The organism is Microbacterium sp. Leaf179 (assembly GCF_001423785.1).
Lineage (GTDB): Bacteria > Actinomycetota > Actinomycetes > Actinomycetales > Microbacteriaceae > Microbacterium.
This window is the reverse complement of record NZ_LMPH01000006.1, coordinates 57,672-102,618: the sequence shown is the minus strand read 5'-3', so window position 1 is coordinate 102,618 and position 44,947 is coordinate 57,672. Positions and strand designations below refer to the sequence as shown.

The 44,947-nt window shown below is 72.3% G+C and carries 40 protein-coding genes; 17 read left to right on the top strand and 23 right to left on the bottom strand.

Annotated elements, in window-relative coordinates; genetic code table 11:
* Positions 1 to 269: 269 nt before the first annotated feature.
* Complete coding sequence (locus ASF96_RS15865; RefSeq protein WP_156458907.1) at positions 270 to 1,235, bottom strand: LacI family DNA-binding transcriptional regulator; 966 nt, start codon at positions 1,233 to 1,235, stop codon at positions 270 to 272.
* 56 nt (positions 1,236 to 1,291) lie between these two features.
* On the opposite strand from ASF96_RS15865, the gene galT reads away from it, so the two are divergent.
* The 4 genes from galT to ASF96_RS15845 all read left to right on the top strand — a co-directional run bounded on the left by galT (position 1,292) and on the right by ASF96_RS15845 (position 6,172).
* Entirely contained in the window at positions 1,292 to 2,461 is a 1,170-nt protein-coding gene (gene galT, locus ASF96_RS15860) for a galactose-1-phosphate uridylyltransferase (RefSeq protein ID WP_055940882.1), read from the top strand.
* Positions 2,458 to 3,621, top strand: a complete 1,164-nt coding sequence (gene galK / locus ASF96_RS15855) for a galactokinase (RefSeq protein WP_055940857.1) — start codon at positions 2,458 to 2,460, stop codon at positions 3,619 to 3,621. The genes galT and galK overlap by 4 nt, the downstream gene beginning before the upstream one ends.
* Before the next feature lie 90 nt (positions 3,622 to 3,711).
* Positions 3,712 to 4,704 (top strand): hypothetical protein, encoded by a 993-nt coding sequence (locus ASF96_RS15850; protein WP_055940854.1) that lies wholly within the window; start codon positions 3,712 to 3,714, stop codon positions 4,702 to 4,704.
* A 4-nt stretch (positions 4,705 to 4,708) separates the two neighbouring features.
* Positions 4,709 to 6,172, top strand: a complete 1,464-nt coding sequence (locus ASF96_RS15845; protein WP_055940852.1) for a carboxylesterase/lipase family protein — start codon at positions 4,709 to 4,711, stop codon at positions 6,170 to 6,172.
* Positions 6,173 to 6,261: 89 nt separating this feature from the next.
* On the opposite strand, the gene ASF96_RS15840 is transcribed toward ASF96_RS15845, so the two are convergent.
* The 6 genes from ASF96_RS15840 to ASF96_RS15815 form a co-directional block, all read right to left on the bottom strand.
* Entirely contained in the window at positions 6,262 to 7,245 is a 984-nt protein-coding gene (locus ASF96_RS15840; protein WP_055832894.1) for an LLM class F420-dependent oxidoreductase, read from the bottom strand.
* Between the two features lie 110 nt (positions 7,246 to 7,355).
* The gene (locus ASF96_RS15835) at positions 7,356 to 8,576 is read right to left on the bottom strand and encodes a hypothetical protein (RefSeq protein ID WP_156458905.1); all 1,221 of its coding nucleotides are present in this window, start codon (positions 8,574 to 8,576) and stop codon (positions 7,356 to 7,358) included.
* Positions 8,573 to 9,739 (bottom strand): hypothetical protein, encoded by a 1,167-nt coding sequence (locus ASF96_RS15830; RefSeq protein ID WP_055940845.1) that lies wholly within the window; start codon positions 9,737 to 9,739, stop codon positions 8,573 to 8,575. Before ASF96_RS15830 ends, ASF96_RS15835 begins: the two co-directional genes overlap by 4 nt.
* The gene (locus ASF96_RS15825; protein ID WP_082509767.1) at positions 9,736 to 10,542 is read right to left on the bottom strand and encodes a heme ABC transporter ATP-binding protein; all 807 of its coding nucleotides are present in this window, start codon (positions 10,540 to 10,542) and stop codon (positions 9,736 to 9,738) included. The genes ASF96_RS15830 and ASF96_RS15825 overlap by 4 nt, the downstream gene beginning before the upstream one ends.
* Complete coding sequence (locus ASF96_RS15820; protein WP_442922531.1) at positions 10,539 to 11,666, bottom strand: FecCD family ABC transporter permease; 1,128 nt, start codon at positions 11,664 to 11,666, stop codon at positions 10,539 to 10,541. The genes ASF96_RS15825 and ASF96_RS15820 overlap by 4 nt, the downstream gene beginning before the upstream one ends.
* Positions 11,663 to 12,760, bottom strand: a complete 1,098-nt coding sequence (locus ASF96_RS15815; RefSeq protein WP_055940843.1) for a heme/hemin ABC transporter substrate-binding protein — start codon at positions 12,758 to 12,760, stop codon at positions 11,663 to 11,665. The genes ASF96_RS15820 and ASF96_RS15815 overlap by 4 nt, the downstream gene beginning before the upstream one ends.
* 145 nt (positions 12,761 to 12,905) lie before the next feature.
* Here ASF96_RS15815 and ASF96_RS15810 point away from each other — a divergent pair, with 145 nt between their 5' ends.
* Positions 12,906 to 14,729, top strand: coding sequence for a hypothetical protein (locus ASF96_RS15810; protein ID WP_055940839.1), 1,824 nt, complete (start codon positions 12,906 to 12,908; stop codon positions 14,727 to 14,729).
* 62 nt (positions 14,730 to 14,791) lie between these two features.
* Entirely contained in the window at positions 14,792 to 15,793 is a 1,002-nt protein-coding gene (locus tag ASF96_RS15805) for a WxL protein peptidoglycan domain-containing protein (protein WP_055940837.1), read from the top strand.
* On the opposite strand, the gene ASF96_RS15800 is transcribed toward ASF96_RS15805, so the two are convergent.
* From ASF96_RS15800 to ASF96_RS15780, 5 genes are all read right to left on the bottom strand, one after another.
* Complete coding sequence (locus ASF96_RS15800; protein ID WP_055940834.1) at positions 15,781 to 16,434, bottom strand: biliverdin-producing heme oxygenase; 654 nt, start codon at positions 16,432 to 16,434, stop codon at positions 15,781 to 15,783. The genes ASF96_RS15805 and ASF96_RS15800 overlap by 13 nt on opposite strands.
* A gap of 49 nt (positions 16,435 to 16,483) precedes the next feature.
* Positions 16,484 to 16,792 (bottom strand): DUF2470 domain-containing protein, encoded by a 309-nt coding sequence (locus ASF96_RS15795; RefSeq protein WP_055940832.1) that lies wholly within the window; start codon positions 16,790 to 16,792, stop codon positions 16,484 to 16,486.
* 237 nt (positions 16,793 to 17,029) lie between these two features.
* Complete coding sequence (locus tag ASF96_RS15790; protein WP_055940828.1) at positions 17,030 to 17,989, bottom strand: DNA-methyltransferase; 960 nt, start codon at positions 17,987 to 17,989, stop codon at positions 17,030 to 17,032.
* Positions 17,986 to 19,035 (bottom strand): lipoate--protein ligase family protein, encoded by a 1,050-nt coding sequence (locus ASF96_RS15785; protein ID WP_055940825.1) that lies wholly within the window; start codon positions 19,033 to 19,035, stop codon positions 17,986 to 17,988. Before ASF96_RS15785 ends, ASF96_RS15790 begins: the two co-directional genes overlap by 4 nt.
* 9 nt (positions 19,036 to 19,044) lie before the next feature.
* Positions 19,045 to 19,995, bottom strand: a complete 951-nt coding sequence (locus ASF96_RS15780) for a DMT family transporter (protein WP_055940823.1) — start codon at positions 19,993 to 19,995, stop codon at positions 19,045 to 19,047.
* Positions 19,996 to 20,066: 71 nt separating this feature from the next.
* On the opposite strand from ASF96_RS15780, the gene ASF96_RS15775 reads away from it, so the two are divergent.
* Positions 20,067 to 20,975 carry a LysR family transcriptional regulator gene (locus ASF96_RS15775; protein ID WP_055940819.1) on the top strand — a complete coding sequence of 303 codons (909 nt, stop codon included), beginning with the start codon at positions 20,067 to 20,069 and terminating at the stop codon, positions 20,973 to 20,975.
* A 68-nt stretch (positions 20,976 to 21,043) separates the two neighbouring features.
* Here ASF96_RS15775 and ASF96_RS15770 read toward each other — a convergent pair whose 3' ends face one another.
* The 3 genes from ASF96_RS15770 to ASF96_RS15760 all read right to left on the bottom strand — a co-directional run bounded on the left by ASF96_RS15770 (position 21,044) and on the right by ASF96_RS15760 (position 24,848).
* Complete coding sequence (locus tag ASF96_RS15770; protein ID WP_055832881.1) at positions 21,044 to 22,225, bottom strand: ROK family transcriptional regulator; 1,182 nt, start codon at positions 22,223 to 22,225, stop codon at positions 21,044 to 21,046.
* 101 nt (positions 22,226 to 22,326) lie between these two features.
* Complete coding sequence (locus tag ASF96_RS15765) at positions 22,327 to 23,376, bottom strand: ABC transporter permease (RefSeq protein WP_055832880.1); 1,050 nt, start codon at positions 23,374 to 23,376, stop codon at positions 22,327 to 22,329.
* Positions 23,373 to 24,848, bottom strand: a complete 1,476-nt coding sequence (locus ASF96_RS15760; protein WP_055832879.1) for a sugar ABC transporter ATP-binding protein — start codon at positions 24,846 to 24,848, stop codon at positions 23,373 to 23,375. The genes ASF96_RS15765 and ASF96_RS15760 overlap by 4 nt, the downstream gene beginning before the upstream one ends.
* Before the next feature lie 302 nt (positions 24,849 to 25,150).
* On the opposite strand from ASF96_RS15760, the gene ASF96_RS15755 reads away from it, so the two are divergent.
* The 3 genes from ASF96_RS15755 to ASF96_RS15745 all read left to right on the top strand — a co-directional run bounded on the left by ASF96_RS15755 (position 25,151) and on the right by ASF96_RS15745 (position 28,514).
* Positions 25,151 to 26,200 (top strand): substrate-binding domain-containing protein, encoded by a 1,050-nt coding sequence (locus ASF96_RS15755; protein WP_055940815.1) that lies wholly within the window; start codon positions 25,151 to 25,153, stop codon positions 26,198 to 26,200.
* A 76-nt stretch (positions 26,201 to 26,276) separates the two neighbouring features.
* Complete coding sequence (locus tag ASF96_RS15750; protein ID WP_235560633.1) at positions 26,277 to 27,488, top strand: Gfo/Idh/MocA family protein; 1,212 nt, start codon at positions 26,277 to 26,279, stop codon at positions 27,486 to 27,488.
* 21 nt (positions 27,489 to 27,509) lie between these two features.
* Positions 27,510 to 28,514 carry a sugar phosphate isomerase/epimerase family protein gene (locus ASF96_RS15745; protein WP_055940812.1) on the top strand — a complete coding sequence of 335 codons (1,005 nt, stop codon included), beginning with the start codon at positions 27,510 to 27,512 and terminating at the stop codon, positions 28,512 to 28,514.
* Positions 28,515 to 28,696: 182 nt separating this feature from the next.
* Here ASF96_RS15745 and ASF96_RS15740 read toward each other — a convergent pair whose 3' ends face one another.
* Complete coding sequence (locus tag ASF96_RS15740; RefSeq protein ID WP_055940807.1) at positions 28,697 to 29,545, bottom strand: alpha/beta fold hydrolase; 849 nt, start codon at positions 29,543 to 29,545, stop codon at positions 28,697 to 28,699.
* 144 nt (positions 29,546 to 29,689) lie between these two features.
* Here ASF96_RS15740 and ASF96_RS15735 point away from each other — a divergent pair, with 144 nt between their 5' ends.
* The 3 genes from ASF96_RS15735 to ASF96_RS15725 all read left to right on the top strand — a co-directional run bounded on the left by ASF96_RS15735 (position 29,690) and on the right by ASF96_RS15725 (position 33,292).
* Complete coding sequence (locus tag ASF96_RS15735) at positions 29,690 to 30,175, top strand: MarR family winged helix-turn-helix transcriptional regulator (protein WP_055832875.1); 486 nt, start codon at positions 29,690 to 29,692, stop codon at positions 30,173 to 30,175.
* Positions 30,172 to 31,545 (top strand): MFS transporter, encoded by a 1,374-nt coding sequence (locus tag ASF96_RS15730; protein WP_055940804.1) that lies wholly within the window; start codon positions 30,172 to 30,174, stop codon positions 31,543 to 31,545. The genes ASF96_RS15735 and ASF96_RS15730 overlap by 4 nt, the downstream gene beginning before the upstream one ends.
* 115 nt (positions 31,546 to 31,660) lie before the next feature.
* The gene (locus tag ASF96_RS15725; protein WP_055940801.1) at positions 31,661 to 33,292 is read left to right on the top strand and encodes a DHA2 family efflux MFS transporter permease subunit; all 1,632 of its coding nucleotides are present in this window, start codon (positions 31,661 to 31,663) and stop codon (positions 33,290 to 33,292) included.
* A gap of 142 nt (positions 33,293 to 33,434) precedes the next feature.
* Here ASF96_RS15725 and ASF96_RS15720 read toward each other — a convergent pair whose 3' ends face one another.
* Both ASF96_RS15720 and ASF96_RS15715 read right to left on the bottom strand, forming a co-directional pair.
* Positions 33,435 to 34,565 carry a Gfo/Idh/MocA family protein gene (locus ASF96_RS15720; RefSeq protein WP_055832872.1) on the bottom strand — a complete coding sequence of 377 codons (1,131 nt, stop codon included), beginning with the start codon at positions 34,563 to 34,565 and terminating at the stop codon, positions 33,435 to 33,437.
* Positions 34,562 to 35,386: a sugar phosphate isomerase/epimerase family protein gene (locus tag ASF96_RS15715; protein WP_055940798.1), complete on the bottom strand. Its 825-nt coding sequence runs from the start codon at positions 35,384 to 35,386 to the stop codon at positions 34,562 to 34,564. The genes ASF96_RS15720 and ASF96_RS15715 overlap by 4 nt, the downstream gene beginning before the upstream one ends.
* Positions 35,387 to 35,491: 105 nt before the next feature.
* Here ASF96_RS15715 and ASF96_RS15710 point away from each other — a divergent pair, with 105 nt between their 5' ends.
* A complete protein-coding gene (locus ASF96_RS15710; protein WP_055940795.1) occupies positions 35,492 to 36,148 on the top strand; it encodes a TetR/AcrR family transcriptional regulator in 657 nt (218 codons plus the stop codon).
* Between the two features lie 27 nt (positions 36,149 to 36,175).
* On the opposite strand, the gene ASF96_RS15705 is transcribed toward ASF96_RS15710, so the two are convergent.
* The 5 genes from ASF96_RS15705 to ASF96_RS15685 form a co-directional block, all read right to left on the bottom strand.
* Complete coding sequence (locus tag ASF96_RS15705; protein ID WP_055940792.1) at positions 36,176 to 37,432, bottom strand: alpha-hydroxy acid oxidase; 1,257 nt, start codon at positions 37,430 to 37,432, stop codon at positions 36,176 to 36,178.
* A 66-nt stretch (positions 37,433 to 37,498) separates the two neighbouring features.
* Positions 37,499 to 38,899, bottom strand: coding sequence for a rhamnulokinase (locus tag ASF96_RS15700; protein ID WP_055940789.1), 1,401 nt, complete (start codon positions 38,897 to 38,899; stop codon positions 37,499 to 37,501).
* Positions 38,896 to 40,932 (bottom strand): bifunctional rhamnulose-1-phosphate aldolase/short-chain dehydrogenase, encoded by a 2,037-nt coding sequence (locus tag ASF96_RS15695; protein ID WP_055940786.1) that lies wholly within the window; start codon positions 40,930 to 40,932, stop codon positions 38,896 to 38,898. Before ASF96_RS15695 ends, ASF96_RS15700 begins: the two co-directional genes overlap by 4 nt.
* A 97-nt stretch (positions 40,933 to 41,029) precedes the next feature.
* Complete coding sequence (gene rhaI / locus ASF96_RS15690; protein ID WP_055940783.1) at positions 41,030 to 42,196, bottom strand: L-rhamnose isomerase; 1,167 nt, start codon at positions 42,194 to 42,196, stop codon at positions 41,030 to 41,032.
* Positions 42,193 to 42,555, bottom strand: coding sequence for an L-rhamnose mutarotase (locus ASF96_RS15685; RefSeq protein WP_055832865.1), 363 nt, complete (start codon positions 42,553 to 42,555; stop codon positions 42,193 to 42,195). Before ASF96_RS15685 ends, rhaI begins: the two co-directional genes overlap by 4 nt.
* A gap of 84 nt (positions 42,556 to 42,639) precedes the next feature.
* Between ASF96_RS15685 and ASF96_RS15680 the strand changes: the two genes are divergently transcribed.
* The 3 genes from ASF96_RS15680 (at position 42,640) to ASF96_RS15675 (ending at position 44,939) form a co-directional block, all read left to right on the top strand.
* Entirely contained in the window at positions 42,640 to 43,638 is a 999-nt protein-coding gene (locus ASF96_RS15680; RefSeq protein ID WP_055940780.1) for a LacI family DNA-binding transcriptional regulator, read from the top strand.
* Positions 43,639 to 43,789: 151 nt separating this feature from the next.
* Positions 43,790 to 43,948: a hypothetical protein gene (locus ASF96_RS17095; RefSeq protein ID WP_156458904.1), complete on the top strand. Its 159-nt coding sequence runs from the start codon at positions 43,790 to 43,792 to the stop codon at positions 43,946 to 43,948.
* 4 nt (positions 43,949 to 43,952) lie between these two features.
* Positions 43,953 to 44,939: an aldo/keto reductase gene (locus ASF96_RS15675; protein WP_055832863.1), complete on the top strand. Its 987-nt coding sequence runs from the start codon at positions 43,953 to 43,955 to the stop codon at positions 44,937 to 44,939.
* Positions 44,940 to 44,947 lie beyond the last annotated feature (8 nt).

The following is a 44,947-nucleotide window of genomic DNA, read 5'->3' as shown; positions in this document are numbered from 1 at the left end:
GGCCGGCGGGGCGGGCGGGGCGGGGCGGGGCGGGGCGGGCGGGGCCGGCGGGGCGGGCGCGGCAGGCGCGGCGGTCGGTCACGCGGGCGGGGCGGGCGCGGCAGGCCCGGCGGGCGGGGCACGCGGGCGCGGCAGGCGGGTTCCGCGAGTTTGGGGCGCATTCCGTGCACCGGGGCGCACGGTGACCGCCCCGCTGCACCGATCGCGCCCCACACGCGACCCGGCCCCGGCCGCTGCCCGGCAGCCGGGGCGCGACGGGCGCGACGGTCTCAGCCCGCGACGCTGCTCTCGCGCACCACCAGCGAGGTCGGCACCGACTCCGCCACCGGCTCGCCGCCCTCGATCGCCGCGATCAGCGCGACGACGACACGCACGCCGAGGGCGTCGAAGTCCTGGCGCACGGTGCTCAACGGGGGCCTGTATTCGCCGGCATCCACGATGTCGTCGAATCCGATCACGGCGACGTCGTCGGGCACGCGCCGTCCCGCCTCGGCGAAGGCCCGCAGCGCCCCGAGGGCCATCTGGTCGTTCGCGACGAAGACGGCGGAGGCCTCGACGAGCGCACGCGCGGCGCGGTGGCCCGAGGCCGAGGTCCAATCGCCGCGGACCGGTTCGGGCACGGTGGCGCCGGCCTCGACGAGGGCCGCGCGCCACCCGCGCTCGCGCTCGGCGGCGGCGAAGGAGCGCACCGGACCGGCCAGGTGATGCACGGTGTCGTGGCCGAGCGACAGCAGATGCGCGGTGGCGGCGCGGGCCCCGGCGGCGTGGTCGGTCTGCACGATCGAGAAACGCGGGTCGGGCGGGGAGTCGACGACGACGAGGTGCAGGTCGGCCGGGGGCTCGACGTCGCGCGCCAACTCGGTCGCCTCGTTCAGCACGACGGCGCCGTCGACGCCCTGCGAGCGCAGCCGGGCGAAGGCGTCGCGGATGCCGCGTTCTTTGACCGTCACGACGGCGAGGGCGTAGTCGCGGGCCGCGGCCGCCTCGGAGATCGCCTGCAGCATGCGGGAGTTGCCGACCGAGGCGAGGGTCGACACGACGAGGCCGATGGTCGAGGTCTGGCCGGTGCGCAGGGCGCGCGCGGCGCGGTGCATGCGGTAGCCCAGGTCGGCCATGGCCTTCTCGACGCGGGCGCGGGTGGCCGGATCGACCCGGGGGCTGCCGTTCGCCACGCGCGACACCGTCTGCGCCGAGACCCCGGCCCGGACGGCCACGTCGGCCATGGATACGCGCATCATTCTCCCTCGATGTTGACGATAGCATGACCGCGTTGTAGCGTGTTATCGTGAACATGCACACCCCCTCCGCGGTGCGTCTCGGCGCCGGAGTCGTCAAGCGCCCGACGCTGCTCGCCGACGGCCGCGAGCTCATCTACTTCGACGATCCCGGCACCACGCTCGGCGCCGAGCGCTCGGTCGACGCCCGCACGCTCGACCCGCGGCCGACCACCGCCACCATGCGCCAGGACGTGCTGACCGGCGACTGGATCACCGTGGCATCCAACCGCCAGAACCGCGCGTTCCTGCCCCCCGCGCACCTCGACCCGCTGTCGCCGCAGACGCCGACGAACCCGTCGGAGATCCCGTCGCTCTACGACGTCGCGGTGTTCGAGAACAAGTCCCCGTCGTTCGGTCCCGCGCTCGACGTCGCGCTCGGCGACGTCCCCGCAGCCGTCGACCCGCCGCGCGGCGACGACGACCTCGAGCACCTCGGACTCGGTCGCACCCGCACCTCGGTCGGTCGCTGCGAGGTCGTCTGCTTCAGCCCCGCGCACGAGGGCTCGTTCGGTTCGCTCTCGCGCACCCGCGCCCGCACCGTGATCGAAGCGTGGGCCGACCGCACAGCGGCGTTGTCGGCTCTGCCCGGCATCCGCCAGGTGTTCCCGTTCGAGAACCGCGGGCAGGAGATCGGGGTCACCCTCGCCCACCCGCACGGGCAGATCTACGCCTACCCGTACGTCACCCCGCGCACGCACCGCCTGCTCGACACGATCTCGCGGAGCTCGAACGATCTGTTCCAGCGCATCCTCGAGTTCGAGTCGGCCGGCGACCGCGTCGTGCTGCGGGGCGAGCACTGGACGGCGTTCGTGCCGTTCGCCGCGCGCTGGCCCGTCGAGGTGCACGTGCTGCCGCACCGCCACGTCGCCGACCTGGCCGAGACCACCGACGCCGAGCGCGACGAGCTCGCCCCGTTCTACCTGCGGCTGCTGCGCGGCATCGATGCGCTGTACGACACCCCCACGCCCTACATCGCCGCGTGGCACCAGGCCCCGGTCGGGCGCGGACGCGGAGCCGCGCGCCTCAACCTGCAGATCACCTCGCCCCGCCGCGCCGCCGACAAGCTGAAGTACCTCGCCGGATCCGAGGCCGCCATGGGCGCCTGGATCGGCGACGTGACCCCCGAGTCGCAGGCCGAGCGTCTGCGCGCCGCCCTCGACACCGTTCCGGAGGTGACGGCATGACCGCCGTCGACGACGCCCGCATCCTTCTCGCCACGCTGACCGACCGCCCCCTCGCGGGAGTGTGGTCGGCCCCCGGTCGCGCCAACCTCATCGGCGAGCACACCGACTACAACGAGGGCTTCGTCTTCCCCTTCGCGATCGCCCAGCGCACCGCCGCCGCCGTGGCCCCGCGCGACGACGACCTGATCCGCGTGCGTTCGACCTTCTCCGACGACACCGTGGAGGTGTCGCTCGCCGACCTCGACGCGCGCATCGCCGCCGGCGGCCTCGACTGGGCGGGCTACCCGCTGGGCGTCGCGTGGGCGCTGCGGCGGGCGGCCCCGGATGCCGTGACCCGCGGCGTCGACCTCGCCCTGGCGTCGGAGGTCCCCGTCGGAGCCGGACTGTCGTCGTCGGCCGCGATCGAGGGAGCCGTGGCCTCCGCCCTCGACGACGTGTGGGGCGCCGGGCTCGACAAGGTCGCCCTCGCCCGGGTCGGCCGCGTGGCCGAGAACGACGCGGTCGGCGCACCGACGGGGATCATGGACCAGATGGCGTCGATGCTGGGCGTCGCGGATGCCGCGACCTTCCTCGACTGCCGCACGCTCGAGACCCGCCCCGTGGCGCTCGGGTTCGCCGAGGCGGGACTGTCGATCCTCGTCGTCGACACGCTGGTCGAGCACGCGCACTCCTCGGGCGGCTATCGCGAACGCCGCGCCTCGTGCGAGAAGGGCGCCGCCGCCTTCGGCGTGCCGGCACTGCGAGACCTCACGGTCGACGATCTGCCCCGCGCCGCAGAGATCCTGGATGACGTGACCTTCCGCCGCGTGCGGCACATCGTCACCGAGAACCAGCGCGTGCTCGACACCGTCGCCGCCCTCGACGCCGACGGGCCCTCCGCCATCGGCGACCTGCTCACCGCCTCGCACGTCTCGATGCGCGACGACTTCGAGATCTCGGTCCCCGAGCTCGACCTGGCCGTCGAGACGGCGCTGGCTTCGGGCGCCCTGGGCGCCCGCATGACCGGCGGAGGCTTCGGCGGAGCGGCGATCGCGCTGATCTCCACCGACCTCCTCCCGGCGGCGACCGAGGCCGTGCGCGCCGCGTTCGCGGCATCCGGGTTCCGCGCTCCGAACATCTTCACGGTGACCCCGTCGGAGGGCGCGCGCCGCGACGCGTGACGACCCTGCCGCGTCGGGGCTGCGGGTCGCCGCCGGGGCCTGTACGCACCCCGGGCCGCGGGCGTACCCTGCCGACAACCGGGAGGGACAATGACCGACGACGACGACGTGCTCGCCTGGCTGGCCGACAGCGACCCGAGCCTGCGATGGAAGGTCGAGCGCGATCTGCTGGACGCACCCGAGGAGCGATGGCGGGCCACCCGCGCCCGCGTCGCCCACGAGGGGTTCGGCGCACGCCTGCTCGCCGCCCAGGGCGAGGACGGGCTCTGGGCCGGTGGCGCGCACTTCCCGGCGGACTTCACCGGACAGGAGCCGCAGCCGTGGACGGCCACGTCGTGGTCGCTCATGAGCCTGCGCGAATGGGGGGTGGATGCCACGGCCCTGCGCACCGACACCGCCGGCCTCCTGGAGCGCAACGCCCGCTGGGAGTACGAGGACCGTCCTTTCTGGCACGGCGAGGTCGATGCGTGCATCAACGCGTTCACCCTCGCGAGCGGAGCGTGGCTGGGAGCCGACGTCGACGGCATCCGGGCCTGGTTCGTCGCCCACCGGCTGCCCGACGGCGGGTGGAACTGCGAGTGGGTCGAGGGGTCGACCCGGTCGTCGTTCCACTCGACGATCAACTCCGTCATCGGCATCCTCGACGACGAGTGGCGCACCGGCGGAACGCCCGAGCTGCACGCCGCGCGCAAGGCGGCCGAGGAGTACCTGCTCGAACGGCGTCTGCTCCACCGCCTGTCCACCGGCGAGCGGCACGTCTGGGCGCATCACCTGGGCTATCCCTTCCGTTTCCGCTACAGCGCGCTGCGCGCGCTCGACCACTTCCGCGCCGCGGCGCTGCACGACGGCGACGAGCCCGACCCCCGTCTCGCCGATGCGATCGACCGGGTGCGGGCCTCGCGCGACCCCGACGGCACCTGGCATCAGGCGTATCCGCCCGAGGGCCGGGAGTGGTTCCCCGTCGACGTGCCCGCCGGCGAGCCGTCACGGTGGCTGACGTTCTTCGCGCTGCGCGTGCTGCGGTGGTGGGACGGGACTTCGGGCACCTCGCGTGCGGGGGACGGGCGCGACGCGGCAGGATGAGGGGATGGATGCCGCTCCCCTCGCCGTGACCTCGAGAGGGGCGGTGCGCGGGTTCCGACGCGGGACCACCGCCGTGTTCCTCGGCATCCCGTTCGCCCAGGCGCCCGTCGGGGCCCTGCGATTCGCCGCGCCGACCCCGGTCGAGCCCTGGGAGGGTGAACGCGACGCGACGGCGTACGGCCCCACCGCCCAGCGCGGCGACGCGGGCATCACCCTCATCCCCGAGCCGAGCGTGCCCGGAGACGCGACGCTGAACGTCAACGTCTTCGCTCCGGTCGACGCGACCCCGGATGCCGCCCTCCCCGTGCTCGTGTGGATCCACGGCGGGGGCTACACCTCGGGGTCTCCCGCCAGCCGCTGGTACGACGGCGACGCGTTCGCGCGCGACGGGGTCGTCACGGTCGTGATCTCGTACCGCATCGGATTCGACGGATACGGACTCATCGACGGCGCTCCCGCGAACCGGGGCCTGCGCGATCAGATCGCCGCCCTCGAATGGGTGCGCGACGAGATCCGCACGTTCGGGGGCGACCCCTCCCGCGTGACGGTGGCGGGGCAGTCTGCGGGCGGCGGGTCGGTTCTCGCGCTGATGACGAGCCCCGCGGCATCCGGACTCTTCCACGCCGCCCTGGCCCTCTCGCCCGCCATCGGCGCGGTGCACGCCGACCAGGCGCGGCGCTTCGCCGACCGCGTCGCCGCGCTCGGCGGCGTCACGGCCGATCGGCGGGGATTCGCGTCACTCCCGGAAGAACGGCTCGTCGTCCTGCAGAAGGCGGCCGGCACCCCGGAGCGCGGGCATGTTCTGGCCTCGATCACCGCGCTGCTCGACGACGGGCTGCCGATCGGCCCGGTGATCGACGGCGACCTGGTGCCGCGGCATCCGCTCGACGCCCTCGCCGACGGGGTGGCCGCCGACGTGCCGCTCCTGATCGGATCGACCGACGACGAGTTCACGATGCTGACCGCGAGGTTCCGTCGCGTGCTGCGCCTCGTCCCGGTGCCGTTCGCCCTGGCCGTCCTGGGGCTCGGCCGTTCGAGGCGTCGAGCGTATCTCGCGCGCACACGGCGGCGCGGGGCCGCGGCGGTGCTCGGCGGCTACGCGACGGATCGGGTGATCCGCGCGACGGTGCTCCGTGTCGCGCGAGCGCGGAGCGGTGCGGCCACGTGGGTGTACCGCTTCGCCTGGCGGTCGCCGTCGCCGAAGCTCGGGGTCGCCTGCCACTGCCTCGACGTCCCATTCTGGTTCGACCACCTCGACGCCGACGGGGTCACGACCATCGCCGGGATCGCACCGCCCTCCGACCTGGCCGCCCAGCTGCACGGCGCCGCGATCTCGTTGGTGCGCGACGGCGATCCCGGGTGGCCGGCCTGGGATGCCGCGTCCCGACGCGCGCGCGTGTTCGACGCTCCGGCAGCCGTCCCACCCGTCGAGCTCGACGCCTACGCCGAGGTGGCTCCGCTGGTCTGACGTTCCGCTCGCCCGCAGGTGCGGGGTCGCGACGCGTCACTCGGGACGATGCGGGGCCGCGCTCGACCCGCCCGGGGCCTGCCGTCGGCTCAGAGGTGCGGGATGACCGCGCGCTCGAACAGCGAGATGCCCGAGGTGTCGTACGCCGCCTCGGGGAAGTAGTGGATCGCGTAGCCGAGGCCGTGGGCGGCGCGTTCGCGCAACCGCTCGACGATCTGCTCGGGCGTGCCGAAGCCGTCGGAGGAGCGGTAGTCGGCCTCGATGGCATCGGCCCGCTCGTCTCCCACGTGCGGGCGCAGCCGCGCGACGACCGCCGCGAGACGGTCGTTCGCCTCGGCCTCGGTCGCGGCGACGATCGTGTTGAAGTTGGTCGAGCGGGTGATCTCGCCGGCATCGCGACCGAGCGCCTCGCAGTGCCCGCGCAGGACCTCGGACTTGTGGTCGAACTCGTCGAGCGAGCCGCCGAAATTCGTGTACGAGGCGTACTTCGCCGCGATCTTGAGCGTGACCTTCTCGCCACCGCCGGCGATCCACAGCGGAATGCCGCCCGGCTGCAGCGGACGCGGCTGCACGATCGCGCCGTCGACCTCGTAGTACTTGCCCGACAGGGTGGCTTCACCGGTGGTCCACGCCTGGTGCATGATCTCGACGCCCTCGCGCAGGCGCCCGAGACGCTCGGCGATGGGCGGGAAGCCGTAGCCGTAGGCGCGCCATTCGTGCTCGTACCAGCCGCCGCCGATGCCCATCTCGGCGCGACCTCCCGAGATGATGTCGACGGTGGCGGCGACCTTGGCGAGGTACGCGGGATTGCGGTAGCCCATGCACGTGCACATCTGACCGAGGCGCACGCGGTCGGTCGCCGCGGCGAAGGCGGCCATGAGCGTCCAGGCCTCGTGCGTCGCCTCGGCGCTCGGCACCGGGGTGGTGTGGAAGTGGTCGTAGACCCACAGCGACGCCCAGGGCCCGTCGTCGGCGCTCTGCGCGAGCGAGTTCATCACCCGCCAGTGCTCGGCGGGGTCGATGCCCACCAGATCGAAGCGCCAGCCCTGCGGAACGAAGATGCCGAATTCCATGCGCTCACCCTAGGCGCGGCCGCCGACATCGCGCACCCCCCGGCCGGGTCCCGCCGCACCCCGATGCGAGGCGCCGCGGTGCCGCGGGCCGGAGCCCGCGGACCGGAGGCTCAGAGCCCGACCCGGCGCTGCTGCCAGGGGAGGCCGCCCATCATGCTCAGCACGGCGACGATCGCGATCCCCAGGGCCGCGGCGGCCCCCAGCAACGGCGCGACCACGGGCGGCAGGCCACCCCGTGCGGGCGGCACGAGACCGGCGGCCTGCGACTGGGTGGTCACCGGAGCGTTCATCGCGAGGAACGAGGCCGCGGACGCGGCGGCGGGGATGCTCGCCGGTGCGCGGCGCAACGGGTTCTCGGGCGTCGCCCCGGCGACCCCGCCGGCGCCCCCGCTCGAGGGGGGAGCCGCGACGGGCGCGGTGGCGTCGTAGATCACCGTGACCGGCGACGCCGGCTTCGCGGCATCCCGGACTCCCCCGGTGGTGAGCCAGTACCCCTGCTGCCCCGTCTGCCGGTGGAAGTCGACGAACGACTGCGGGAACGATCCCCAGTAGGCCTCGTTGATCCCGGAGCGAGCCACCTGGCCGGCTCCGACGCTCACCACTCCCCGGAACTCGGGCGTGACCGAGAAGCCCCGGTCGGCGCCCACGTCGGCGGAGCGGATGTCGGCGAGCACCACCTCTTGCTCGGCGATCGGATTCCACACCGTGACATCGTCCATCGACGTGCCGTACCCGCTCGCCGTCGCGACCAACCGGCCCGCGCCCGAGGCGTCGAGCGTGAGCCGGGGGTCGGTCACACTCCAGTACGTCATGCCGCCGTAGAAGGCCACCGTGAACGACCCCGACCACCGGATGTCGAGCGCTCCGTCGCGGCGCTGTCCGGTTCCGCCCCCGATGACGATCTGATTGCCCGTCGTGCTCGAGGTCGACGACACCGTCACGGCGGTTCCCGTCGGATCGAGGCACTTCGTCTCCCACGCCGCGGTGGTGAACCCGCCCTCGGCGGTGGGCTTCTCGACGCGCACCGCCCCCTCCTGCGCGCGGTAGAGCCCGTCGTCGCGCGTCCACACCCGGGATCCCCCCGCGTCGCCCGCGCGTCCGGCGCTGAGGAAGTTGCATCCGCCCGCGAAGGCTCCCCCGCCCGACTCGGCGTTCAGCCCCCACCGCAGCTGCGCGTTCGAGATCGCGCCGTCACCCCCGCCCGATCCCGTCGGCCCCGGCACCGTGACGATCACGTCGCCCGGGCCCGCGGCCGCCGCCGACAGGGGGACGCCCGCCACGAGGGCCACCGCGACGGCGATCCCCGCCCGCAGCATCGTCATCGACCTCATCGGGGTGCTCCCGCCGAGAGAGGCAGGGGTTCGGTCGGCGACGCCGCGGGCGCCCCCGAGCCCGCGGGCGGGGCAGACGCCCCCGCGGGCGCGACCCGAGCCGCGCGGCGGGCCCGACGGCGCGCGCGAGCGCGCACGAGGGCGGTGATGACGCTCGTGACCACCAGCGCCATCGACAGCACGATGCACGCCAGCAGCACCACGATCGCCCAGGTCGGAACGACCGGCGTCGTCTCGGCGGCGGTCGCGCTCGTTCCCCCCGTCACGCTCACCTCCGCCTCGGCGACACCGCCGGAGCCCGCCCCGCGCAGCGTGATCAGGTGGGTCCCGTCGCGGATGTCGCGCGGAACCGGGAGGGCGGCGGCCACCTCGCCCTGCGTTCCGGCGGTCAACGGCCCCACCGCCGTGAGCCCGCCGTCGAGGGCGGCGACGATCTGCTCGCCGGGGGTGAACCCCTGCCCCGTGAAGACGATCGAGGAGCCGGCGACGACGCTCCCCGCCTCGACGCCGACGCGCACCGCTCCCGCCGCCACCGGCGCCGACCCGGCCGGCGCCGATTCCGCGGGGGTCGACCCGGCGGGGGCCGACGCCTGGAAGGACAGCGGGGTGAAGGTCTCGTTGTTGGCGTTCTTCACGCCGTGCGCTCCGATGGTGATGATGCCGCACGTCACGCGCCGGCAGTCCACCTCGCTGACCCGCCCCTCGCGATCCTGACTCTCGAACACCGCCCCCGGGATGACCATGCCGATGGACCACGACCCGTCGGCGCCGAGCGTGCCGTTGGCGGAGCTCTCGGTCTGGCTGCCGGGGAAGGCGAGGAACCGCTGATACCCGTTGTTCTCGGCGGACTCCGCATCGGGGACGTATCGGTAGTCCTCACCGACGACACCGCCCGCGCTCGGTCGCCACGACCCGCCGCCGGCGTCGTCGACCCAGCCGAAGAGCACGTAGATGCCGCCGAAGCCGTTCGGGATCGACTGGAAGCCCGACCCCGACACCGTCACCTCGGTGGCGTAGTCCGCATCGACCGAGGCCGAGCCGGAGGGGCCGGTGACCGACACGGATCCGGCGGCCCACGCGGGGGCGTCGGTGACGGCGACGACGCTCGCCGCCACGACCAACGCGGTCGCGACGGCGACGAAGGAGCGGGTGAGGTTCTTCATGCGATGCGTTCTCCGGGCTCGGGGGGAAGGGCGAGGGAGGGGGCGACGACGACCAGCAGCGTGCCGCGAGGTCCGTCGATGACGTCGATCGGATGCCGATACACCCGCGTGAGCAGGGCCGGATCGAGCACCTCGCGCGGCGGCCCGGCGGCGACGACGCGACCGCCGTCGAGCAGGGCGATGCGATCGGCGTAGGCCGCGGCGAGTCCCAGATCGTGCAGCACCACGACGGCGGCTCCCCCGGCATCCACCCGCTCGCGTGTGCGCGCGAGCACCCGGTGCTGATGGCGGATGTCGAGGCTCGCGGTGGGCTCGTCGAGCAGCGCGATCGCGCACTCCTGGGCGAAGGAGCGGGCGAAGGCCGTGCGGGCGCGCTCGCCGCCCGAGAGCGCGGTGACGGGTCGTTCGGCGAACGCCTCGACCTCGCCGGCGGCCATCGCCTCAGCCACCGCGGCGTCATCCCGCGCCGCCTCGGGATGCCGACGCCAGGGCGCCCGCCCCATCCGCACCACGTCGTGGACGGCGAAGGGGAACGACACCTCGTTGCTCTGCGTGAGCACCGACCGTCGCCGCGCGCGCTCGGCGACCGGCCAGGCGTCGAGCGTCGCTCCGTCGAGCTCGACGGAGCCCTCCACCGGCGCCCGGTCTCCCGCCAGCACCGAGAGCAGCGTCGATTTGCCCGCGCCGTTCGGTCCGACCAGCGCGAGCAGCTCGCCCGCCGAGAGATCGAGGTCGACGCCGTCGAGGACCCGGCGTCCGCCCACCTCGACCGACACTCCGCGTGCGCGCAGCACCGGCGTCATCCCCATCCTCCCGATCGGCGACGCGCGCGCCGCAGCAGCCAGAAGAAGAAGGGGCCGCCGATGAGGGCGGTGAGCATGCCGATCGGAAGCTCGGACCCCGGTACGGCGGTACGCGCGACGAGGTCGCCCGCCACGAGCAGGACCGACCCGCCGAGCGCGCTGGCGGGGAGCAGCAGCCGGTGCCCGGGGCCGAGCACCATGCGCATGAGGTGCGGCACGACGAGGCCGACGAAGCCGATGATCCCGCAGAAGGCGACGGCCGCGCACGTGAGCAGCGCGATCACGACGATGGCGACGACCCGCAGCCGCTCGACGCGCACGCCGAGATGCTCGGCCTGACGCTCGCCGAGGGCGAGCAGATCGAGGCTGCCCGCCAGGAACAGGCACGCGGTGATCCCCACCGCGGCGATCGGCGCGACGATCGCCAGGTCGTCCCAGCGGGTGCCGTTCAGCGACCCGAGCTGCCAGAACACGATCTGCTCTCGCTGCTGCGTCGACCCGAGGTAGGTGAACAGGGCGATCGCGGCTCCCCCGACGGCGTTGACGGCGATGCCGGTGAGCACGAGCGTGACGACCTCGGTGCGCCCGTCGGCGCGGGCGGAGGCGTACACGATGACGATCGCGACCAGTCCGCCCGCGAAGGCGAGCACCGGAAGGGTGAGCGGCCCGAGGAACGTCAGCCCGAAGACGATGGATGCCGAGGCCCCCACCGCCGCTCCCGACGAGATGCCGATGACCCCGGGCTCCGCCAGGGGGTTTCGGAAGACGCCCTGCATGACCACACCGGCGGCGGCGAGCGTGGCCCCGACGAGCACCGCCATGATCAGGCGGGGCATGCGGATGAGCCACAGCGTCGCCTCGCCGTTGACGTGCGCGACCGCCGCCCCCGGGGCCACCGCGAGCGCATCCAGCCCGACCGCGCGCACACCGTCGTTCCAGGCACGCGCGAAGGCGCCCAGCACCTGGTCGGGTGGGATCGAGAGCTGACCGCTGCCGGCCGAGACGACGACGAGGACCACCAGCGCCGCGGACAGCGCGCCGAAGACCGCGGGGATCCGCAGGCGGGACCGCGCCGCGGGCGCGGCGACCCGCACCCGCTCGCGCGGGACGACGCCCGCGCTCACCCCTCGGCCTCCGGCGCGTACACGGCCACGGCGAGCGCGTCGAGCACGTCGGCGGCGGCGGGGCCGAAGCTCAGCACGGTGGTGTCGGACATGTCGACGATGCGGCGGTGGCGCCCGGCGTCGGTCTGCGCGACGGCGGGCAGATGCTCGACGAGCCCGTCGACGCCGTCGACCGACTCGAGGCCCTTCGTCATCATGATGAGCAGGTCGGGATTGGCGTCGACGAGCGCCTCGTCGGTGATGGGCCGCATCCCCGTCCACCCGATCTCGCCGGCGACGTCGATGCCGCCGAGCGCCTCGATCAGGCTGTCGGCGCCGGACTCCTCGCCGAAGAGGTAGTAGACGCCCGACTGCCCGCGCACGTAGAGGAACATCATCCGGAGCTTGCGGGCGGGGTCGGCCGGTGCCACCGCCGCGATCTGGGCGATCTTCGCCTCGACGTCGGCGGTGCTGCGGGCGGCGAGGGCCGCCGCGCGCTCGGGGACGCCCAGCGCGGTTCCCACCTGCGTGATGAGCGAGCCGATCGAGTCCAGCGAGCGGTGGGAGTCCACGACGACGACGGGGATGCCGGCATCCCTCATCTGAAGGATCGTGTCCCACGGCCCGAGGCTCGAGTCGGTGAGGATGACGGTGGGGGCGGCGTCGAGGATCGCCTCGGCGTTGAGGTCGTGCCCGTTCTCGGTGACCACGGGCAGGCGCGCCGCCTCGGGGAAGGCGCTGGACACGTCGCGCGCGACGACGTGATCGCCGAGGCCGAGTTCGAACACGATGCGCGAGAGCGAGCCGTAGATGTCGAGCGTGAGGATGCGCGTGGCGTCGGTGACGGTGACGGTGGTGCCCTGCGCGTCGGTGACCGTCGCCGGCAGCGTCTGCGCACCGTCGGTGACGGGGTCGATGGGGGCGGAGGCGGCGACCGCGGTCGATGGGCCCTCCCACGCGAGCGGGTCGCCGAGCGGCGTCACCTCGGCCAGCGGCGGCGTCGCGACGGCCTCGCCCCCGTGCGCCGATCCGGCGGCGTCGCATGCCGTCACGGCGAGGGTGACCACCATCGCCAGGGCAAGCGTGGCGAGGGCGCGGGTCGTTCGACGAGTCATGAAAAGACCTCCAAGTAAGGTGAGCCTATCCTTAACATTGCCCCGCCGCGCGCCTTCTGCTTAGGTAAGGCTAACCTGTCCTCTCGCACCCACCCTCGGGTGCATCGACGCACGCCGTCGGGCCGCACCGGGGACAGAGAAGGGAATGACCGTGGACTCCTCCACGCGCAGGCACCGGTTCGCACGCCTCTCGGCAGCGACCCTCGCCACCACCGCACTCGCCCTGGGGGGCGCTCTCGTCGCGGCCCCCGCGCACGCCGCCGAGACGAGCGTCGACGACGCCGTGTTCCGCTGGGGCATCAACGCCGAGTCGAACGCCGCCGCATTCGCCCCCGGCACGGTGAACCTGCTCTCGGCCGGGATCGTGACGGCCACCTCGGCGGCCGACCGCGTGACCTCGTCGAACTGGAAGCAGAGCGTCGGCACCACGTCGATCCTGAAGCGTCAGTCCGACGGAAGCTACGCCGCCGCCACCTTCGCGGGACTGCGGACGGATGCCGCCGGCACGACCATCACGACCGGCAACGGCCTGAACTCCGGACACGTCGCCGAGATCACCGGCGGAACCGGCACGGTCGACGTCGACGCCAACACGGCGGTCATCCAGTGGACCGGCTCGTTCACGTCGGCCTACTACTCGGGCATGACCCGTTCGTGGATCACCGACCCGAAGCTCACCGTCGCCTCCGACGGCACCGGCACCGTCACCGCCACGCTCGGCGGCTACGGCACCTCGATGGACGACCCCGACAAGTTCGAGACCCTGACCCCGGCGACGAACGTGGTCGTGGCCACCCTCACCGGTGTCGACGTGACCCCCACCGGCTTCACCGTCACCCCCGACTACCTCGGCCGCACGATCACCGTGCCCGAGGGCTCGGTCGCCCAGGTCACCGGTGGTGCGAACGCCGGTGCGTTCCCGCAGTCGTTCGTCGACTTCCAGGGTAAGACCGGCCAGGGACCGTACTGGTACTCCTCGGGAGGCGCCGCCGACGCGCGCAAGCCCGCCAGCGCCCTTTCGGTCGCCTACACCGCAGCCCCGGTCGCCGCGACCCCCACGGTCACCGTGTCGAAGACCTCCGGCCTCGCGCAGGGCGAGACCGTCACCGTCAGCGGGAGCGGGTTCCTGCCCTCGGGCACCGCCACCAACGGCACGCGCCCGCCGCTCGCCGGGCAGTTCAGCGGCACGTACGTCGTCTTCGGCAAGTTCGCCGACACGTGGAAGCCCTCGGCCGGAGCCGCCTCGTCGGCGCGCTCGGTGATCGCCCAGAAGTGGGCCGTGCCCGCCGCGAGCATGGCGACCATCGGCGGCGTGAACGGCGGCGCCGTCGAGCTGAACGCCGACGGCACCTTCTCGGTCGACCTGGCGCTCACGACCACCGAGGCGCAGAACCTCGCCGCGGGCACGTTCGGCATCTACACCTACGCCGGCAGCGGCGCCGTGTACGCGCCCTTCGAGACCGCCACCCCCGTCACCTTCGCCTCGTCGTCCGACGTCATCGTCGAGGTTCCGGCGTGGGTCGAGAGCCCCACCGGTTCCTTCGGCTGGGCGTTCGAGGGCACCTCGCCCGCCAACCTCGGCACCGCCGTGCAGGACGGCGCGAACTTCGTGGCATCCGGATCGCTCACCAACCTCGTCGTGACCGACACGCGCGCCGGGGGCTCCTCGCCCTACACCTGGAGCATCTCGGGCCAGGTCGGCGACTTCGCGTCGTCGTCGGGCGGGTCGTTCTCGGGCGGACTGCTGGGGTGGAAACCCAAGGTGGTCTCCGCGGGCAGCAGCGTCGCCGGTGGCGCCGAGGTGACCTCGACGCGACTGGGCGGCACGGGCCTGGGCGCCTCGCGCGTGCTGGCCTCGTCGACCTCTGCCGTCAGCGCGACCGTGGGCGCCGACCTCTCGCTGGTCATCCCGGGCACCACCCCCGCGGGCGACTACACCAGCAAGCTCACCATCACCGCCCTGCAGTAAGACACTCCCCGGGGGTCCCGGCTTCGGCCGGGGCCCCCTTTCCCATCGACCCGGAAGACACCGTGACCGCCTCGCCCTCCCTTCGCGTCCTCGCCCTCGCCGGCACCCTCGTCCTCGGACTGTCGACCCTGCCGCTCCCCGCCGCGGCGGCCGACGGCGGTGTGGCGTGGAGCGTGCAGACCGCCGACAACGCCAACGGCACCGGACGCGCCAACTTCTCGTACGACGTCGAGCCCGGCGCGGTCGTGACCGACACCATGGTCGTCGTCAACACCGGCACCGAGCCGCTGCCCCTGGCCGTCTACGCGGCCGACGCGTTCACCGCGCCGAGCGGCGAGATCGACGTGCTCGTCGACGGGGCGCCCTCGCTCGGTGCCGGCACGTGGGTCGCCGTGCCCCCGACGGCCCTGCAGCTCGCACCGGGCGAGTCCGCCGACGTCGCGTTCACGATCAGCGTGCCCGCAGACGCACGCCCCGGCGACCACGCCGCCGGGATCGTCACGTCGCTGACGAGCCAGGACGCATCGAGCACGTTGTCGGTGGACCGCCGCCTCGGCACCCGCATCAACCTGCGCGTCGCCGGGGAGCTGACCCCCGCCGCGGCGGTGACGGGCGTGACCGCGAGCTACGAGGGCTCGTGGAACCCCTTCGATTCGGGCCGCCTGATCGTGCGGTACTCGCTCGAGAACACCGGGAACACCCGACTGACGGGCCTCGAGATGGTCACCACCTCGGGCCTGGCCGGGGTGCTGTCGACGACGACCCCGCCGACGCAGGTGACCGAGATCATCCCCGCCTCCACGATCGACATGGAGCGCGAGATGCCGGCCTTCTCGCTCGGCTGGATCACCGGCACGCTGACGATCGCCCCCGCGGGCGTCGGGCTCGGGGCCGGAGCCGTGAGCGAGGTGGTCACCGACTTCGCGATCCCGGCCGTGCCGTGGAGCCTGTACGGCCTGATCGCCCTCGTCGCGGGTGCGGCCGTCGCGATCGCCCTGGTCGTGCGACGGTCGATGCGCCGCCGCGACGCGGGTCGCCCCGCCGCGGACGCTCAGGCGGTCTGAGCGGCCTTGGCCCGCGCCAGGTCGACGAACAGCTCGGTGTTGAAGCGGTAGGCGACGAGCACCTCGGCGATGACGCGCTCCTTCTCGTCGTCGTCCCAGGGGGCGGCGTCGAGCTGCTCGCGGTAGACGCTCTTGAAGGCCTCCGGGTCGGCGATGTCGCCGAAGAGGTAGAACCCGATCCCGTTCGTGTCGAACCCGAAGCGACGCTGCATGAGACGACCGATGAACTGGCCCCCCGACAGGTCGCCGAGGTAGCGCGTGTAGTGGTGCGCGACGAAGCCGCCGGGCCAGGTCGCCGCGACCCGGCGGATGCGCGAGACGTAGGCCTGGGTGGTGGGCAGCGGCGTGACGAGGTCGCGCCAGTCGGCCCCGAGCAGGAACGCGAGGTCGGCCTCGAGGGCGGGGAGGCGCGTGAGCTTGTCGCTGAGGAACACGGATGCCACGGGGTCGCGGCGCATGCGATCGGTGGCCTCCTCGAGCGCCTCGTAGATGAACCAGTGCTGCACGACGAGGGCGACGTAGTCCTCCCGCGTGCCGGCACCGCTCATCAGGTCGTTCATGAACCCGGCGTGCTCACTCGTGGAGTGGGCGCTGCGCGAGCGCTCACGAAGAGCCGTGGAGAAGGAGATGAGGTCGCTCATGGGGCCATCATACGCAGGAAGTTAGGTTCACCTAACCTCCATTTTCCGATCAGTGGGGGCGTGGCGTCAGACCCAGTCGCGCGCAGGCCGCGTCGTACAGGGCCACCACCTCGCGGCGCACCTCCCGGCGCTCGGTGATCGACCCCGCCGGCCACGGAATCCGCACCGACGACGTCGCCCCCTCGACGGTGGTGACCGCCCAGTCGCCGCCGTCGCCGTCGAATCCGGTCATGACCGCGGTCGAGACCACCGGGTGCGGGCCGAACGCGCGGACGATCAACACGTTGTCGTCGAGGTGGTCGGCGTTCATGTGCGCGAGGACGGCGCGACGGGTGTCGGGGTCAAATTCGTGCGTCATTAGGCAAGCCTAACTTGGCACCCTCCCGCACGCAGAACGTCGCGTCGTCCCCGCCTCCGGCGGGTCGACATTCCACGACTGCAGGTCTCGCTCCCAGACATCGGGGCGCAAAACGTGCGCCGGGGCGGTCACCAAACGCCCCAGTGCACGAAACACGCCCCGCTTCCGCAGCACACCTCACCGCGAACGACAGGCGAGAACGCTCCCCACGGGCGGCGCCGTCGGCGCCCTCGCGCCTCAGTCGCGCACGGAGGCGTGGGGCAGACGCTTTCGCATCACGGCCACCGCGTCGGCGTTGTCGTCGATGAGCACCGCGTCGCGCCCGAGGGGGGCGGCGACGGCGCCGAGGGTGCCGCTGCCGGCGAACATGTCGAGCACGCGGTCGCCGGGGCGGCTCGACGCCTGCACCATGCGGCGCAGGACCCCCTCGGGCTTCTGCGTCGGGTAGCCGGTCTTCTCGCGTCCCGTCGTCGGCACGATCGTGTGCCACCAGACGTCGGTGGGCATCTTGCCGCGGGCGGCCTTCTCGGCCGTCACCAGCCCGGGGGCCATGTACGGCTCGCGGTCGACGGCGTCGGAGTCGAAGAAGTACCGCTGCGGGTTCTTCACGTAGACCAGGATCGTCTCGTGCTTCGTGGGCCAGCGGCGCTTGGTCTTCGCCCCGTAGTCGTAGGCCCAGATCAACTCGTTGAGGAACTTGTCGCGCCCGAACAGCGCGTCGCACATGACCTTTGCGTAATGCACCTCGCGGTAGTCGAGGTGCAGGTACAGCGTGCCGTCGTCGGCCAGCAGGCGCCAGGCCTCCACCAACCGGGGTTCGAGGAAGCCCCAGTAGTCGTCGAACCGGTCGTCGTAGGTGCGCAGGTCACCGCGCAACCGCGCGTACTCGCGCCCGTGGAAGCCGCGCTGCACCACGGGGGGCGGCGGCGGCTCCTCTTCGGGGAACACGAGCATGTTCGGGTCGTCGACCGATGCCGTCGCCTCGGGCTTCTCGGCATCCGGGGTCTCGTCGACCGGGGCCTTGCGCGTCGCCGACTCGACCGCTTTGGAGCGCGTGCGCCCGGTGTTGAAGGGCGGGTCGAGGTAGACGAGGGCGAAGGAGCCGTCGGGGTAGCCCGGGGTGACGGCCAGGTTGTCGGCGTGGTGGATCTCGACGCCGCCCGGCTCGGGGGCGTCGGTGGGGATCGGGGCGCTCACGGGACGCGCTGCAGCCACGCGTCGGTGGCGAACTTCGACTGCACGAGCGCCTCGGCCTCGGCGTACTCCTCGTCGGTGATGTGACCGGGGGTCGCGCCGTAGAGGGTCGTGAACGTCTGGATGAAACGCTCGATGACCTCGTCGCGCGGCAGGCCCGTCTGGCTGCGCAGCGGATCGACGCGCTTGGCGGCCGAGACCGTGCCCTTGTCGCTGAGCTTCTCGCGGCCGATACGCAGCACCTCGGTGAGCACCTGGCCGTCCATGTCGTAGCTCAGGGTCGCGTGGTGCAGCACCCCGCCGTTGGCGAGGCGCTTCTGCGCGGCCCCGCCGATCTTGCCGTGGGGGCCGGCGATGTCGTTGAGCGGCTGGTACACCGCGTCGATGCCCAGCGAGCGCAGCGCCTGCAGCACCCAGTCGTCGAGGAACGCGTACGAGTCGGCGAAGGTCATGCCCGCGACGAGGGAGGCCGGCACGTACAGCGAGTACGTGACGATCGAGTTCGCGGCCATCAGCATGGCGCCGCCGCCCGAGATGCGACGCACGACGTCGAAGCCGTGCTTCTCGGCGCCGGCGGGATCGACCTCGTTGCGCAGCGACTGGAACGAGCCGATGACGACGGCGCTCTCGTTCCACTCCCACAGGCGCAGCGTGGGCTTGCGCAGGCCCGCGCCCACCCGGGTGGTGAGCACCTCGTCGAGGGCGAGGTTCATGCGCGGCGAGACGGGGGCGTCGTGCACGACCTCCCACTCGAAGTCGGCCCAGCCGGGGGCGGTGACGAGGGCGCGGCGGATGGCCGTGGCGACCGACTCGGGGGTGAAGCCGAGCAGCTGCGCCCCCTCGGGCAGCGCGGCGCGAATGGCCGCCGCGATCGTGGGGACGTCGGACTCCACCGGCAGACCGGTGACGGCCGCGTCGATGTCGTCGAGGGCGTCGTCGGGCTCGAGGAAGAAGTCGCCCGCGAGGTGGAAGCCGTGGATGCGGCCCTCGCGCTCCTCGAGGTCGACGACGACCAGCTTCCCGCCGGGGACCTTGTACTCGCCGTGCATGCTCTCAGCCTACGGCGACGGCGGCGCGACGAGCACGGGGCCGTCCATCGCCCGGGGCTCCCGCTCGGCGAGCGCACGGCGGTGTCGGCGCTCGATGGCCTGACCCGCGTAGGACGCGGCGATCACCAGCGCGGCGCCCGCGAGGCCGGGGAACCCCACAGCCTCTCCCCCGATCGCCACCCCCACCGCCAGCGCCCACACCGGCTCGGTGCCCATGAGGATGCTCGCGCGCGTCGCCGAGGTGCGGCGCACGGCCCACAGCTGCACGACGAAGGCGAACACCGAGCACATCAGGCCGAGGAACAGCACGTGGGCCCATCCGGATGCCGTGAGCCGTCCGACCGCCGGCGGCAGGTCGGCGCCGGCCACCGCCGACGAGGTCGCGGCGCACACGACGAGTTGCACGAACACCACGGCGAGGGAGCTGTCGGAGCGTCCGCGGGTGAGGCGCGCGCTGGCGGTGACGTGCACCGCCCGCACGACGGCGGCCGCGATCACGAGGGCGTCGCCGATCGTCGGGGCGCGCAGGCCTCCCCCCGATACGAGCAGCGCCACCCCCACCACCGCGGCCACCGCCGCGACGAAGTACGACCGCGGCAGCCACGATCTCGCCGCGAGGCTCTCGAGCACGGGGGTGAAGACGAGGGCCAGGCTGATGAGCACGCCCGCGTTGGTCGCCGAGGTGAGGTGCACGCCCGCGGTCTCGAGGCCGATGACCGCCGCCTGCGAGCAGCCGAGCAGGGCGGCGACGGCGAGGCCCCGACCCCGCGGCATCCGCTCGCGCCGCGCGAGGCAGATCGCCCCCAGCGCCACCGCGGCCACGACGAAGCGCAGCGCCACGGCGGGGGCGACGCCCACCTCGTCGGTGAGCGCTTTGGCCGAGAGGAAGCTGGCCCCCCACACCGCCGCCACGGCGAGCAGCAACACGTCGACGACGATCTCGGCGGGGCGGCGGGTCATGTCTCCAGCGTCGTCGCGCCCACTCGGAAGAACAACGGCCAGTGTCTTCACCGTCACCTAAGTTGTGACTTATGGATGCCGCTCACCTGCGCCTGCTACGCGAACTCGGCGATCGGGGCAGCGTGGCCGCGGTCGCCGCCGCCCTGCACATCTCGGCCTCGGCGGTGTCGCAGCAGCTCGCGACCCTGCAGGCCCACACCCCGGTGCCGCTGACGGTGCGCCGGGGGCGCGTGCTCACCCTCACCCCCGCGGGCGAGGCCCTCGCCGCCGCGGGTACCCGGGTCGATGAGGCGCTCACGGCCGCGCGCGAGGCGGTCGGAGCATTCCTCGACGCCGCGGATCGCCCGGTGCGGGTCTCGGCCTTCCACAGTGCGGGGCTGGCCCTGTTCGGTCCGCTGCTGCGCGAGCTCGACGGCACCCCGCCCCTGCAGCTGGCCGACGCCGACGTCGCGCACCGCGACTTCCCGGGCCTCACCGCCGACCACGACCTCGTCATCGCGCACCGCCTCGCCCACGATGCGCCCTGGCCGCGCGACCGCGTCATCGCCACGGCGCTGCTCGCCGAGCCCCTCGACATCGCGCTGCCCGAGGCGCATCCCCTCGCCGCGCGCGATCGCCTGCGCGCGGTCGATCTGGTCGAGGAGACGTGGGTGTCGGTGCACCCGGGGTTCCCGCTCGCCGGGGTGCTCGACCACCTCGCGGCGCACGTCGGTCGGCCGCTGCGCATCGCCCATCGCATCAACGAGTTCTCGGTGACGGCCGAGGTGGTGCGCACGGGCGCGGCGATCGCGGTGCTCCCCCGCACGACCGCGCTCCCCCTCGCCGTCGACGGGCTCGTGCTGCGCCCCCTCGCCGACCTCGAGCTCGTGCGACACGTCGACGTCCTCGCCCGCCCCGACGCCCTGGCGTACGCCGCGGTGCGGCACGTGCTGCGTGCACTGCGCACGGTGGCGGAACGGGCGACGGCCGCCGCGGGCTGAGGCGCCGCGCGACGGTGGAAGCCGCGCGACGAGTTCGGCGGCACCCGTCGTCCGCTGTCGGGCCCGCCTCAGGCGGGAAGGAACGCGGCGGTGAACGACTCGGGCGAGAGGGCGTGCTCGATGGCCAGCATGCTCGCCCCCCGCACACCGGCGTGCTCGGCGGCGACCGACTGCACGATCGAGAGGTACTCCGTCGCCAGCGGCGTCGAACGCGAGTAGACCACTTCGCGCACCCCCGCGATGAGGTGCTCGCCCACGCGCGCCATCGACCCGCCGACGGCGATGACCGAGGGGTTCATCAGGCTGACGCAGGTCGTGAGCACCTCGCCGATGTCGCGGCCGGCCTGGCGCACCGCCTGGATCGCGTCGATGTTGCCGCGCTTGACGAGGTCGACCACGTCGGAGCCCGTGTGCGCCTCGATGCCCTGCGCGCGCAGAGCGCGGGCGATGGCGGGACCGGATGCCAGGGCCTCGAGGCATCCGCGATTGCCGCACTGGCACGGGATGTCGGCGCCGCGCGCGACCTGCACGTGCCCGATGTCGCCGGCGATGCCCTGCGCGCCGCGCTGCAGGCGGCCGTCGGAGATGATGCCGGTGCCGATACCGGTGGCGATCTTGACGAACATGAGGTGGTCGACCCCCGGCCAGGCGAGCCCGCGCTCGCCGAGCGCCATGATGTTCACGTCGTTGTCGACGAGCACGGGAACCGGCATGTGCTCGAAGATCCACGCGGGGATGTCGAAGTGGTCCCATCCGGGCATGATCGGCGGGTTCACCGGCTGACCGGTCGAGTGCTCGACGGGCCCGGGAACGCCGATGCCCATCGCGGCCACGTCGTCGACGGTGCGTTCCACCGAGGCGAGCAGTTCGCGCGCTCCGTCGACGAGCCACGTCAGCACGGGCTCGGGCCCGAGGGCGATGTCGAGCGACGCGCTCGTCTCGGCGAGCACGGTGCCGGCGAGATCGACGATCGCGACGGTCGCGTGCGAGGCGCCGAGGTCGGCGGCGACGACGACCTTGGCGGCCGGGTTGATCGCGAACTGCGACGGCGGGCGCCCGCCCGTCGACACGGCATCGGCCACGGGGGTGATCAGTCCCATGCGCATGAGCTCGTCGACGCGGACGGCGACGGTGGATCGCGCGAGACCCGTGGTCTTCGCCAACTCGGCCCGGGTGCGCGGGATCCCATCACGCAGCAACTGGAAGAGCTGACCGGCACCGTTGGCCGTCTGCACCGCATCTGTGCTCATCCGCTTCACGCCCTCAGTACACCATCACTTGCTATCGACACGATCCGCGAGCCGACGGCGACTGCACGGAAAGCGCAGTCACCGTCGGCAGGAGTCGCGCCTCAGCCCCGGCCCGGCGGGCGGGAGAAGCGCTGCTGCAGAAGGACTGCGACGACGATGATGACACCTTTCGCGACGGCCTGGACCGACGACGACAGATTGTTCTGGATGAACACGTTGGTCAGCGTCGCGAAGATCAGCACCCCGAACACCGTGCCGGTGATCGTTCCACGACCGCCCACGAGCAGGGTGCCGCCGACCACGACCGCGGCGATGACGTCGAGTTCGAGCAGCTGCCCGTTGGTCGAGCTGCCCGCGGTCGTCCGGCCCAGGAACATGACGCCGGCGATGCCCGACGCGAGCCCGACGAGCACGTAGAGCCACATGACGTGACGCCGCACGTCGATGCCGGCCAGTCGCGCGGCCTCGCGGTTGCCGCCGATGGCGACGGTGCGACGCCCGAACGTCGTGCGGTTGAGCAGCACCCACCCGAGCACGGCGACGATCGCGAAGATCCAGATGAGCATGTTCACCCCGAGGATGTCGGCGTTCATGAAGGTGATGAACCCGCGGTCCTGCACCACGAGGGTGCGCCGCTCGGCGAGGATCTCGGCCAACCCGCGGGCGCCGACGAGCATGGCCAGGGTGGCCATGAAGGCGACCACGTTCCCGTAGGCGATGACGATGCCGTTGATGAGGCCCGCCACCGCACCCACCGCGAGCGCGAAGAGCACGAAGACGATCCAGTGCATCGAGTCGGCGAGGTCCTGCACGACGGCGAGGGTGCCGACCACCGAGGCCAGCCCGGTGACCGAGCCGACCGAGAGGTCGATGCCCCCGGCGATGATCACGAGGGTCATCGCCACCGCGATCACCCCGGTGATCGAGGCCTGACGCAGGATCACGAAGACGTTGTCGACGGTGAGGAACGTGCCCGGCGCGGTGATCGCTCCGACGACGAACATCACCAGCAGCGCGATGACGAGTCCGATGTTGCGCCCGGCGGAACCGGACAGGACGCGCCGCCAGGCCGGGGTCGAGGTGGCCGACGGGGAGAGTCCCGCTTCGGCGGGGACCGTGCGTGCACGGGTCGGGGTGGTCGGCTCGCTCACGCGGCGGATCCTTTCATGACGAGGTCGAGCACGCCGTGCTCGTCGATCTGGTGGGAGGGGAGGGTGTCGAGGATCCGACCGTCGGCGACGACGAGCACGGTGTCGGCGAGGCCGAGCACCTCCTCGATCTCGCTCGAGACGATGACGACCGCGTTGCCGGCGGCGGCGAGGTCGCGGATGAGCGTGTAGATCTCGGCGCGGGCACCGACGTCGACACCGCGGGTGGGCTCGTCGAGCAGCAGCACGGTCGTGCCGTGCACGAGCCACCGCGCGAGCAGGATCTTCTGCTGGTTGCCGCCCGACAGGGTGCGGGCGGGGCGATCGGGGTCGGCGGGACGCAGTTCGAAGGCGTCGATCTGCTCGCGCGCCACGCGGCGGGCGGAGCGGTCGTCGAGGAACCCGCCCTTCGCGAACCGCTTCATCGAAGCGAGCGCGATGTTGACGAAGATCGGCTCGTCGAGCACGAGCCCCTGGCTCTTGCGCTCCTCGGGGGACAGGCCCATGCCCGCACCGACCGCGGCGCGCACCGATCCGCGGGGCAGCACCGCATCGCGCACGGCCACGCGTCCGGCCGAGGACTTGCGCGCCCCGTAGACCGTCTCGAGGATCTCGGAGCGCCCCGAGCCCACGAGGCCGGCGAGACCCACGACCTCGCCCGCGCGCACCGAGAACGACACGTCGGAGAAGACCCCGGCCAGAGCGAGTCCCTGGACGTCCAGCACGACGGGGGCGTCGGGTTCGATGGGCGCCCGCTCGGGGAAGACGTTGGCGATGTCGCGCCCCGTCATCAGGCGGATGAGTTCGGCGGTGGGGGTGTCGGCGGCCGCGAGACCCACGGCCGTGGTGCGTCCGTCCTTCAGGACCGTGATGCGGTCGCCGATCTCGCGGATCTCCTCGAGCCGGTGCGTGATGTAGACCACGGCGATCCCCTCCGCGGTGAGCTCGCGCACGACCGCGAACAGGTTCTTCACCTCTTCGGTGTCGAGGACGGCCGAGGGCTCGTCCATGATGATGAGCCGAATGTCGTGCGACAGCGCCCGCGCCATGCTCACGATCTGCTTGTTCGCGGCACTGAGGCTTCCCACCTCGGTGTGCGGCGACAGGTTCGCGTGCCCCAGGCGCCTCAGCAGTTCGGTGGTGCGCCGGGCGGCCTCGGAGCGATGGGTGAAACCGCCGCGCGAGAGCTCGTGCCCGAGGAAGACGTTCTCGGCGATGGTGAGCCCGTCGACGACGTCGAGTTCCTGGTACATCGTGGCGATGCCCAACTCGATGGCCGCGTCGGGGTCGGCGATCTCGACGGTCTCGCCTCGCCACACGAGTTCTCCCCCGTCGGGACGGTGCACGCCGGCGAGCGTCTTGATCAGCGTCGACTTGCCGGCGCCGTTCTGCCCCAGCACGCAGTGCACCTCGCCGGGGACGATGTCGAGATCGACGCCGCGCAGGGCCTGGACGCCCCCGAACGACTTGGTCACGCCCCGGGCGACGAGTAATGACTGTTCATGGTCAACTTTGATCACGCGGCGAACATAACACGGTCGCACGCCGGACGCGAGAGGCGTTCGATCCGCGCCGACGGCAGCACATCCGCCGGGCTGATGAACCGTATGGCCCCGGTATTGCGGTGCTCGGCCCGCGCATTTCGCTTTTGACGAGGCTCAAACAAAAGTTGACTATTCGAAGAACCATTCTGCTAGCGTGAGCCCCGTCAAAGTGGACTCCTCCTCGGATCGGGGCCGCATTGGCACCTGCCGCATCACATTCAAGGAGGAAAGACATGCGCTCACAGCTGACTTCGCGCTCCCGCCTCGTCCTGACGGGAACCGCCTTCGTGGCGGCCATCGGGCTGCTGGCCGGCTGCACCGGTTCGAGCGGCGACAACCAGAACGTCGTCGACCAGGGCACCACCACCGAAGAGAACGCCGCCAGCGGTGACACCGTCACCATCGGCTTCTCGGGCCCCGCCGCCGACCACGGCTGGCTCGGCGCCATCAACTCCGGTGCGCTCGCCGCCGCCGAGAGCTTCCCCGACGTCGACCTGCAGGTCGCCGAGGGCACCAACGACGTGAACGCGCAGATCGCCGCGGTCGAGACCTTCATCAACAACAAGGTGGATGCCATCGTGCTCCTGCCGAGCGACGGAGCCGCCCTCACCGAGGTCGCCACCCGCGCGATGGAGGCCGGTATCCCGGTCGTCAACGTCGACCGGGAGTTCTCGAGCCCCTTCGCCGCCCGCTCGACCGTGCTCGGCGACAACTACGGCATGGGCGTCAGCGCCGGCACCTACATCTGCGAGCAGCTGAGCGGCCAGAGCGACGCCGTCGTCGCCGAGATCGCCGGCATCGACTCGCTGCCGCTCACGCAGGACCGCTCGGCCGGGTTCAAGGACGCCCTGGCGGACTGCGGTCTCGACGTCGGCCCGCGCGTCGCGGCCGACTTCACGGTGGCCGGTGGCGAGGCCTCGACCTCGCAGCTGCTGTCGGCCAACCCGAAGATCGACGCCATCTGGAACCACGACGACGACCAGGGCATCGGCGTCCTCGCCGCCATCACGGCGGCCGGTCGCGACGAGTTCTTCATGGTCGGCGGCGCGGGCAGCCGCAACGCCATGGAGGCCATCCAGGCCGGGGACACCCCGCTGCAGGCGACGGTGATCTACCCGTCGACCCAGGCGGCCGACGGCATCGCCCTGGCCCGCCTGATCGCGCAGGGCAAGACCGCCGGCGACCTGATCACGCCGAGCGTCCCCAACCGCATCGTGCTCGACGCGCCGGTGGTGACGAAGGACAACGTGGACTCGTACATCGACCTGTCGTTCGAGTCCTGATCGATCGAACCACCACGGGGGCGTCTGCGATCGACGCGGGCGCCCCCTCCCCTTCCCCCATCGAAAGGCCGCGATCATGACCTCGCCCCTCCGCATCGCCATGATCGGCGCCGGATTCATGGGTGCCGCGCACTCCCAAGGGTGGCGCGTGGCCCCCCGCTTCTTCGACCTCCCCCTCGCCCCCGAGATGAGCGTGCTCGTCGGTCGCGACGCCGCACGCACCCGGGATGCCGCCGACACCTGGGGCTGGAACGAGAGCTCCACCGACTGGCGCGAGATCGTCGAACGCCCCGACATCGACGTCGTCGACATCGTCACCCCGGGCGACTCCCACGCCGAGATCGCCCTCGCCGCTCTGACTGCCGGAAAGCACGTTCTGTGCGAGAAGCCCCTCGCCAACACCGTCGACGAAGCCCGCCGCATGGCCGCGGCCGCCGACGACGCCGCCACCCGCGGCATCCGTTCGATGGTGGGGTTCACCTACCGACGCCTGCCGGCCACCACCTTCGCGCGCGACCTCGTCGCCGCGGGTCGCTTGGGCGCGATCCGCCAGGTGCGGGCCGAGTACCTGCAGGACTGGCTCAGCGACGCCGACGCGCCGCTCACCTGGCGCCTGCAGAAGGACCGGGCCGGCTCCGGCGCCCTGGGCGACATCGGCGCCCACGCCGTCGACCTCACCGAGTACATCACCGGTCAGCACCTCACCCGCGTGGCGGGAGTCCTCGAGACGATCGTCTCTGAGCGCCCGGTGCTCGCCGCGTCGTCGGGACTGTCGGGCACCGCGGGCGCGGACCGCGGACCCGTCACCGTCGACGACCTCGCCCTGTTCACCGGGCGTCTCGAGAACGGCGCCCTCGCCTCGTTCGAGGCGTCGCGCTTCCGCCTCGGCCGCAAGAACGCCCTGCGCGTCGAGATCTCGGGCAGCGACGGCGCGCTCTCGTTCGACCTCGAGAGCCCCAACGAGCTGCAGTTCTACGACGCCACCCTGCCGGCCTCCGAACAGGGCTTCCGCCGCATCCTCGTCACCGAACCCGAGCACCCCTATATGGGGGCGTGGTGGCCGACCGGTCACATGCTCGGGTACGAGCACGGGTTCACGCACCAGGCGAAGGACTTCGTCGAAGCCGTCGCCGACGGCCGCGATCCCCGCCCCTCCTTCGCCGACGGCCTGCACGTGCAGCGGGTGCTCGACGCCGTCGCGCAGAGCTCCGGCGCCGACGGCGTCTGGACCGGCGTGGACCGGGCGAGCGCCCCCGCCTCCGACAGCCGCGCGTTCGCGGCATCCTGAATCGACGAGAGGACTGACGCGATGACGCGACCGATCACGCTCTTCACCGGCCAGTGGGCCGATCTGCCCTTCGAGGAGGTGGCCCGCCTCGCCGGCGAGTGGGGGTACGACGGCCTCGAGATCGCCTGCTGGGGCGACCACCTCGACCCGTGGCGGTGGGACGACGACGCCTACGTGCAGGGCAAGCTCGACGTGCTCGAGCGCAACGGCCTGAAGGTCTGGACGATCTCGAACCACCTCAAGGGCCAGGTCGTGTGCGACGACCCCATCGACCAGCGCCACCGCGACATCGTGTCGGACCGCGTCTGGGGCGACGGCGACCCCGAGGGCGTGCGTCAGCGCGCCGCCGAGGAGCTGAAGAACACCGCGCGCCTGGCATCCAAGCTGGGGGTGAAGACCGTCACCGGCTTCACCGGGTCGAGCATCTGGAAGTACGTCGCGATGTTCCCGCCGGCCACCGAGGAGATGGTCGAGGCCGGGTACCGGGACTTCGCCGACCGGTGGAACCCCATCCTCGACGTGTTCGACGAGGTGGGCGTGCGCTTCGCCCACGAGGTGCATCCGTCCGAGATCGCATACGACTACTGGACGACGAAGCGGGCGCTCGAGGCCATCGGCCACCGCGAGGCATTCGGCCTGAACTGGGACCCCTCGCACATGGTGTGGCAGGACATCGACCCGGTCGCGTTCCTGTGGGACTTCCAGGACAAGATCATCCACGTGCACTGCAAGGACACGAAGAAGCGTCTGACCAACGGCCGGAACGGCCGGCTGTCGTCGCACCTGCCGTGGGCCGATCCGCGGCGCGGGTGGGACTTCATCTCGACCGGTCACGGCGACGTGCCGTGGGAAGACGCGTTCCGCATGCTGAACGCGATCGGCTACGACGGACCGCTGTCGGTCGAGTGGGAGGACGCCGGCATGGACCGGCTGGTCGGCGCACCCGAAGCGCTCGGATTCGTGCGACGACTGTCGTCGTACGAACCGTCGGGTGAGGCATTCGACGCGGCGTTCAGCCAGCGCTGAGACCCGAGGGGGCATTCGGGAGCAGGGGGGCGTGGGGCCGGGCGCGGGGGGCGTCCGGCCCCACCGTCGTTCCCGGGCCCCTTCCCGCCGCGCGAGATCACGCACCGTCGTCGAGACACCACGACACGACGGGTGATCTCGCCGACGCCGTGTGATCTCGGCATCCGATCACGCACGCCAGGTCAGGCGCGAGCGGGGAGGCGCGCGTCGAGCCAGGCGAGCAGATCGGCGCGCACGTGCGCCTGATCGATCTCGGCGAAGATCTCGTGGCGCGCGCCCGGGTAGACCAGCGTCGTGATGTCGGTGAGTCCCGATCGATCGCGGTAGGCGTCGGCCAGCAGGTGCACGCTCCGCGGGCCGCCGACGGTGTCGTCTCGACCCACCAGGAGCAGCAGCGCAAGGTCGACGCCGAGATCGCGGCGCGGGCGGCCGAACAACTTCGCGGCCTCGATCGGGCCGAAGAGCGTGAGCAGGGGCTTCGAGGTGGTCAGCGGGTCGGCGACGAAGTCGCGGCCCACCTGCTCGTCGCTCGAGAGCCACTCCATGCCCGACCCGCGCTGATGCTTCCATGGAGCGTTGAGGTCGCCGGCGTTCAGCGCCCCCGGCCACCGCAGGGCCGAGCCGCTCAGCACGACCGCGTCGTAGGCATCCGGATGCCGATCCACCAGCATCTGCGCGAGGAACGACCCCCACGAATGCCCGAGCAGCACCAGGGGCAGGTCGGGGTTCTCTTCGCGGATGCGCTGGCTCAGCGTCCACACCGCGTCGCGGGCGGCGCCGAGACCGCCGGGCCCCAGCCGGCCGAGCTTGCGGTGATCGCCGTCCCACTGGCGCAGTCCGGTGCGCCCGTGCCCGCGGTGGTCGTCGGCGTAGACGGTGTACCCGTCGGCGACGAGGGCCTCGATCAGGGCGCCGTACCGACCGGCGTGCTCTCCGACGCCGTGCAGCAGCTGCACGATCGCCCGCGGCGTCTCGGCGACGTGCACGTCGTAGACGATCGTGATCCCGTACGCGTCGACGAACTCCGGCATGGGGTGAGTCTAGGGGCGGGGTGAGGGTGATCGGCCGGCCGAGTCCGCCCGCCATCGGTGGGCCGGAGCACGCTCCCGGCGGGCCGGGTGACGTGACCGCCATACCGTTAGCAAGACTAATGAGCTAGACTAACGATCACGAACATGAATGACAGCGTCGACGAATCCCCCCTTCACGACCTGACTTCTGCCCGCGGCGCTGAGCCCTCGCACGATCTCAGCGCCGCGGCATCGCAACTGCGCATGGCGACGTTCCGGCTCGCCCGGCGCCTGCGGGCACAGCGGGCCGTCGACACCATGAGCGACGGGCAGTTCGCCGTGCTCGCCGCCCTCACCGTGCACGGCGCGCACACCCTCGGCCAACTCGCCGACCGCGAGCGCGTCACCGCCCCGTCGATGAATCGAACGGTGTCCCTGCTCGAAGAGGCCGGGTACGTGACCCGCACCCCCGACGAGGTCGACCGACGCAAGGTCACGATCGACCTCACCGACGACGGACGCACCGTCGTCGACGAGACCGTACGCCGCCGAGACGCCTGGCTCGAAGAAGCCCTGGCGGGGCTCTCGCCCGACGACCGTCGCACGCTGGCCCAGGCCGCGGAGATCATGAGAAAGGTGGCCGAGAGATGAGCACGTCGATGTTCCGGTCCCTGTCGATCTTCAACTACCGCGTCTGGTTCTTCGGCGCCCTCGTCTCCAACGTCGGCGCGTGGATGCAGGCGACGGCGCAGAACTGGGTCGTGCTCACGCAGCTGACCGACAACGACGCCGCCGCGATGGGCGTCACCATGGCGCTCCAGTTCGCCCCGCCCCTGCTGCTGGTGGGCGTGACCGGCTGGGTGGCCGACCGCTTCGATCGCCGCAAGCTCATCATGTGCACGCAGGCGTCGCTGCTGCTGCTCGCCCTCGCGCTGGGGACACTGCTGCTCACCGGCCTGATGACCCTGCCGATGATGTACGGCTTCGCCCTGGCGCTCGGCGTCGTCACCGCCTTCGACAACCCCGCGCGCCAGGCGTTCGTGTCCGACCTCGTCGCGCAGGAGAACGCCTCGAACGCGGTGGCCCTCAACGCCGCGTCGTTCAACACCGCCCGCCTCATCGGCCCCGCGGTGGCCGGCGTGATGATCGTCGTCGTCGGCACGGGATGGGTGTTCCTCGTCAACGCGGTGACGTTCCTCGCGATGATCGCCGCGCTGCTGCTCATGCGCCCCCACGAGCTCGTGGTGCACCACCGTCGTGGCGGACCCGCGCGTCTGGCCGACGGCTTCCGCTACGTCGCGCGCCGCCCCGACCTGATAGTCACGTTCGTGATGGTCTTCCTGCTCGGTGCGTTCGGCATGAACTTCCCGATCTTCGCCTCGACCATGGCGCTGGAGTTCGGTCGCGGGGCCGACGGCTTCGGGTTGCTGAGCTCGTTCGTGGCCATCGGCTCCCTCGCCGGAGCCCTGCTGTCCGCCCGCCGCGAGCGCGCGCGGATGCGCGTGGTGATCCTGGGCGCCGGCGGCTTCGCCGTGGCATCCACCCTCTCGGTCTTCGCCCCCAGCTACGGCGCGTACGCCGCCACGCTCGTGTTCACCGGCTTCGCCGTCGTGACCACCCTGACCACGGCCAACGGCTACGTGCAGACGACCACCGATCCGGCGCTGCGCGGACGCGTGCTGGCGCTGTACATGGCGATCCTGCTCGGCGGCACGCCGGTGGGCGCCCCGATCGTCGGTGCGATCGCGAGCGAGTACGGCCCGCGCGTGGCCATCGCCCTGGCCGCCGCCGTTGCGCTGATCGCGTGCGGCATCGGCGTCGTCTGGACGCTCGCCTCGGGGCGCGTGCACCGGCACGAGACCAAGCGCTTCCGCCTCACGCTGGATGAGACGCAGCCCCTGCACACCATCACGCCCGAGCCCGAGGACTTCAGCGACGAGGTGGCCGGCACGACGCCGCTGCCGCTTCCGCCGGCGGATCGCACGCCGCGCCTGACGTCGCGCCCGCGCCACGGCAGCTGAGTCACGGGGACGGGGTCACGGGGCCGAGGTCACGCCGCGGGTCGGCGCCCGGCGCGATGGGCCGTGCGCGAGAAACGGGCTAGATAGCTAGAAAAGCTAGCGATATACTCGTCGCATGGACACCGTCGGGAACCGCACCGGGCGCCGCTGGGCGGGGCTCGTCTTCATCAGCATCGCCGTCTCGCTGATCATCGTCGACTCGACGATCGTCAACGTCGCGGTGCCCTCGATCGTCGAGGACCTGGGGATCTCGTCGACCGAGGTGCAGTGGGTGCAAGAGGCCTACACCCTCGTGTTCGCCTCGCTCCTGCTCGTGTTCGGCAGCCTCGCCGACCGGTTCGGGCGACGCCGACTGATGCTCGTCGGCGTCGTCGTCTTCGCCGCGGCCTCGATCGCCGCCTCGTTCGCCCCCACGGGCGAGCTGCTCATCGCCGCGCGCCTCGTGCAGGGAATCGGCGGGGCGATGATCCTGCCCACCACCCTGTCGCTCATCAACGCCACCTTCCGCGGGCGGGAACGCGGCATCGCCTTCGCCGTGTGGGGCTCGACCATCGGGGGAATGGCGGCCGTCGGCCCCCTGCTCGGCGGCTGGCTGACCACCGCGTTCTCATGGCGGTGGGCGTTCGGCATCAATATCCCGCTCGGCGTGATCATCGTCGTCGGCGTGCTGCTCACCGTCGCCGAATCGCGCAGCGATCGCCCCGAGCGCATCGACGGGGTCGGTGCCCTGCTGTCGGTGCTGACCATGGCTCCCCTGGTCTTCGGCCTGATCGAGGGGCGCACCTACGGCTGGTGGACGGTCGACGCCGTTCCGCAGGTCGGCGGGTGGACCTGGCCGTTCGCCCTGTCGCCCGTTCCCCTCGCCTTCGCCCTCGCGCTCGTCGCCCTCGCCGCCTTCATCGCCTGGGGCCTGCACCGGCAGCGGCAGGGACGATCCACGCTGCTCGCGTTCGCCCTCTTCCGAATCTCGTCGTTCCGCAACGGCAACATCGCCGCCGCCGTGGTCTCGCTGGGGGAGTTCGGCATCATCCTGGCGCTCCCGCTCTGGCTGCAGTTCGTCGTGGGCTTCGACGCCCTGCAGACCGGCCTGCTGCTGCTGTCGCTGGCCGTGGGCTCGTTCGTCGCGAGCGGTGTCGCCGGAGCGCTCAGCGGCCGGGTCGCCCCGGTCTGGGTCGTGCGCGCCGGCCTGCTGGCCGAGATCGTCGGCGTCGCCGGCGTCGCCCTGACGATCGGTCCGGATGCCACGTGGGGACCGCTCATCCCGCTGCTGTTCGTCTACGGACTCGGGGTCGGCCTGGCCACCGCCCAGCTCACCGGGGTCGTCCTCGCCGAGGTCCCGCCCGCAGCCAGCGGACAGGCGTCGGGCACGCAGTCGACCTCGCGGCAGTTGGGTGCCGCTCTGGGCGTCGCGATCCTCGGCACGGTGCTGTTCTCGACGACGGCCGGGGTTCTCGCCTCGTCACTCGATCAGCGGGGAGTCCCCGCCGATCAGCGCGATCAGGTCGTGTCGCAGGTGGTCGACAGCGCCGGCGCCGCGATCGCCGGTCTCGCCCAGTCGCCCCAGACCCAGGGCGCCGCCGCCGACGCGCGCGCCGCCTTCAGCGACGGCACCCGGGCGGCGGCGTTCACTGCCGCGGGCTTCCTCACCCTGGGCCTGGCGTCGACGCTCGCGCTCGGCGCCGGCGGCTCTCGCCGGCATCCGAAGGACGCGCGGGTCCACGAAGCAGGCAAGACGGACGCGGCCTGACACCGCCCGGGCGAGATCGTCCCCGATCCCGCCGCCCCGGGCGGACTCGTCGGCCCGGTGCCGGTCACGGCGGCCCGTTCGGATCCGGGTGGCCGTTCTGCCGCCGAGCGCCCCGGCCGCCCGGAGGCGGCCGGGGTGCGACTCAGAGGGTGCGGGCGAACGGGTCGAAGTCGCGCGGAACCGCCGGCACGGGCCCGCTCAGCGAGCTCCGCACCGGCACGAAGCCCGCTCCCGCCACCGATTCCTCGGCCGAGAGCAGCACGTCGAGCACGTGGTGTCCGAGCTCGCCGGTCGCCACGTGGGGGCGCTCTTCGGCGATGGCCCGCACCATGTCGAGCACCCCGAGCCCGCGCCCGACGACGACGCCCTCCTGCGGCACCGCGATCCGCGGCTGCTCCGGCCGGTCGTCGTCGAGCAGCACCCCGAGCGGTTCGATGCGGGCGATCTCGCCCTCGAAGTGGTTCGGGTCGGGCAGCACCAGCGTGCCCTCGGTGCCGTGGATCTCGAGCACGCCCGCGCGCTCGAGCGCCGAGTCGAAGCTGAACTGCCCCTGCGCCTGCTGACCGCCCTCGAACGCGGCGATGAGCTGCACGGTGGTGGCGACCTCGACGTCGAACACGTCGCCGGCGGCGGGCCCGGTGTGGATGCGGCGCTGCCGCCGCGGGCGCGTGCCGACCGCGGCCACCCGGTCGACCGGTCCCAGCAGGCTGACCAGCGCGCTGACGTAGTACGGCCCCATGTCGAGCAGCGGTCCCGCGCCGCGCGCGAAGAGGAACTGCGGCCCCGGATGCCAGAGGTCGGGCCCCTGCGTCTGGAACGACGCCTGAGCGAACAGGGGTTCTCCGATCGCCCCCTCGAGGATGGCGCGCTTGGCCGACTGGAACCCCGGGCCCAGGAGGGTGTCGGGGGCGGAGCCGATGCGCAGCCCCGCAGCCTCGGCATCGCGGAGCAGCTGCGCGGTGCTCTCGCGGTCGAGCCCCAGCGGCTTCTCGGTCCACACGTGCTTGCCCGCGGCGATCGCGGCGGACGAGACCTCGACGTGCACGGCCGGGACGGTGAGGTTCACGACGAGCTGCACGTCGGGGTGGGCGAGCACGTCGTCGGCCGTGCCCCACGCGGGCACGCCGTACTGCTCGGCGCGCGACCGCGCGCGTTCCGGGTCCAGGTCGGCGACGATGAGCACCTCGACGTCGGGGAACGCCGTGAGGTTGCTCAGGTAGGTGTCGCTGATGACGCCGGCTCCGATGATGCCGACCCCCACGGGCCCGCTCATACCGCGAGGCCGTTCTCGAGCAGGAACGCGTGGCTGGCGGCGATGTCGTCGAACACGTCGCCGGGCGACTGGTCGTACTCGATGACGGCCCACCGCACGGCATCCGTCGCCCGTATCGCCTCGACGAGCGGAACCTCGCCCTCGCCCGGGCGGCGCTGGTCGAGGTGACGGGTGACGGCACGGTCGACGTCGGGGGCGAAGGGGTTCTCGGCCGGGACGAAGCCGTCCTTGACGTGCACGGCGAGCAGACGCGAACCGAGACGCTGCACGAGGGCGGGCACGTCCTGGCCGCCGGTGAGCGCCCAGAACAGATCGAGCTCCACGGCGACGCGCTCGTCGGTGTGCGCCACGACGTACTCGAGCGCGCTCGCGCCGTCGATGTCGATGAGGAACTCCTGCGCGTGGTTGTGGTACCCCACGGTGAGTCCGTAGCCGGCCGCCAGATCCGCGACGGCGTTGAGCCGATCGGCGATCTCGGCGACGCCGTCGACGGTCGCCCAGCGCGCGGGCTCGACGAAGGGGTCGATCACGGTGCTCAGCCCCAGGGTCGCCGCCGCCGCCAGCACGGCCTCGGGCTCGGGCGTGGGGATGGAACCGTGGGGAGTCCACAGCTCGGTCGACAGCAGGGGCGCGTGCCCGGTCGGGGCGGTGAGCCCGCTGGCATCCAGAGCCGCGCGGATCTCGGCGGGGCGGCTCACGAAATCGAAGGCCTCGACGTGGCGCAGGCCGATCGCAGCGAGGCGATCGAGCGAGCGAGCCGGATCGGCACGGAATTCGTCGACCAGCGTGTAGAGCTGGACGGAAGAGGTGGGGAGCGACATCGGGCCTTCCTTGTTCGTCGTCGAACGGCGCGGGTGTCCGGCGCCGGTGGGAACGCTACCACTAAACCATCCAGTGGTCACTTTTCAGCGGTCTACACTGACGGGATGCGGCGCGAAGACGAGACCCCCGACGTCGGCGACCCGGTCGACCCGGCGGGCGACGGCGCCGCCCACGCCGCCGACGATCGCCTCGGCCGCTCCGGCGCGTACTCGAAGGGCGTCGCACGGCGGCGGGAGATCCTCGACCGCGCCATCGGCGTCTTCGCCGAACGCGGCGCCGAGGGGGCGTCGCTGCGCAGCATCGCGCGCGCCCTGGGCGTCTCGCACGCGGCCCTGCTGCACTACTTCGACTCGCGCGAGCAACTGCTCGTCGCCGTGTACGACCACGCCAACCGCCAGACTCCCCCGGCACCCGACGCCACCGCGCTGTCATCGCTGACCGACGCCGCCGCCCACAACACCTCGGTGCCCGGCCTCGTCGAGCTGTACACCACGCTCGTCGCCGCCTCACTGAAGGACGACAGCGCGACGGCCCGCGCCTACTTCACCGAGCGCTTCGCGCGCCTGCGCGGGGAGCTCGCCGCGCGCCTCCGCAGCGAACAGGCCGAGGGACTCGTGCGCGCCGACCTCGACCCCGACCAGGTCGCCGCCCTGCTCATCGCCGCCTCCGACGGCCTGCAGGTGCAGTGGCTGCTCGAGCCGTCGATGCCCCTGGCCGACGTGCTCGGGGCGCTGGGCGGCCTGTTGGCGCCCGCCCGCTGACCCGGGCCCACGGGTCGCACCCGCGGATCACACCCGCGCGTCGGTCCCCTGACCGGCGACGGGCACCAGGCGCGTGAGCTGCGTGACGTGACGCGGCTCGAGCTCGTCGAGCGACGAGACGCCGAGCAGCGTCATCGTGCGCTCGATCTCGCTGCGCAGGATCTCGATCGTGCGATCGACGCCCTGGCGCCCCCCGGCCATGAGGCCGTACAGGTACGCGCGCCCGATGAGCGTGAACTTCGCGCCCAGGGCGATGGATGCCACGATGTCGGCGCCGTTCATGATGCCGGTGTCGACCATGACCGTGGCGTCCTTGCCCACCTCGCGCACCACCTGCGGCAGCAGGCGGAAGGGGATGGGCGCGCGGTCGAGCTGGCGTCCACCGTGGTTCGACAGCACGATGCCGTCGACGCCCAGGTCGACCAGGCGGGCGGCGTCGGTGACGTTCTGCACGCCCTTGACCACGAGCTTGCCCGGCCACATGGCGCGGATGATGTCGAGGTCGTCGTAGCTGATGGTCGGGTCCATGGCCGCGTTCAGCAGCTCGCCGACGGTGCCGCCGGTGGTGCTGAGCGAGGCGAACTCGAGCTTGGGCGTGGTGAGGAAGTCGACCCACCACCACGGCCGCGGAATGGCGTTGACGATCGTGCCCACCGTCAACTGCGGGGGGATCGAGAACCCGTTGCGCTTGTCGCGCAGGCGGGCGCCGGCGATCGGGGTGTCGACGGTGAACTGCAGCGTGTCGAAGCCCGCCGCCGCGGCCCGCTCGACGAGGCCGTACGAGATGGCGCGGTCCTTCATGACGTACAGCTGGAACCAGTTGCGCCCGACGGGGTTGGCCGCTTTGACACCCTCGATCGAGGTCGTGCCGAGCGTCGACAGGGTGAAGGGGATGCCGGCCGCCGCCGCCGCGGACGCACCGGCCGTCTCGCCCTCGGTCTGCATGAGACGCGTGAAGCCGGTGGGGGCGATGCCGAACGGCAGAGCCGACGGGCCGCCGAGGATCTGGCACGAGGTGTCGACGTGCGCGGCCGGGCGCAGGATGTCGGGGTGGAACTCCACGTCTTCGAAGGCGCGGCGCGCGCGGTCGAGCGAGAGCTCGCCCTCGGCCGCCCCGTCGGTGTAGTCGAAGGCCGCCTTGGGCGTGCGCCGCTTGGCGATCGAGCGCAGGTCGTCGATCGTCAGCGCCGCGTCGAGACGCCGTTTGCGCGCATCGAGCTCGGGCTTCTTGAACTGCATGAGCTCGAGGAGCTCGCCGACCTTCGGCAGCTGACGCTGAACCATGGGAATGCTCTCCTTCGTGTGGTCTGACCACATACTAGGGCCAACCGGACGTCGCCGGGAGGGGGGTCAGGAACGCGGATCGAAACGCCGCGGCGGGAACGCCTCGGCCACCCGCGCACGCAGGTCTTCGAGCGAGGCGCGGCGGCCGAAGACACCGAGCGCGCGGGCCTGCACGAGCACGTTGCCGAGGGCGGTCGCCTCGACCGGCCCCGCCAGCACGACGCGTCCCGAGCGGTCGGCCGTGGCCTGGCAGAGCAGGGCGTTCATGGCCCCGCCCCCGACCAGGTGCACGACGTCGACGCGCCGATCGGCGAGATCTCCCGCGATGCGCAGCGCCGCTGCGAAGGCCTCGGCGATGCTCTCGACGATCGCCCGCGCGAAGGCCGGTCGCCCCTCGATGCCCGGGACCTCGCCGCCGAGCAGAGCCGCGATGCGCGTCGGCATGTCGCCGGGGGCGGCCAACGACGGGTCGTTCGCGTCGAACAGGTGCGGGGGCTCCGGGGCCCCCGCCGCGGCCTCCAGCAGCGACGGCAGATCGACGGGAGCACCGTCGGCCTCCGACCACGCGCGCACCGTCTCGCTCAGCAGCCAGAGTCCGGTGACGTTGTGCAGGAACCGCACGCGCCCGTCGACCCCGCCCTCGTTGGTGAAGTTCGCCGCACGGGCGGCATCCGTCACGATCGGGGCGTCGAGCTCCAGGCCCACCAGGCCCCACGTGCCGCACGAGATGTAGGCCGCGTTCGGGCTCGACAGCGGCACCGCCACGATGGCCGAGGCCGTGTCGTGCGACCCGACGGCGATCACGGGCCGCGCGCCCAGGGCGTCGGAGGTCGTGCCGATCGTGTCGCCCGGATCGACGAGCGGCGGCAGCACGCGCACCGGGATGCCGAGAGCCTCGGCGAGCGCGGTGTCCCACTCCCCCGTGTGCACGTCGAGCAGTCCCGTGGTCGAGGCGTTCGTGCGCTCGGCGACGGCGTGCCCGGTCAGCCGGTGGGCGAGCAGGTCGGGGACGAGCAGGCTCGTCTCGGCCTCGGCGAGACGCGCGTCGGCGGCGTACTGGTACACGGTGTTGAAGGGCAGGAACTGCAGGCCGGCGCGGCGGTACAGCTCGTCGAACGGCACCGTGGCGTGCACGAGGTCGACGCCGCGCGCCGTGCGCTCGTCGCGGTAGTGGAACGGCTCGGCGAGCAGTTCGCCGTCGCGGAGCAGCCCGTAGTCGACCGCCCACGAATCGACGCCGATGCTCTCGATCGCGGGTTCGCGGCGCAGCGCCTCGGCGAGTCCCGCGCGCACGTGCTCCCAGAGCGCGTCGATGTCCCAGTGCCAGCCGTCGGCGCGTTGCACCGGGCCGTTGGCGAAGCGGGCGACCTGCTCGAGTGCGAGAGTGCCCTCGCCGACGCGGCCGATCATCACGCGGCCGCTGGTGGCGCCGAGGTCGACGGCCGCGACCGCGCGGGGGCGACTCATCGCAGGAACGCCGCGGCGACGCCGGAGTCGACCGGGACGTGCAGTCCGGTCGTGCGGGTGAGCTCGGGACCGGTGAGCACGTACACCGCGTCGGCGACGTTCTCGGGGACGACCTCGCGCTTGAGGATCGTGCGGTTGGCGTAGAACCGCCCGAGGTCCTTCTCGTCGACGCCGTAGGTCGCGGCGCGGTTGGCGCCCCAGCCCGCGGCGAAGATGCCGGAGCCGCGCACGACGCCGTCGGGGTTGATGCCGTTGACGCGCACGCCGTACTCGCCGAGCTCGACCGCGAGCAGGCGCACCTGGTGCGCCTGGTCGGCCTTCGTGGCCGAGTAGGCGATGTTGTTGGGGCCGGCGAACACGGAGTTCTTCGACGAGATGTAGATGACGTCGCCGCCCATCCCCTGAGCGATCAGGGCTCTCGCCGCCGCCTTCGACACGAGGAACGAGCCCTTCGCCATGACGTCGTGCTGCAGATCCCAGTCCTTCTCGGTGGTCTCCAGAAGCGGCTTCGACAGCGACAGCCCGGCGTTGTTGACGACGAGGTCGACACCGCCGAAGGCCAGCACGGTGGCGTCGATCGCGGCCTGCACGCCCTCGGCATCCGCCACGTTCGCCGCCACGCCGATGGCGACGTCGCTCGATCCGAGCTCCGCGGCGACCGCTCGCGCCTTCTCGAGGTCGAGGTCGGCGACGACGACGCACGCACCCTCGGCCGCCAGACGGGTCGCGATGGCCTTGCCGATCCCGGATGCCGCACCCGTGACGAACGCGACGCGACCCTGGTGGGTCTTGGGCTTGGGTGCGCGCAGCAGCTTGGCCTCTTCCAGCGCCCAGTACTCGATGCGGAACTTCTCGGCATCCGAGATCGGCGCGTACGTCGAGAGGGCCTCGGCCCCGCGCATGACGTTGATGGCGTTGACGTAGAACTCGCCCGCCACCCGCGCGGTCTGCTTGTTCGCGCCGTACGAGAACATGCCCACGCCCGGCACGAGCACGATGAGCGGGTCGGCGCCGCGGATCGCGGGGCTGTCGGCGTCGGCGTGGGCGTCGTAGTACGCCTGGTAGTCGGCGCGATAGGCGGCGTGCAGCTCACGCAGACGCGCGATCGAGTCCTCGACGGAGGCACCGGCGGGCACGTCGAGGATCAGCGGCTTGACCTTGGTGCGCAGGAAGTGGTCGGGGCAGCTCGTGCCGAGCGCGGCCAGGGCGGGAGCCTTCTCGGATGCCAGGAACTCGAGCACGACGTCGGCATCGGTGAAGTGGCCGACCATCGGCTTGTCGGTCGAGGCCAGACCGCGGATGGTCGGAGCCAGGGCCGCCGCCTTCGCGCGTCGTTCGGCCTCGGGGAGCGCCGAGAAGCCGTCGCGCACGCCGCCGAACGGTTCGGCGACCCCGTGCTGATCGATGTAGGCCTGGGCGGTGTCGATGATCCAGAGGCTGTTGCGCTCGGCCTCCTCCGACGTGTCGCCCCAGGCCGTGATGCCGTGCCCGCCGAGGATCGTGCCGATCGCCTGCGGGTTCTTCGCCTTGATGGCCGCGATGTCGAGTCCGAGCTGGAAGCCCGGGCGACGCCACGGCACCCACACGACCGCGTCGCCGAAGATCCGCGTGGTCAGTTCCTCGCCGTCGGCGGCGGTGGCGATCGCGATGCCGGCGTCGGGGTGCAGGTGGTCGACGTGCGCGGCATCCACGAGTCCGTGCATGGCGGTGTCGATCGAGGGCGCGGCCCCGCCCTTGCCGTGCAGGCAGTAGTCGAAGGCGGCGACCATCTCGTCTTCGCGCTCGACGCCGGGGTACACCTCGACGAGCGCACGCATGCGGTCGAGCCGCAGCACGGCCAGCCCCTTCTCGGTCAGGGTGCCGAGGTCGCCCCCCGAGCCCTTGACCCACAGCAGCTCCACCGGCTCACCCGTGACGGGGTCGATGTCGGTGCCCTTGGCGGAGGTGTTGCCGCCGGCGTAGTTGGTGACCTTCGGGTCGGAGCCGAGGCGGTTGCTGCGGGCGACGAGGTCGGCGGCGGTGGAGCGGGTCATGACGGTCCTCACGGGATTCGAAGGGGTGGGCGGCGGCACGACGGGCCGCGCGAGAAGAAGCGCCGGGGCGATGCGGGCGTCGCCCCGCGGGGCGGGGTCAGGCGCCCCAGCCGGCCTGGATTCCGCCCGCGCGCTCGTCGGCGAGGCGGGCGAGGTGGCCCGAGGCGGCGAAGGCCGCCATGGGGTCGGCGGGGAGGCCGCGCGATTCCCGCCACTCGGCGAGCGCCGGGCGCACGTCGGTGTAGAACGCGTCCATGAGCACGGCGTTGGCGCCGAGCACGTCGTTCGCCTGCTGCGCGGCGGCCAGAGCGTCACGGTCGACGAGCAGGGCGCGCGCCGTCATCTCCTGCACGTTGAGCACCGAGCGGATCTGGCCGGGGATCTTGTCCTCGATGTTGTGGCACTGATCGAGCATGAACGCCACGTCGGGGTTGTTCAGGCCCCCGCCGCGGACGACCTCGGTGAGGATGCGGAACAGCTGGAACGGGTCGGCCGATCCGACGATGAGGTCGTCGTCGGCGTAGAAGCGCGAGTTGAAGTCGAACGAGCCGAGCTTTCCGAGGCGCAGCAGCTGCATGACGATGAACTCGATGTTGGTGCCGGGCGCGTGATGCCCGGTGTCGAGGCAGACCATCGCCTTGTCTCCGAGCGACGCCACCTGCGCGTACGACGTTCCCCAGTCGGGGACGTCGGTGTGGTAGAACGACGGCTCGAAGAACTTGTACTCCAGCACCAGGCGCTGGTCGTCGCCGAGGCGGGCGTAGATCTGCTGCAGCGAGTCCTGCAGGCGGTCCTGGCGACCGCGCATGTCGTTCTGCCCGGGGTAGTTGGACCCCTCGGCGAGCCAGATCTTCAGATCGCGCGAGCCCGTGGCATCCATCACGTCGATGCACGCGAGGTGGTGGTCGATGGCCTTCCGGCGGATGACGTCGTCGTGGTGCGTGAGGGCGCCGAACTTGTAGTCCTCGTCCTGGAAGGTGTTCGAGTTGATCGTGCCGAGGCGCACGCCCAGGTCGTCGGCGTGGCGGCGCAGCGCCCCGAAGTCGTCGACCAGGTCCCACGGGATGTGCAGGGCCACACTCGGCGCGAGGGCGGTGAGGCGGTGGACCTCGGCGGCATCGGCGATCTTCTCGAACGCGTCGCGCGGGGTGCCCGGCGTCGGGAACACGCGGAAGCGGGTGCCGGAGTTGCCGAACGCCCAGGAGGGCAGCTCGATCGCCTGCTGTTCGAGGGCGGAGAGGATCTCGGGGCCGAGAGTGGTCATGACGGGTTCCTTCCCGCGTATGCGAGCTGGTCGGCGAGGTGGAAGACCTCGGTGAGGGCGGTGGCGGCCTGGTCGGGACGACCCTCGAGGCCGAGGAAGAACGGGGCCATCTCGGCCTCCCACGCGGCCGCGATCGGCGAGGCGGCCAGGTACGCCTGGGCGGCCGCGTCGTCGTCGGTCTCGTAGTAGCCGATGAGCCGCCCGTGCTCGCCGAGGAACAGCGAGTAGTTGCGTCGCCCGGCCGCGGCGATCTCGTCGAGCATCTCGGTCGGCACGGGCGTGTGCCGTGCGACGTACTCGTCGATCAGCTCGGGCCGGACGCGGAGTTCGAAGCAGACGCGCGTGGTCTGTGCGGACATGGGGCGGGTTCTCTTCCTCGAGAATGAATCGTTTCATCGCACGATAGCACAGCGGGTGTGCGCGTGCGATATCGTCGTCGGATCATGGCGGTCAAGATCACGGACGTCGCGGCGCGCGCGGGGGTCTCGGTGGGCACCGTGTCGAACGTCCTCAACGGTCGGGCCACCGTGTCGGCCGCCGCCGCCGAGCGCGTGCGCGCGGCCATCGACGCCCTCGGGTACGTGCGCAACGACGCCGCCCGCCAGCTGCGCGCCGGTCGCAGCCGCAGCATCGCGCTCATCGTGCTCGACGCCGGCAACCCCTTCTTCGCCGCCGTCGCCCGCGGCGCCGAAGCCCGCGCCGCCGACGACGGCTACGTCGTGCTGCTCGGCTCCAGCGGCGCCGACCCCGACCACGAGCGTCTCTACCTCGACCAGTTCCGAGAGCAACGGGTGGCCGGGGTGCTGCTCACCCCCGCCGACGCCGACGGCGACGTCGTCGAACGCCTGGCGGCCGCCGGCATCCCCGTCGTGCTCGTCGACGAGCAGATGCACGGCTCCGACGTCTGCGCCGTCTCGGTCGACGACGTCGAGGGCGGCCACCTGGCCGTCGCGCATCTGCTCGCACGGGGACGCCGCCGGATCGCCTTCGTCGCCGGTCCCCTGACCACGCGCCAGGTCGCCGATCGCCTCGCCGGAGCCCGCCGCGCGGTCGCCGAGGTCGACGGCGCCGGGCTCGAGGTGATCGAGGCCGATGCCATGACCGTGCTCGCCGGCCGCGCCGCGGGTGAGCGCGTGCGCGAGCGCGCCGACCGCCCCGACGCCGTCTTCGCCGCCAACGACCTGCTCGCCGTCGGCGTGCTGCAGGCCCTCACGATGCTCGGCGACATCCGCGTGCCCGACGACATCGCTCTCGTCGGCTACGACGACATCGACTTCGCCGCCGCCACCGTCGTGCCGCTCACCTCGGTGCGTCAGCCCGCCGAGGCCCTGGGTTCCACGGCCGTCGACCTGCTGCTGCGTCAGCTCGACGGCGACCTCGACCCCGCCGAGCGCCAGGTGAGGTTCCGTCCCGAGCTGATCGTGCGGGCGTCGAGCGGCTAGTCGCCGGCGGCCGCGGCCTTCTCGGCCGCCGGGCCCTCGGTGCCTCGACGCGCGTTCGCCCCTTCGCCGTACCGCGGGCGAGGGAATCGCCGGTGAGGGGTGTACTGACGGGGCGTCCCTGCCCGTCGGGTTCGGGCGTAGCGTCGACCGCATGGACGATAGGGCCGACGGGCGCGGGGTCGGCGTCGCCGCACCGGAGTCGAGCAGTTCCGGGCGGATGCGGCTGCGCGCCGCCTGTCCGTCGACGACCGACGCCGAGTCCCGGGGTGGACTCGCACACGATGCCGCCGCGGCGGCGCGGGAGGAGTGACAGCATGCACACACGGACTCTGGGACAGGGCCTCGAGGTATCGGCGGTCGGGCTCGGCTGCATGGGGATGTCGCAGTCGTACGGCCCGAACCCCGGCGACCGCGACGAGATGATCGCGGTGCTCCGGTCGGCTCTCGATGCGGGCGTCACCTTCTTCGACACGGCGGAGGTCTACGGCCCCTACGACAATGAGGAGCTGGTCGGCGAGGCACTGGAGCCGATCCGCGATCAGGTCGTCATCGCCACCAAGTTCGGGTGGGACATCCGCGAGGGGGCGATGGCCGGGCTCGACAGCCGCCCCGAGCAGATCCGACGGGTGGCGGACGCCTCGCTCACCCGCCTGCGCACCGACGTGATCGACCTCTTCTACCAGCACCGCGTCGACCCCGACGTCCCGATCGAAGACGTCGCGGGAACGGTCGGAGAACTCGTCGCCGCCGGCAAGGTCCGCCATTTCGGCTTGTCCGAAGCCTCGGCGGCCACCGTCCGCGCCGCCCACGAGACGTTCCCGGTGACGGCGCTGCAGAGCGAGTACTCGCTGTGGACGCGAGACCCCGAGGCCGAGATCCTCCCCACCCTCGCCGAGCTCGGCATCGGGTTCGTGCCCTTCAGCCCGCTGGGCAAGGGCTTCCTCACGGGCACCGTCGACACCTCGACGACGTTCAGCGACGGCGACATCCGTACGCGCGTCCCCCGCTTCGAGGCCGACAACCTCGCCGCGAACCAGGCGCTCGTCGCGCACGTGCGCGAGCTCGCCGCGCGGAAGGAGTGCACGCCCGGGCAGATCGCCCTCGCGTGGCTGCTCGCCCAGGGGGCGCACATCGCCCCCATCCCCGGAACGCGGCGCACCGAGCGGATCCACGAGAATGCCCGCTCGAGCGAGATCGCCCTCTCGGCGGACGACAGGGCCGACCTCGACGGCCTGGCCCGTCGCATCGGCGTGCACGGCGACCGCTACAACGCGCAGCATATGGGGTTCGTGGGTCGCTGAGGGCGAGG

Excerpts from the sequence above, each read along its gene's own strand:
- ASF96_RS15865 (WP_156458907.1), bottom strand. The coding sequence starts at position 1,235 with ATGCGCGTATCCATGGCCGACGTGGCCGTCCGGGCCGGGGTCTCGGCG.
- galT (WP_055940882.1), top strand. The coding sequence starts at position 1,292 with ATGCACACCCCCTCCGCGGTGCGTCTCGGCGCCGGAGTCGTCAAGCGC.
- galK (WP_055940857.1), top strand. The coding sequence starts at position 2,458 with ATGACCGCCGTCGACGACGCCCGCATCCTTCTCGCCACGCTGACCGAC.
- ASF96_RS15850 (WP_055940854.1), top strand. The coding sequence starts at position 3,712 with ATGACCGACGACGACGACGTGCTCGCCTGGCTGGCCGACAGCGACCCG.
- ASF96_RS15845 (WP_055940852.1), top strand. The coding sequence starts at position 4,709 with ATGGATGCCGCTCCCCTCGCCGTGACCTCGAGAGGGGCGGTGCGCGGG.
- ASF96_RS15840 (WP_055832894.1), bottom strand. The coding sequence starts at position 7,245 with ATGGAATTCGGCATCTTCGTTCCGCAGGGCTGGCGCTTCGATCTGGTG.
- ASF96_RS15835 (WP_156458905.1), bottom strand. The coding sequence starts at position 8,576 with ATGAGGTCGATGACGATGCTGCGGGCGGGGATCGCCGTCGCGGTGGCC.
- ASF96_RS15830 (WP_055940845.1), bottom strand. The coding sequence starts at position 9,739 with ATGAAGAACCTCACCCGCTCCTTCGTCGCCGTCGCGACCGCGTTGGTC.
- ASF96_RS15825 (WP_082509767.1), bottom strand. The coding sequence starts at position 10,542 with ATGACGCCGGTGCTGCGCGCACGCGGAGTGTCGGTCGAGGTGGGCGGA.
- ASF96_RS15815 (WP_055940843.1), bottom strand. The coding sequence starts at position 12,760 with ATGACTCGTCGAACGACCCGCGCCCTCGCCACGCTTGCCCTGGCGATG.
- ASF96_RS15810 (WP_055940839.1), top strand. The coding sequence starts at position 12,906 with ATGACCGTGGACTCCTCCACGCGCAGGCACCGGTTCGCACGCCTCTCG.
- ASF96_RS15800 (WP_055940834.1), bottom strand. The coding sequence starts at position 16,434 with ATGAGCGACCTCATCTCCTTCTCCACGGCTCTTCGTGAGCGCTCGCGC.
- ASF96_RS15795 (WP_055940832.1), bottom strand. The coding sequence starts at position 16,792 with ATGACGCACGAATTTGACCCCGACACCCGTCGCGCCGTCCTCGCGCAC.
- ASF96_RS15785 (WP_055940825.1), bottom strand. The coding sequence starts at position 19,035 with ATGCACGGCGAGTACAAGGTCCCCGGCGGGAAGCTGGTCGTCGTCGAC.
- ASF96_RS15780 (WP_055940823.1), bottom strand. The coding sequence starts at position 19,995 with ATGACCCGCCGCCCCGCCGAGATCGTCGTCGACGTGTTGCTGCTCGCC.
- ASF96_RS15775 (WP_055940819.1), top strand. The coding sequence starts at position 20,067 with ATGGATGCCGCTCACCTGCGCCTGCTACGCGAACTCGGCGATCGGGGC.
- ASF96_RS15770 (WP_055832881.1), bottom strand. The coding sequence starts at position 22,225 with ATGAGCACAGATGCGGTGCAGACGGCCAACGGTGCCGGTCAGCTCTTC.
- ASF96_RS15755 (WP_055940815.1), top strand. The coding sequence starts at position 25,151 with ATGCGCTCACAGCTGACTTCGCGCTCCCGCCTCGTCCTGACGGGAACC.
- ASF96_RS15750 (WP_235560633.1), top strand. The coding sequence starts at position 26,277 with ATGACCTCGCCCCTCCGCATCGCCATGATCGGCGCCGGATTCATGGGT.
- ASF96_RS15745 (WP_055940812.1), top strand. The coding sequence starts at position 27,510 with ATGACGCGACCGATCACGCTCTTCACCGGCCAGTGGGCCGATCTGCCC.
- ASF96_RS15740 (WP_055940807.1), bottom strand. The coding sequence starts at position 29,545 with ATGCCGGAGTTCGTCGACGCGTACGGGATCACGATCGTCTACGACGTG.
- ASF96_RS15735 (WP_055832875.1), top strand. The coding sequence starts at position 29,690 with ATGAATGACAGCGTCGACGAATCCCCCCTTCACGACCTGACTTCTGCC.
- ASF96_RS15730 (WP_055940804.1), top strand. The coding sequence starts at position 30,172 with ATGAGCACGTCGATGTTCCGGTCCCTGTCGATCTTCAACTACCGCGTC.
- ASF96_RS15725 (WP_055940801.1), top strand. The coding sequence starts at position 31,661 with ATGGACACCGTCGGGAACCGCACCGGGCGCCGCTGGGCGGGGCTCGTC.
- ASF96_RS15720 (WP_055832872.1), bottom strand. The coding sequence starts at position 34,565 with ATGAGCGGGCCCGTGGGGGTCGGCATCATCGGAGCCGGCGTCATCAGC.
- ASF96_RS15715 (WP_055940798.1), bottom strand. The coding sequence starts at position 35,386 with ATGTCGCTCCCCACCTCTTCCGTCCAGCTCTACACGCTGGTCGACGAA.
- ASF96_RS15710 (WP_055940795.1), top strand. The coding sequence starts at position 35,492 with ATGCGGCGCGAAGACGAGACCCCCGACGTCGGCGACCCGGTCGACCCG.
- ASF96_RS15705 (WP_055940792.1), bottom strand. The coding sequence starts at position 37,432 with ATGGTTCAGCGTCAGCTGCCGAAGGTCGGCGAGCTCCTCGAGCTCATG.
- ASF96_RS15700 (WP_055940789.1), bottom strand. The coding sequence starts at position 38,899 with ATGAGTCGCCCCCGCGCGGTCGCGGCCGTCGACCTCGGCGCCACCAGC.
- ASF96_RS15695 (WP_055940786.1), bottom strand. The coding sequence starts at position 40,932 with ATGACCCGCTCCACCGCCGCCGACCTCGTCGCCCGCAGCAACCGCCTC.
- rhaI (WP_055940783.1), bottom strand. The coding sequence starts at position 42,196 with ATGACCACTCTCGGCCCCGAGATCCTCTCCGCCCTCGAACAGCAGGCG.
- ASF96_RS15685 (WP_055832865.1), bottom strand. The coding sequence starts at position 42,555 with ATGTCCGCACAGACCACGCGCGTCTGCTTCGAACTCCGCGTCCGGCCC.
- ASF96_RS15680 (WP_055940780.1), top strand. The coding sequence starts at position 42,640 with ATGGCGGTCAAGATCACGGACGTCGCGGCGCGCGCGGGGGTCTCGGTG.
- ASF96_RS17095 (WP_156458904.1), top strand. The coding sequence starts at position 43,790 with ATGGACGATAGGGCCGACGGGCGCGGGGTCGGCGTCGCCGCACCGGAG.
- ASF96_RS15675 (WP_055832863.1), top strand. The coding sequence starts at position 43,953 with ATGCACACACGGACTCTGGGACAGGGCCTCGAGGTATCGGCGGTCGGG.